This is a genomic window from Actinosynnema pretiosum, from assembly GCF_024171695.1.
Lineage (GTDB): Bacteria > Actinomycetota > Actinomycetes > Mycobacteriales > Pseudonocardiaceae > Actinosynnema > Actinosynnema pretiosum.
In genome coordinates, this window is sequence record NZ_JAMTCF010000035.1 from 1 (window position 1) to 53,492 (window position 53,492).

Below are 53,492 nucleotides of genomic sequence, written 5' to 3' on the forward strand. Positions count from 1 at the left end.
GTCAAACGGCGTCTTGACGCCTGTGCTTGCCTGAAAGGAGGCCATACGGAGACGGTCCCCTCTGACCTGCATCGCTGCTGTTCAGAGCGGTCCAAAGTGGCCAGAGAAGGCCCCTTGCTGACGGAGTCAGCCAGTCGGTGATCCCACGGGGAACACGTTCCTGTCGTTCCTGGCCCCGCTCGGCCGGTGAGGGCTAAGCGGCGAGGTCAAAGTAGCAGCACCAGCAGCCAGCCGGGGCGCGTAGACGTTGAGAGGCCACCCCCGTACTCGAAGGGGGCGGCCTCTCAACGTCTCGACAGAATTCAGTTGCTCGTACACTGGCGAGGTCATCAAACGCGCCTAAGTGCCGAACCAATTTTCAGTCGAGCCATACCAGATGCGTCTTGAGATTTTCGTCAGACACGAATCCGGCATAGAGATTTGCTGCATCTCCCGGCGTCGCGGAACAACTGTGAAAGTTGTCGTTTATACCGATCGTCTCGGATCGGTTGTCGAATGCGAGACCGTAGGCCACCACAGCGAGGTCGTTTCCATCGTCGATCTCGTAAGCGATCGCGTACATTGCCGGAGCATCTTTCAATGCCTTTTTCTTTAAGACTTTCAGGAAATCTTCTGACGTGGACTTCTCCGGAAGGTTGTCATTGATGCTCGTTGCGATAGTTTCCAGACTCTCATTTTTGGCCAAGTTCTCCACGCCTTCCCTGGTTTATCTTAATTCGCAAGGGAGGAAACTGTGAGATCCCTTCCCTGTTCCGCCACTCGGTGTCGCAATCCGTACAGGTTGACCAGCACCGTGCAAGCCCTGGAAGTTTGTCCCGCGACGCCGGAACATCAACCCCGCACAAAGTTTTAGTTTCTTCGGCCTCCCCGCTTTCGACGGGGACTGCATGTCGCTTTCCGGAGTATGGGAACCACTTGAAAAGGCGAGCATTCATGTCAAATCTCACCGATCAACTTTGCCCAAATGTTTAACCGACTGCTTGCCCCGACCCCTCGCGGAGCAATCGGTCAGACATCACCTTTAAGTACTTCAAAAAGATCCTTGAACTCCATGGGAGCTAGCGCAGCCAGAGCTCCGCCTATGAATGCTGGACCGGGTTGCAAAACTCCCGCCAAAGCTCTGGTTATAGTTGACCTGTTCACATCCATGGCTTTCGCCAAAGCGTAGTCGGAATTTAAGCCGGCCAGTCTGGCCGCTTTGGCGAATGCTTCATCCTTTAGCTTGATTGTGTAGGGCATCTTGGGTTTCAGCTTGACCAGCACCGCCTTGCGGCTCGGCCCAGCTGCTTCGGCCCCCTAACTGTGTCGATCACTCTCGCGGGTGAGTGAGGTTGCACACGCAGCCTTCAACTGCTGCGTCCGACCAGGAAGGTAAGCCCAAGCGGTGCGACTGACCCCAACTTTTTGTTTGGGGTCTACTTGCCCAACCGGCATAGCCCCAACGGGTGGTACGGCATGGGACCGTTGGGGGCAGCGGATGCCAGGTATCCTGGACTTATGTGGCTAGACACTGAGGCGACAGTGGGTGAACGCATCCTCCACTACCGCCTGCGGCAAGGGATGACTCAGGAGGTTCTGTGCGGCCTGGCGGGCGGACGCACGACCGAGTGGCTCAGACAGATCGAAAACGGGAAAAGGCAGGTGGATAAGTTATCTACCATTGTCGCTATAGCTGAGGCGCTACGAATCAAGCCAGCCCTCCTTTTGCCTGGGCCGTTTAGGGCTACGACAAACCGTGGCGATACGCTCGGCACGGCACCTAATACTGTTCCTGAAATTGAATCGGCAATGCTGCGATACAACGGAATGTCTAGCCTTTTTAACATTCCAGACCGGGTGACCGTATCTCCGGAGCACTTGAAAATCCGTATCGAAAAAGCTTTTTTCTGTTCCCAGACTGAGCGCTGGTCTGAAATGGCCCCGCTTGTCCCCGACATGATTGCCGACGCCTGGCATTTGATGAACTCGGCTAAAAGTGAAGCCGAAAAGCGGGACGCGGGGAAGCTGCAAGCTTTGGTTTATCGAGTGACTAGCGGAATGCTAGACCGTCTAGGTGAGCAACACCTCCCGTGGATTGCAGCAGAAAGGTCCATTCAGGCCGCCGAGCAAAGTGAAGATCCCTTGTTGATTGCAGGGGGTGCATGGCGGCTTGCGGTTGTCTTGCGTCATGCCGGACGCCTTACGGAATCTGTCGACGCTCCCGTCTTTGCTGCTGATGCACTGCGCCCTCACCTGGATACGCCCGAGGCTTATAGCATGTACGGATCATTGATGCTAAAAGGTGCTGTCGGCGCAGCCACCCTAAACGACCACAGGGCAGCTAGGGATTACTTTAAAGAAGCTTCCCGGGCCGCCGAAAAAGTGGGTGACCGTAATGACTTCTGGCTAGCTTTTGGTCCCACGAACATAGCTATTCATCAGGTCTGGCTTTCTTTGGAATTGGGGGACCCTGGTCGAGCTGTTGCCGAATCCGAAGGCGTTCCACACGAAAACTTGCCCATCGAACTTGCCGAACGCAAGGTCTCACACCTGATCACTGTCGCTTGGGCGAACTTCCTACGTGGAAAAGACCGCGAGTCGGTGGATGCTCTCATTTTGGCGCGGATGGCAGCGCCGGAGCAGTTGCTTTTCACCGGACGCGTCCATTCCATGATTAGGGGAATGCTCAAGCGGGAACGACGTTCGGTCAAATCTGACTTGCGAAAGCTTGCGGCATTTGTAGGTGTAGCGGACTGATGTTTGAGCTTGTTCGCGTGCCACTGCTCCGTCTTCTCGATATGAACAAGTGAGCAAGTGAGCAAGCAGCACTCCGGTAAAAAGTAGGGCTCCGGCCAACGGCGCATACCTGACCGCTGTCGACGTCCTATGATCATCTTGACTCTGGCGCGCTGTTGCCGGTCGGCGCGCCCCACCGCTCACTCCCGGTTCGGAGAGGGCGCTTCTGTCCTGTCTGTATGCGTTCTGACTTCTCGTCATCGCACCGAGTTCCGGCTTTGCCCGGTTTGGCCGTGTGTGGCCGTTGTCGCGGCCATCTTGTGCGGATTCTCTCGGATATCGCCGATCTGTGGCCTACCGTCGCGGGTCGAGTCGGACCGTCACGGGGACAGCGGTCTGACGGGTGTCGCACGCTTGGATTCGGTCCCTCATCACCGGCCAACGATTTCGTGCTGTCGTTGCTCGACTGGCGTACGTCCCTGCCGGTTGACGGCACGGGCCCGGTCTCGATCCCGGCCGTGGTCGTCGGTTGGGCTGGCCAGCTCCGGGCCGAGCTGGGCTTGCCCGGTGCCGGGCCCGCATGGCCGTGGCGTCCGCCGTGGCGTTCCTGAGGGCCCACGTGGACGTCGTGGCCGGGGCCGGGTGGGTCGGTGACGCGGCGGAGGAGCTGACGGCCGTCGCACGGGCCTGTCGGGCCGTGGCGGGGGTCAGGGCCCCGGTGGACGTGCGCGCGTGTCCTGGGGGCGCTGAGGGCCCCTGTACGGGCGTGCTCCGCCTGGACGGCCCGGACACTTTGGCGTGCCCGGTGTGCGCGCGTTCCTGGCCCCGTACGGCGTGGACCGAGCTGGCCGACGACGACGTGTTGCTGTCCACATCGTTTCGCGAAGACCTAAACCCTGGCGTGGAGTCGGGTGCTATGACGATCCGATATGGAAGAACCCTGGGGAGGGGGTACCTCCCCAGGGTGGTGGACTACCTGGTCTTGACGGTGGCAGTCGGCGTGGTGGTGAGCGTGACCAGGCGCATGGACTTCAGGGCGGCCGGGGCGGCGATGGCTGCGCGCATGGTCACGCGAATGCCGATCGCGCCCTGCTCGGCATAGCGTTCACGGAGGAAGCGCATTTCCGATTCCCGCTGGATGTAGTAGACGCGGGTGTGGTCGTAGACCAGAGCCTGTCCGGTGGGTATGGACGGGACCATGACGGGGGTCAGTCCGAACTGTCCGGCCACGCCGTCGGGTCCCCAGATGGGGCGGCCGTCGGGGCTGACGCGGGCGTTCTCGGTGGCATGGTCGGCAGGGTTGAACGCGATCCGCGTAGCCGTGGCTCCCTGTGCGCCGAGCTGGCCCACGGCCGTGCCGATACCCGCGATCCACGACGCGCCGGGGACGGTGGTGGCCGCGCCGAGCACTCCGCGCGGGGTGGTGCCCTGACCATCGCCGTTGAGCAGGTCAGTGTCCAACTTGGACATTGCCGTGTCCTGCAACATGTTCGAAAGCTGTTCCACGATAGGGAAGGCAGTGTCCGAAACGGACTCTTCGCTGAGCAGGACGATGGTCCCGAGCTTGGCGGCGGCCACGGTGTAGGCGTCGTCGTTGAGGGTGGCCATCGGGTAGGGCTGCATCTCGTTGAGCCATTCCGCGCCCGTGGGGGAGGCCAAGGGGAAGACGACCTTGCCGGTGGACGTGGGTACCGGGGTGAGGGACTGCGTGAACGGGGCCCCTGCCAACGCCTGGTTGATGATGCGTTCGACCAGGTAGGGCGGGGCAAGTTCACCGCGGAACGAGTTGGCCGTGATCGGCATTTAGAGTTCTCGCTATTCAGTTGATATTAAGTTGTCAAGTCCGGAACCGGCCAAGTTGCACTAATGAACCCACATTTGGGTAGCCGGGACCCTTCCGATCACTAGGTCCGTGATGGTCGGATAACGGCACCCTAGGCGGGAGTTGGGAATGTGGTCCAGAGACCCGTGAAAAATTGGCCGTTGCTGGCCGTTGAACATGAAGTGCTGAAGTCTGCCAGGTTTACCGGCTTTACCCACATCCAAGGGTGAGCAAGTTGGAAAAGTCGCTGACCTGCAAAACTTCGCGACTTGCTCACTTGCTCACTTGCTCAAGCCCTGTGAGAGGTGGGCAAGTCGGCCGCCAAGGGCTGAGCGGGCCTGAGACGATGAAAGCGGCCGGGGAGGCCACTACCCTCCCCGGCCGCCTGGTGTGGCTGTGCGGGCCGCCTAGGCGGTCCAGATCACCTCATCGGGTAGACCGTCCTCGGCCAGCGTCACCCGGACCGACCAGAGCCGATCGCAACCGGCCGGGTCGTCCACGCCGATGGCCCGGACCCCGTAGGACCGACCGCACCGGAGGTAGAGCGGCCAACCGCTCAGGTACGAGTCCACCAGCGACCAGACCGGCCGGTGGGTCTCCACCGCGCAACACGGGGTCGTGAGCGCGAGGAACCCCACGCCGTCGTGGTCGAGGAACTTGCGGGCACGGGTGGTGACGGTGTCCCCGCTCGTGAATTCGATCATCGGGGCACGTCTCCAATCGCGGGCAAAGCGGAAGGGGGAGCGGGCCCGGCCGGGGAAAGACCCGGCCGGACTCTGGAAAAAGGGGGTCAGGCCGCCTGAGCGGCCTTGCCCCTGCCCTTCGCCTTGCTGCGCTTGGAGGACGTGCCGGTGGCAGCGCCGGTGATCGGGACGACCACGCCCGCCACGCGCTCGGACAGGTTCGCCCGGCGGGTGGCCATCACGGCGCGAATCGCGTCGTCGGCCTCCGGCATCACGTGGCCGTAGGTGTTGGCCGTGATGGTGATCGACTCGTGGCCGAGACGACGCGAGACGACCAGCAGCGGGATTCCGTCCGCGAGAAGCCACGAACCGTGGGTGTGGCGCAGGTCGTGAATGCGCGGGGTGCGCACCATTCCCGCGCTCTTGGCGGCGGCACGGGCCTTGCGGAACGCGTACCCGACCGCCTGGTGGGACCACCACTTCCCGGTGCCGGGGCAGGTGAACAACGGCGCGTTGTGCGGCCGTCCGTGGATCAGCCGGACAAGCAACTCCGCCGTGTCGGGATCGACCGCGATCCGCCGGTGACTCGCCCGAGTCTTGAGCGGGACGCGCGCCCCAATCGCCTGTCCCTTCCGCTGGCGCTCCAACTGCAATTCCACCGCGATCGTGACGCGACCGAGGTCATCCACGTCCACGTCCGCGACCGTCAGCCCCAGAGCCTCCGAAATGCGCAACCCGGTCGCCAACAACACCTCAACCAGGACACCCAACCGCGCCCCCGTACGGGGCAGGGCGTAGCACGCGGCGACCAACAGCGCGGCGTCCTTGGAGGTGAGGAAATTACCGGTGCGCGGACGCTTGTCCGGCCGCTGCACCCCGAGCATCGGATTGGGGTAGTCGTGCCTGGCGGCAGAGTCCTTGAAAAGCCCGCCCAAGAGGTCCGCCAGCAAATGAGCCGATTCACCGGCCCTGGTGAGCCCGTCAAGAACGTTCTGGATGTCCTCGGTCGTGATCGACTCGACCGAGCGGTGGAACAGAGGTGCGGCACGCCGAAGGGTGCGGCGGTACAGATCCCGGCTGGTGGCGCTGGCGCGCCGCCGGCTGGTGATGTACCGCTCCACCTCCTCGTCGAAAGTCGCGCCGGAGTAGTTGTTGGGCCGCTGGCCCGTCACCAGCTCGAACGTGATGACACGGGGGTCGGTGTCGTAGACGCGGTGCCCCAGCGCCTCAACCGCGCCCTTCATGCTCTTGGCGTCGGCGCGGTCGTCGTACGTCCGGCTCTGCGGTGCGCCGTCCCGCCCGCCGCCGAAACGCCACTTCAGGCGGTACGCAACGCTTCCGTCCTTGCGGGCGCGCTGTTCGATCGTGGCCACGTCTGGGCTCCCTGTGAGGTGTGGTGCTCCCCTGGGGAACCCGACGTGTTGACCACCTCACCAAAGTACCTGCTCAGAGCCACTGTCTTCCGTATGGAGGCCAAACGGAGACGAGGGACCCCGCCCACCGCAGTAGTTCGCCGTAAACGCGACCACCAGCCCAAGCCGCAGCCAACCGCAGCCGTGTCCCCCTCGTTTTTGGAGGCCTGCCCCGCCGGCGAGGCGAGCTCTTCAGCTCGTGACCCCACCCCCGAACCCACCCACCCCTACGGATCAACCCGGTCCAACCCGGCCCCATCCCAAGTCGTCTGCGTGCAAGCCACCCCACGCCCGTTCTTCGGCCGCAGCACGTCATAGATATGCATCCGGGGAATCCGATCCGACACCCCCCACCCGGACGGCCAGGTGATCACCCAGTCCATGTCCAGGTCCACCAGCAACCCCAGCATCCGAGCGATCGTCGGATCGTCCAACCGCTCGAACGCCTCGTCCAACAACACCAACCGCAACGGCGAGAACTCCCCGCTCACCGCGTCGTAGAACGCCGCCCCCGCCGCGAACAGCGTCACGTACGAGATCAACCGCGTCTCCCCGGACGACAACTGCCGCAACCGCCGCTCCCGAGGCCCGCCATCCGGCCCGGTGTCCGCCACGGTCACCGTGAACTGGTGCCAGGTCCGGTAGTCCAGCGCCCGCGACAGCACCTCGGCGTAACTACCGCTCTGCGAGTCCCGCTCCTGCTCGATCCGCTCGGTGAACACCCGCCGCAGCGTCGCGTCCTGCTCCGGATCACGCCCCGCGTACGGCAACCGCACCAGCGCCAACGCGTCCCGAGTCCCCTCGTCCAACGCCCCCGAGGGCTTCCACGCCAACTTCACGTGCACCCCCTGGCTGGACCGGGCCTTCCCCAGCACCTCGTTCATCCGCTTGCACAGGTCCTCGGCGACCGCGATCTGCCCCCGCAACCACTCCGCGAGGTCCCGGATCAGATAATCCGCGAAGATCGTCTGGTACCGCTCGTCCAGGAACCCGCGCTGCTCGGCCAGCTTCACCGCGACCTGCCGAGCCGCCAGCGCCACCGGCCGAGCGCCCTCCTCCCCGGTCACCGTCACCGTCAACAACCCGGCGTGCTGCTCGGCGGCGATGTCGTGGCTCCCGGCCAACGACGTCTGCAACGCCTGCAACTTCGTGATCACCGTGGCCTCACCCGCACCCCGCCGGTCGATCCCGGCCAGCGCCTCCCGGATCTCACCGGCCCCCCACTCGGCCGAGGCCTCGGGCAGCGCGGCCACCAGCACACCCGGCGCGCGCACGGCCGCCAGGAACTGCCCCTCGGCCCGCTCCGCGCCTTCCCGCGCCCCCGCCAACTGCTCGCCCGACGCCTCCAGCTGAGCCTCCAGCTTCGCCGCCTTCTCCCGAGCCTCCGCGACCTGCTCCCGCATCTCCCGCAGGTCCTCGCGGGTGGTCCGCCGCCCGGCCTCCAGCGCGGCCAACTGGTCGGCGACCTCCCGCGCCTCACCCCCGACCGCGTCCGCCAGCTCGCTCAACGTCGCAGCCTGCGCCGCGTGGTCCGAGCACCGCTCCTCCGCGTCCTGCTCGGCCGCCACCCGATCCTGCTCGGCCACCCGGTACCGGTGCGCCGCGTCCGCCAGATCGGCCAACGTCCCCCCGCACTGCCGCCGCAGCACGTCCCCCAACCGATCAGCCGTCCGCTGCGCGTCCGACGCCGCCTGCTGCGCCTGCCGCAACGCCTCCGTCTCGGCCACCAGCCCGGCCGTCGCAGCCTCCTGCACCACCTCGGCCCGCGCCGCCGCGTCCCGCGCCCGCGCCCGGCCCAGCTCCTCCTCCAGCTCGCCGACCCGGCGCCCGGCCCGCTCCGCCCCCTCCTGCGCGGCCTGCAACCGCCCGTGCTTGGCCACCAGATCCCGGTCGGCCGGGAACCGCTCCAGGTGCGACTCCCACCGCCGCACCTGCTCGCGCGCCGCCACCGCCTCGACCTCGGCGGCGCCCAGCTCCTCGCGCAGGCCCGCCAGCCGCTCCTCCAACTCCCCGATCCGCCGCCGCCGCGCGCCCTCCCGCGCGCCCGCGCCGATGAACTCGGCAGCGGCCTTGCCCCACCGCCCCACCAGCACCCCGGCGCGCCACCCGCCACCGACGTCCGCCGAGACCGCCGCGCCCGCCCCGGAACCCGGCGAGGCCAACGACACCGAGGCCAACAACGCCCCCACGACCTCCGCCGACACCGGCGACCCCGGCTCGACGGCGGGCTCCAGCACGTCGGCCAGCGACGCCCCGACCACCGCCTCGCCCGGCACCGCGAACACCTCGTCGCGCGCCCCGCCCACCACCGCGAGCGCGGGGTCCCCCGGTACCCAGGCGTCCAACAACCCGGAAGCCTCCAGCGAGGCCTCCAGCCCGGCCCGCTCCGCCTCGCCAACCTCCTCCCGGAAGTCCACCAGCCGGTAGAACGGCGCCCCGGCCGAGGAGTCCCGCTCCCCACCCGTGAACCGACCAGCGTCGGGCGCCCGCTCCGACCCGCCCCGCAACCCGGCCAGCTCCGCGTCCCGCTCGTCGATCGCGACCCGCAACCCGGCCACCCGGTCCGCCGCGCCGCGCTCGGCCTCCCGAGCCGCCGACACCGCAGGCCGCGCCCCCTCACGGGCCTTGCCCGCCAACCCGCGAGCCCGAGCCGGGTCCACCGCCTCCGGCAACCGCAGCGCGATCCCGGCGAACGGCTCCACGTCCCGCCACGCGGCCACCGCCGCCAACCACTCCCGCCCGACCTCGGCCAGCTCCCCGGCCTCCCGGTCCCGCCGCGCCACCGCCTCCGACGCGGCCCGCTCGGCGTCCCCGACCGCCCCCTCCAACGACCCCAGCGCCCGAGCCGCCGAGTCCAGCTCCACCGACCGCTGGTGCAGCGCCAGCACCAGCGCCCCCCGCCGCCCGGCCTCGGCCGCGACTTCGGCCACCCGGTCCGCCACCGCCTCCACCGCCTCCAGCGGCACCACCGGCGCCGCAGGCGGCACCCGCCGCTCGATCACCCGAGGCTCGGCCTCCGGATCGGGCTCGGCCCGCACCGACTCGGCCCGCACCACCACGGCTTCCGCCGACACCACCGAGGGCACGGCGGGCAGCTCCAGCTCCAACCCGGCCGCCAGCAACCGCCCCCGCAACGGCTCCGCCAGCTCCCGAGCCGTCCCCAGGTCCTCGGCGAGCCGCCGCAGCAGCCGCAGCACCCCGTCGACCGCGCCGTCCTCCTGCGCCCGCTGCTTGGCCGCGACCTCCAGCGCGACCCGAGCCGACGACCGCTTCTCCTCCACCAGCCGCTCGCGCGTCCGCAGGTCCTCCAACCCCCGGAACGCGGGCAGCTCCTTGAGCGCCCCGATCTTCTCCTCGGCCCGCAGCTCCCCGGCCTCCAGCGCGGTCTGCGACCGCTCGGCGTCGGCGCGCTCCGCTCGGGTCCGCTCCAGCGCCGCCGTCAGCCGCGCGCCCTCCCGCTCCAGCTTGCGCACCCCGTCCTCGGCCGCGCCGAGCCGCTCGGCCGACGACCGCAGCCCGCCCAGCGCGTAGTCCGAGTACGTCTTGAGGAACGTGCCCAGCGCCGAGTCCGCCGCCGACAGCCGGGTGATGTTCTCCCGGATCGACTCCAGGTCGTCGAACGAGGTCGCCAGCTGCTCCACCATCGCCTGGTCCAGCGGCGGCAGCGCGTCCGACAGGATCTGCTCCAGCTGCCCCTCCAGCACCTTCAACCCCACGTCGGGGTTGCGCAGCGTCCGCTGCAGGTGCAGCAGGTCCCCGTACCGGGCGGCCGGGACGCCGTAGACCTCCTCGGCGACCCGAGCCCGGAACGCGGCCTCCTCCAGCACGCAGTCCGCGCCGATGGCCTCCCGCAGGTGCGCGGGCCCCAGCGGGGTGCGCTCGGCCCCCACCAGCTGGAGCTGCCTGCCCACCCGCAGCGGCGTGATGAACCGCCACGAGTCGGTGATCGCCTGCGAGGTCTTCGAGGCCTTCACGCCCAACCCGCAGGTCAGGTACTCGTCCTCACCGCGCCGCAGCTCGATCCACGCGTACCCGATCCGGTTCGGACCGCCGTCGTAGTCGTCGAGCATGAGCCGCCGCAGGCTGACCGTGTCGAACCCCTTCGACCCGACCTGCCGCAGGTCCCCGTCCAGGCACAGCGGCAGCAGCAGCTCCAGCGTCCGGGACTTGCCCGACCCGTTGGTGCCCTGGAAGATCGCCCGACCGCCGGAGAAGTCGAACACCTGCTCCGCGTACTGCCAGATGTTGACGATCCCGCCGCGGTGCAGCCGCCACCTGTCGCTCACGCGCTCTCCTCATCGAACAACGACCAGCTCTGCGGTTCCGGCGCGACCGCCACGACCTCGACCTCGCGCTCGGGCGCCCCGTCCGGGGCCGGGACCCACCGGTGCGCGACCGGCGCCAGCGACCAGCCGCGCCCCTCCGCGTCCGGCGCGGCCAACCCGGTGCGCCGCAACAGCTCCAACACCTCGGCGGTCAGCCCGCCCAGGTCCTCCACGTACTGCTTCGACCACGCCGCCGGGTAGTCCGCCACCAGCTCCGCGCACACCTCGCGCACCCGCGCCGGGTCGACCGGGTGCCGCCCACCGGCCCCCGGCGGGGCCTCCAGCAGCTCCGGCAGCGCCAGCAGCGCGATCCGCGCCACCGTCGACGTGCCGGGGAAGTAGAGGTCGGTCAGGTACTCCTCGGGGTCGGCCGCGAGCACGCCCTCGGCGCGGCACTCGGTGCGCAGCCCGAACGCGGTCTCCAGCAGCGCCGACTCCTTGCGCTGGTTGCGCCGCAACCAGTCCGCCTGCTCCTGCGGCAGGTCCGCGTACAGCACCACCGGGTTCTCCACCAGCCTGCGCCGCACCGCGTGCTCCACGCCCCTGGGCCCCGGCCGCGCCGCCAGCTCCACCAGCCGCCGCGCGCTGTCCGCCTCGCCGACCGGGCCGGTCAGCAGCTGCCCCAGCAGGTCGGTGTCCACCGTGATCAGCGCCTCGGCCTGCGCGTCCACCGAGCCCTCGGTCTCGTGCAGCACGCCCAGCGCCACCAGGTGCCGCAGCGCCGAGGTCAGCGCCCGCCGGTCCACCACGTCGTCCACCACGGCGATCCCGGCCTCGGCCGCCGCCGCCCGCGCGTCGGCGACCAGCCGCGACAGCAGCACCTGGCGGCCCACGCCGGTCAGCACGGCCAGCACCAGCGCCAGGTACGCGTAGCCGCGCGGCGAGAGCGCCGCGCCCCGGCTGTCGTCGTGGCCGGGGCCGGACTTGTACAGCCGGGCGAACCGGCGTTCCACCACCAGCCGGTAGCCCAGCAGGCCCGCGAACAGGTCCTGCAGCGCGAACCGGTGCCGGTAGACGGCGCCCAGCAGCTCGCCGTCGGGGCCGTCGGCGCGCAGCAGCGGACGGCGCAGCAGGGTGCGCGCGCAGCGCACCACGATCGCGGAGTCGATCTCCGAGAGGTCGTCGAACATCAGTCCAGCACCAGGGTCGAGTCGTGCAGGGTCAGGGTTCCGGCCTTCGAGCGGATCACCGCGGAGCGCCCGGCCACGTGCTCCACGGTCACCCGCAGCCCGCGCACCGGGTCGGCCGCCGAACCGGGGTCGACGGTGCTGTCGCGCTGCGCCATCGCCAGGGTCAGCAGCTCGCACAGCACGCCCAGCGCCTCGCCGGACAGCTCGGCCTCGGCCAGCCGGGGCGCCGCCGCCGCCAGTTCCGCGACGGACGCGGCGCGCCGCTCGTCCGCGCTCCTGGCCTCGGCCAGCAGGGACTGCTCGGTCATCGGGTCGTCCAGGATGCGCGAGGTGCGCCCGCGCGCGCTGCGGTCCGACCGGCTGCGCACGCTCACCGGCACGTCCACCACCGGGCCCCGGTTCCACGGGGTCCGCTCGTTGTCGCTGTCGTGCTCGGGCGCGGGGGACAGGTGCCGCGCCCCGTAGAGGCCGAACGCCGCCGCGTACAGCTCGTGCGCCTGCTCGCGGGTGCCGCCGTCGAACCAGGCGGCCAGCTTCAGCAGCTCCGCCCGGCGGCCCGGCAGCAGCCCGCCGCCCGAGGTGGCCCGCTTCACGCTGGCCAGCAGCGAGCCGATCGCGCGGGCCGTCGCGTCGCGCAGCGCGGTGACCTGGCTCGGGCGGCCCGGCCGGTCGACGAACCAGTCGGTCAGCTCCCGCCAGTCCTCGGCGGACCGGCCGCGCGCCCGCTCCACCCGGTCGCCCAGGCCCGACGCGCCCAGCAGCCGCAGCAGCTCCGGCCGCGCGCCCGCCAGGCTCGCCAGCGCCGCCGCGATCGCCGGGGTGTGCCGCAGCACGTCCTCCACCACCCGCTGGATGTACTCCACGAGCAGGTCCCGGAAGCCGCTGATCTCGTCGGCGGCCAGGTGGTGCCGGGTGACGACCTGGCCGAGGTAGGCGTAGAAGTCGCGGACGGTCGCGGCCAGCTCGGCGTGCTGGAGGAACAGGGTGGTGACCTGCTCGGCGAGCGCCTCGCGCGGGCCGCGCCCGCCGGTGAGCAGCGCCTCGGACAGGGTGCGCCCGAGCTGGCCGAGGCCGCGCTCGACGGCGGGCAGCAGCTCGCGGGAGACCTCGCGGGCGCCCTCCGGCACCCGCAGCAGCTCGTCCACGTCCCGCTGCACGCGCACCGCGAGCTTGCTGACCTGGTAGCGGACGCTGCCGTGCTGGAACTCGGCGATGCTGGACGCCACCACCTCGCGGCGGCCCTGCACCAGGTTGCCCCACTCGACCAGCTGCTTGAGCCGGTTGATCACGTTCTCGATGCGCGACTCGCCGTGGTCCACCCGGCCCTCGCGCTCGGCGCCCGCCAGCGCGCCCGCGACCTCGCCCGCCGACAGGTCGGCGAGCAGCGTCGACGTGAACAGCCGCATGATCGCCAGGTAGGTGCGCTGGTGCTCGCGCGCGTCCAGGTAGGCGTAGAGCTTCAAGCGGGCTGGTTCCACGGGGTGCCACCCTAGGGCGTGGCGGGGGGTGCGCACGCACGGGCGGCGCGAGTCGGCTGCTCCGTTCGGCCCGCACCGGAGGTCTTGCACCGTCCGTGGTGGCTGTCGCCCGGAGGTGGGGCGCTGACCAGCACCGTCCGTGCTGATTCCCGCGTTGCGGGCCGTTTTCGCCCACCGTCCGTGTCGACGGCCTTTCCCCCTTCCGACACGCCCCGCCTGCCGGTGGGCACCGTCCGTGTCGGGGTTACGGTGCCGTGGTGAGCCTGGGACGTGCGGTCGGGTTGGCGCTGGGCGTGGCGGCGGACGCGGTGTTCGGCGACCCGAGGCGGGGGCACCCCGTCGCGGCGTTCGGCCGGGTCGCGGGAGCGCTGGAGCAGCGGCTGCACCGCGACGACAAGGGCGCGGGCGCCGCGCACGTGGCCGTGCTGGTCGGCGGGGTCGTGCTCGCGGGCGCGGCCGTCGAGCGGCTGGCCGGGCGGTCCGAGGCGCTGCGCGCGCTGACCACGGCCGCCGCGACCTGGGCGGTGCTCGGCGGCGCCTCGCTGGCCGACGAGGGCACCTCGATGGGCCGCGAGCTGGACGGCGGCGACCTGGCGGCGGCCCGCGACCGGCTGCCGAACCTGTGCGGGCGCGACCCGGAGCGGCTGGACACGATGGGCCTGGCGAAGGCGACCGTCGAGTCGGTGGCCGAGAACACCTCGGACGCGGTCGTCGCGCCGCTGGTGTGGGGCGCGGTCGCCGGGGTGCCCGGCCTGCTCGGCTACCGGGCGGTGAACACCCTGGACGCGATGATCGGCCACCGGTCGGCCCGCTACCGGAACTTCGGCTGGGCGGCGGCGCGGCTGGACGACGTGGCGAACCTGCTGCCGTCCAGGCTGGCGGCGCTGCTGACCGTCGCGGGCGCGCCCGTGGTGGGCGGCTCGGCGGGGGAGGCGTGGCAGGTGTGGCGGCGGGACGCGGCGGCGCACCCGAGCCCGAACGCCGGGCAGGTGGAGGCGGCGTTCGCCGGGGCGCTGGAGATCCAGCTCGGGGGGCGCACGGTGTACTCGTACGGCCCGGAGGACCGGCCGGTGCTGGGGCACGGGCGCAACCCGGACGCGGGGCACGTGACGCGGGCGGTGGAGCTGTCCAGGGTGGTCGGCGCGGGCGCGGCGGTTGTGTCCGCGCTGGTCGCGGTGCTCGTGCGGCGCAGGCGACGGGGCTGAGCCCTCGCCTCGACCTGCGGGGACCTTCCCGCAGGCCGTCCCCGCCCACCGCTCAGGGCCCACCGCTCAGGCGGGGCTGCTCTCGCGCTCTTCCCTGCTCTGGTTCGCCCGCTCGTCGACGTCGGCGTCCTCGGCCTCGTCCTCGGCCAGCATCTCGGCCACGGACTTGCGGCGCGGCTTCTTCTCGCGCTCCCTGGTCAGCGCGCCACCGGGCTTGGCCTCGCGCCATGTGAAGTACAGCCACCCGCCGATCGCCATGACCCCGAACGCCAGCCACTGCAGCGCGTACGAGTAGAACGGCCCGGCCTCCATGCGGGGCAGCGGCAGCGCCGACTCCAGCCCCGGCTGGTCGACGTCGAGCTGGAAGTAGCCGGGCCGGATGTCCAGCCCGACCATGCGCCCGACGGTCGCGGTGTTGATCGAGTAGACCTGACGCTCGCCGTCCTCCAGGAACCCGTCCCGCAGGTCCGGCTCCTCAGCGCGGGTCCACGCGGTGACGCTGACCTGCTCGGACGGCGGCGTGGTCAGGTCCGGCACGCCCATGCCGTCGGCGGGCCGCACGTACCCCCGGTCGACCAGCACGACGGGCCCGTCGGTGGTCCGGAAGGGCGTGAGCACCTCGTACGCGGCCTCGCCCTGCACGGTCCGCAGCCGGGCGACGGCCTCGGAGTCGGCAAGGAACCGGCCGGTCAGCACGACCCGGCGCCACTCGTGCTCGGCGTTGGGCTCGTCCAGCACCTCGGCGAACGGCACCGGATCGGTGGCCATCGCCTCGGACAGCGCGGTGTTCTGACCCACGCGCTGGTCGTCCCGCCCGAACTGCCAGGGCGCGAGCATCCAGATGCACACGCCGGCGAAAATCCACACGGCAACCGTCAACGCGAGCCAACCGGGCCGCAGCAGAAACCTCAACCGCACGGCACCCACGGTAATCCCTGCCGACGCGGACCTCGTGCCGGGGTGAACCGGACATACCGGACGCCGCGCTGGTGGGAGCGCCGGGGCGGGCCTCGGCGAGGTCCCGGTCACACCGCGAAGCCGCAGGTCACCGCCGTCGCCGAGCGGGGCCCGGCACCCGCCGCCCGCTCACCGGGGCGCAGACCGCGCCGCCGCCACGGTCTGCGCCGCGTACGCCCGCCCGAACAGCACCACGTGCACCAGCAGCGGGAACAGCTGGTGCAGCGGCACCCGCTCCCGCCAGCCGTCCGCCAGCGGCGCGGCCTCGTGGTACGCCGCCAGCACCCGGTCCAGGTGCGGGCAGCCGAACAGGGCCAGCATCGCCAGGTCGCTCTCCCGGTGCCCGCCGTGCGCCGCCGGGTCGATCAGCCACACCCGACCGTCCGCGGCCCAGTGCGCGTTCCCGCTCCACAGGTCCCCGTGCAGCCGCGCGGGCGGTTCCTCCGGCGCCTCCACCCGGACCGACCCGACCACGGCCGCCTCGGCGGCGGTCAGGTGCCCGGCGTCCACGGCCAGCCGCGCGTAGCGCTCGACCCGGTGCTCGGCGAACCACTCCGCCCAAGCCCCGCCCCCCTCCGCGTTCCGCATCGGCGCCAGCCCGATCGTCGCCTCCACCGGCCCGCCCGGCGGCGGCGAGCCGAACGCGGGCGCGCCCGTCGCGTGCAGCGCCGCCAGCCTCGCCCCGAACTCCTCGGCCGCGCCGGGCGACGGCCTGCCCGGCTCCACCTGGTCGATCACCAGCCAGTCGTCCGAGCACCCGCGCACCCCCGGCACCGGCGGCCCCTCCGGCTCGGCCAGCCACTCCAGCCCCGCCGCCTCGGCCCGCGCCACCGGGTTCGCCTTCACCACCACCAGGTCGCCGTCCGCCAGGTCGACCTCGTGCACCGCGTCGCCGATCCGCCGCACCGCGACCGCCTCGAAACCGGTCACCTCGGCCGCGACGGCGGCCGGGTCCACGTCCGGGGTCGCGAACCGCCCCGGCGCCACCAACCGCCCCGTCACCGCTGCTCCCGGACCCACCGCAGCAACCCCGGCACCGCCGCCTCCACCATCCCCAGCACCTCCGCGAACGCCGCCCGCCCCGAGTAGTACGGGTCGGGCACCTCGTCCGACTCCGCCTCCGGGTCGAACGACCGCAGCAACCGCACCCGCTCCCCGTCCCCGACCATCCCGCGCAGCACCCGCGCGTGCCCGGAGTCCAGCGCCACCAGCAGGTCCGCGTCCAGGTCCTCGGCGCTGACCTGCGCGGCCACGTGGTCGGTCGGGTACCCGGCCCGCTCCAGCGTCGCCGCGCTCCGCTCATCGGCGGGCTCGCCCACGTGGAACCCCTGCAGGCCCGCGCTCGACACCGCCACCCCCTCGATCCCGGCCCGGCGCAGGTGCTCCCGGAGCACGATCTCCGCCACGGGGGATCGGCAGATGTTGCCGGTGCACACGAACACCACGGAGAGCATGGGAGTCCTCACTCGACCTCTCGACAGCACGGGAGCCGCGCGGAGCCGGCGGGAAACCGCAGCGGACCGGTCGCAGCCTAGGAGAACCGTTGCGCACTACGGGTGAACCCGCTGGACCCCCGCCCCCGCCCCGCACGACGATCAAGAGCGAGGGGGCCGGATGCCGTCGAACCCGCAAGACCCGCTCGCCGCCGCGCTGGGGTCCCTGATCCTCCTGACCGCGGCGCTCCTGCTGCTCGCCCTGACCTCGCTCGCCCTGCGCCGCCCGCCCCCGACCCCCGCGTTCACCCGCCGCCCGCCGCCTGGTGACGGCGCCCTGCGCCCCGACCCGAACGCGGGCTTCCTCACCGACCGGGGCCTGCTCTTCCTGCCCCGCCGCTTCTTCCTGGCCACCGGCTGCCCGCCGGTCCGCGTCCGGCCCCGCGCCCACGCCGCCCTCGACCGGGCCCGCCGCACCCGCCCGGTGCGGATCGTCCAGCGCGGCCGGACCTGCTGGTGGTGGTTCGAGGACGCCGTCTACGCCGAGTCGCGCGGCTACCGGCCCGCCGACGTGCTGGCCCGCGTGGTCGCCGAGCGGGTCAGGGGCGAGGCGCTGGCCGAGCGCACCCTGCTGCTCACCTCGCTCAACCCCCGCCACCCGCGCATCCCCGCCGAGGTGCGCCGCGCCGTGTTCGAGCGCGACCGGGGCCGCTGCGCGCACTGCGGCGGCACCACGAGCCTCAACTACGACCACGTCGTCCCGCTCGCCGAGGGCGGCCCCTCCACGGTCGGCAACCTGCGCGTCCTGTGCCGCCCGTGCCTGCGCACCGCCCACTGAGCGGCGACAGCCCGAACAGCCCCGGAGCGACACCGCCGAACGGACCAAAAACAATTCCGGAACTCCCCGGAAAACACCACGACAATTCCCGAACGTGATCACCCGACCGCATTCGGTGATTTCTCCCGAGCGACCGGTCGCACACCCCGAAACCGCAGATCAGCGGTAGTATGAACGGCGGTTCGCTGGGGGAGGGGGAGCACGCCGTGGTGGTCGACGAACGGCAGTCGGCGACGCTGCCCAGAGCGGCGAACGCGCCGCAGTGGTGGCATTCCACCGCGTGCCTGGCGCTGATCTGCTGCGCGCTCCTGGTCTCCTTCCTCGGCTGATCGCCGGGGCCCACCCCCGCCGACCGGGGCCGCCGCGCCCCGGCCCGCGCGCGCCCATCGCCTAAACTCCCGCCGATGACCAGCCAGGACCCCGAGCGCGAGCTGCTGCGCCACCACGGGGACGTCGACGCCGCCCCCGGCCTGGTGGACTTCGCGGTCAACGTGCGCGCCCCGTCCCCGCCGGACTGGCTGGTCCACCGCCTCGCCGCCCGCCTCGCCGACCTCGGCGCCTACCCGACCCGCGCCGACGAGCGCACCGCCCGCGAGAGCGCCGCCGCCCGCCACGGCCGCACCCCCGACCAGGTCCTCCCGCTCAACGGGGCCGCCGAGGGCTTCGCCCTGCTCCCCGAGCTGCGCCCGACCCTGGCCGCCGTCGTGCACCCCTCGTTCACCGAGCCCGAGGTCGCCCTGCGCGACGCGGGCGTCCCGGTCCACCGCGTCCAGCTCGCCGAGCGCGACGGCTACCGCCTCGACCCCGCGCTGGTCCCGGACGAGGCCGACCTGGTCGTGGTCGGCAACCCCACCAACCCCACCTCGGTGCTGCACCCGGCGGGCGCCCTCCGCGCGCTGGCCCGCCCCGGCCGCACCCTCGTGGTCGACGAGGCGTTCATGGACGCGGTCCCCGGCGAGCGCGGCTCGCTGGCCGCCGCCACCGACGTGCCCGGCCTGCTCGTCCTGCGCAGCCTCACCAAGACCTGGGCGCTCGCCGGCCTGCGCGCCGGCTACCTGCTCGGCGACCCGGCCGCGCTGGCCCGCCTCGCCGCGCGCCGCCCGCAGTGGCCGGTGGGCACCCTCGTCCTGGAGGCCGTCACCGCCTGCTGCGAGCCCGCCGCGCTGGCCGAGGCCGCCGCGCTCGCCGAGCTGACCGCGTCCCGCGCCGCCCACGCCGCCGACGTCCTCGCCGCGCACCTGGTCACCCCGCCGCAGGCCCCGTTCCTGCTGCTGCGCGTGCCGGACGGCGCCCGCGTGCGGCGGTCGCTGCGCGACAAGGGCATCGCCGTGCGCCGGGGCGACACGTTCCCCGGCCTGACCCCCGACCACGTCCGCGTGGCCGTGCGCTCCCCCGAGGAGACCGCGCTGCTCGCCGACGCGCTCCGAGTCGCACTGGAGGAGACATGACCACCCTCGGCGAGGTGCTCGCCGCGCTGGAGGCGGCCTACCCGCCCGCCACCGCCGAGTCCTGGGACGCGGTCGGCCTGGTGTGCGGCGACCGCTCCGAACCCGTCAGCAGGGTCCTGTTCTGCGTGGACCCGGTCGAGTCCACGGTGGACGAGGCGATCGAGGTCGGCGCGCACCTGCTCGTCTCGCACCACCCGCTGCTGCTGCGCGGCGTCCACGGCGTGCCCGCCGACACCCCCAAGGGCCGCCTCGTGCACCGCCTGATCCGCGCGGGCGCCGCCCTCTACACCGCGCACACCAACGCCGACGCGGCCAACCCCGGCGTGTCCGACGCGCTGGCCCGCGCCATCGGCCTGGAGGTCACCGGCCCGCTCGACCCGGCCCCGGCCCGCGCGCTGGACGTGCTCACCACCTACGTCCCGGTCGCCGACGCCGCGAAGGTCCTGGCCGCGCTGCACGACGCGGGCGCGGGCAGCACCGGCGACTACCGCGAGGTCGCCTGGAGCGTCGACGGCACCGGCCAGTTCCGCCCGGTCGACGGCGCGAACCCGGCGATCGGCGTGGTCGGCGAGCTGGAGCGGCTGCCGGAGACCCGGCTCGAGCTCGTGCTGCCGCGCGGGCGCCGCGCCGACGTCGTGCGGGCGCTGCGCGCCGCGCACCCGTACGAGGAAGTCGCCTTCAACCTCAACGAGATCCCCGAGCTGCCCGCCGACACCGGCACCGGCCGGATCGGCGTGCTCCCGGAGCCCGAGCCGCTCAGCGCGTTCACCCGCCGCGTCGCCGCCGCCCTCCCCGCCACCGCGTGGGGCGTGCGCTCGGCGGGCGACCCGGATCGGGTGATCAGCACCGTCGCGGTGTGCGGCGGCGCGGGCGACAGCCACCTGTCCGCCGCGACGCGCGCGGGCGTGGACGCCTACGTCACCGCCGACCTGCGGCACCACCCCGCCCGCGAGCACCTGGACGCGGGCGGCCCGGCCCTCGTCGACGTCGCCCACTGGGCGAGCGAGTGGCCGTGGTGCGCGCAGGCGGCCGACATCGTGCGCGCCGCCTTCGGCGGTACGGTCGAAGCCCTCGTCTCGACCCGGCGGACCGACCCCTGGACCACCGGCGCGACGAGCCCCGAACAGGAGGACCGCTGAAGTGAAAGCCGATCCCGTTGTGCAGCGCAGGCTGCTCGACCTCGCGCGGGTTGACACCGAGCTGGCGCGGGTCGAGCACCGCCGCCGCACGCTGCCCGAGATCGCGGAGATCGCCGAGGCCGAGAAGCAGGTGCGCGCCAAGCAGGACGCGCTCACCGCGGTCGAGACGACCCTCGGCGACCTGGACCGCGACGTGAAGCGCCAGGAGACCGAGATCGACCAGGTCCGCGCCCGCGAGGAGCGCGACCGCAAGCTCCTGGCCGGTGGCAGCGTCGGGGCCAAGCAGCTCACCGACCTGGAGCACGAGCTGGCCACCCTCGGCCGCCGCCGCGGCGCGCTGGAGGACGACCTGCTGGAGCTGATGGAGCGCCGCGAGGCCGTCGAGGTCGACAGCCAGCACGCCTCCGCGCAGTTCGCGAACGCCCAGGAGACCCTGGCCGACGCCGCCCGCAGGCGCGACTCCGCGCTCGCCGACCTGGAGTCCACCGAGGCCAAGCGCACCGCCGAGCGCAAGACCATCGCGTCGACCTTCGAGGCGCCCCTGCTGGCCGTCTACGACCGGGTCCGGCTGCACAAGGGCACCGGCGCGGCGCTGCTCCAGTCCCGCCGCTGCGGCGCGTGCCGCATCGAGCTGGACCGCAGCGCGATCGCCAAGGTCAAGGAGGCGCTGGCCGACGACGTCGTGCAGTGCGAGGAGTGCGGCGCGATCATGGTGCGCACCGGGGAGTCCGGTCTGTGAAGGTGCTCGTCGAAGCCGACGGCGGCTCGCGCGGCAACCCCGGCCCCGCCGGGTACGGCGCGGTGGTGCTGGCCGAGGACGGCGAGACCGTGCTGGCCGAGCGCTGGGAGGCCATCGGCGTCGCCACCAACAACGTGGCCGAGTACCGGGGTCTGATCGCGGGCCTGCGCGCCGCCGCCGAGCTGGGGGCGACCGAGGTCGACGTGCGGATGGACTCCAAGCTGGTCGTGGAGCAGATGTCCGGGCGCTGGCAGGTCAAGCACCCGGCCATGAAGCCCCTCGCCGCCGAGGCGAAGGACGTGGCGGCCGGGTTCGACCGGGTCGGCTACGGCTGGATCCCGCGCGAGCGCAACAAGCGCGCGGACAAGCTCGCGAACGACGCCATGGACGGCAAGGTCATGCCCGACCCGGCGATCGGGGCCGTCCCGGAGGCCGCCGAGGTTTCCGGTGGGGCTTCCGGTGGGGAGCCCGCCACCGCTCGGGCGGTCGTCACCGAGCGCCCCGCCAAGTCGGCGGCGCACGTGACCGCGCCCCCGGCGTCCTGGTCCGGCGCCGAGGGCAGGCCGACCCGGCTGCACCTGGTGCGGCACGGGCAGACCGAGCTGTCGGTGGCCCGCCGCTACTCGGGTCGCGGCAACCCGCCGCTCACCGAGGTCGGCCTCGGCCAGGCGCGCGCGGCGGCGGCCAGGCTGTCCACCCTGGACGGCGTCGCCGCCGTCGTCGCGTCCCCGCTCCAGCGCACCAGGCAGACGGCGGGGGAGATCGCCTCGGCGCTCGGCCTGGAGGTCGACGTGCGCGAGGACCTGATCGAGGTCGACTTCGGCGAGTGGGAGGCGCTGACCTTCACCGAGGCCGCCGAGCGCGACCCCGAGGCGCACGCCCGCTGGCTCGGCGACACCTCCGCCGCCCCGCCCGGCGGCGAGAGCTTCGACGCCGTGCACCGCAGGGTGGACCGGTTCCGGCGGGAGCTGATCGCCGAGCACGGGGGCCGCGACGTGATCGTGGTCAGCCACGTGACGCCGGTGAAGACCCTGCTGCGCCTGGCGCTGGGCAGCGGCCCGGAGATCCTCTACCGGCTGCACCTCGACCTGGCGTCGCTGTCGATCGCGGAGTTCTATCCGGATGGGCACGCCTCGGTCCGGTTGGTGAACGACACCTCGCACCTGGGCTGACCGCACCCTCGCGCCCGGTCCCGCACGGGGCCGGGCGCGCAAGCCCGCTCCAACCCCGCCCCTGACCGCCGCCGCAACCCCGCCGCCGCTACCCCGCGATCCGCAGCCGCCGGTTCCCGGAGGCGTTGCGCACCACCTCGCCGAACCGCTGCACCGCCAGCCGCAGCCCCACCGCGCGCTCCTCGGCCACCGACCCGCCCCGGATGTGCTGGTCCAGCACGAACTCCCCGGCCAGCACCGAGTCCGCGCCCTTCACCGCGAGCAGCGGCCCCAGCGCGTAGTCCATCGCGACCAGGTGCCCCTGCGCGCCCCCGTTGGCCACCGGCAGCACCGGCCGCCCGCGCAGCGCCTTCTCCGGCAGCAGGTCCACCAGCGCCTTCACCAGCCCGCTGTGCGCGGCCCGGTACACCGGCGAGACGACGACCACCCCGTCCGCGCGCAGCACCGCCCCGACCGCGTCGGAGATCACCGGGTCCCGCAGGTCCTCGGTGATCAGCGACAGCACGGGCAGCCGCCGCACGTGCAGCGCCCGCACCTCGCACCCGCACGACGCGAGCGCCTGCTCGACCAACGACACCACCGCCCCGGTCCGCGAACCGGGCGACGGGCTTCCGGACACCACGAGCACACTGGACACGACGGGACGCACCTCTCCGCAGGAGGGGAAAACCGGGGCTGCCGGGGGTGTGGCGACGGGGGCGAAGCCTCTGACCGCGAGGTGAAATCCTTCAGCGGCAACAGATCGCGGCGCCGGTGCGGCAGAAGTCGACGTGGCGTCGCCGGGTGAGCAGCGTGCTCCCGGTCACGGAACCGAGTAGAGCAGCACCGGGCGGATCGGACAACCGGACACCCCCAGGGGGTTCCACGGGGCGGGACGGCCCACCCTGTACCCTGGTCGGCGCGGACGAGTCGGCAGGGCGGTCGCGTCGGCGGGGTCACCCGCCGCCGAGGAAAGTCCGGACTCCACAGGGCAGGGTGGTTGCTAACGGCAACCAGGGGCGACCTTCGGGACAGTGCCACAGAGAACAGACCGCCACCGGCGCTCGCGCCGGCGGTAAGGGTGAAACGGTGGTGTAAGAGACCACCAGCGCCCCCGGTGACGGGGGCGGCTAGGCAAACCCCACCCGGAGCAAGGCCAAGAGGGCGTCCCCCAGGGGGCGCCTGCGCAGGCGTTCGAGGGCTGCCCGCCCGAGCCTGCGGGTAGGCCGCACGAGCCCGGCGGCGACGTCGGGCCTAGATGGATGACCGCCCAGCGGTGCGCCGAGAGGCGCCCGTGGACAGGATCCGGCTTACAAGCCGGCTCGTCTGCCTTTCCCACTCCTCCGGAGTGGGAAAGGCGTGTCCCCTCAAGGCTTCCGCGAAGGCCGTCCCGGCGGCATCCGGTACACCCGCCGGAACCCGGCGCCCTCGTTGTACCGCCGCTCCAGCTCCGCCACGTACGCAGCCACCGCCGGGTTCACGATGTCCGCCAGGCTCCGCACCCCGGACCCCGGTTCCCGCGCGGCCAGGTACGTCGCCGCCGCGCGCGCCCGCTCCAGCACGTCCCGGTCGAAGTTCACCGTCCGCTGCACCCGCCGCCCCGGCCCGCTCGGCGACACCACGTGCTCGGCCACGTGCTCGACCACGTGATCGACCGCCGACCCGACCGCCGACCCGCCGCTCACCGGCCCGACCGCCGACCCGGCCACCGCTGCGGCGGCCTGCCCGACGACCTGTCCCACGACCTGCTCCGCCGCCCGCTCGACGACCCGCTCCGCCTCGCGTTCGGCCGCGTCCCCGAGGGTCTGTTCGGGCGCGGGCGCGGTCGCCGCGACCGTGATCTCGTTCACGCCGCCCGAGATCCCCCCGGCGCCTCCCCCGGCGCCTCCGCCGGTGATCTCCACGACGCTCGTGGCTGTCTCGGGCACGGCTTCGGGCGGCTTGGCCATCTGCGAGCCTCCTCGGCGAGGTAATCCGGGCCACACGACCGTTCAGGGGGCGCGTGCCCTGCCGAACGGGTCACTCGACGTCAACAGCAGCCCAAAGAGCCCTCGCCGGTGCGCACGTTGCGTCACCTGCGTGCCTGCATCCGGGTGAACTGTCCCGGCAATCGGGAGAATCCGGGCTAGCCGGTTCTCCGCCGCTCGACTCGGACCCATTATGGCTGTGAGTCAGATTAGACGTAATCTACGTCGGAGGGAACGGGCCTTGATCATCGACGGAGCGCCAGCACGCCGGTGCGCCTCGTGACCGAGACGTGTTCTACTCGACAGCGCACGACCCCGGCGCACCCCCCTCGGTCCGCCGGGTGGAGTCCTGCGTACTACAGGAGTACGAGATGACCGCCATGTCCCTGGTAACACTCGCGCAGCAAGCCCCCTCGCTGGGCACAACAGGCGTGCGGCAGTGGATTCTCGACAACCTCGTCCCCCTGCTCCTGCTGACCGTGGCGGTCCTGCTGCTGTGGCTCGGCGGCGGCAAGGGCGACAACGCCGGGGTCATGCGGCGACTCGGCGGAGTGATCATCGCGCTGGCCATAATCGGACTGGCCGTCACGACGAACGCGGGCGCCGACATCGGCTCGTGGATCGCCGGCCTGTTCACCGGCGGGTGACCAGGTGCGGGTGCGCACTGACGACGAGGTCTACCGGGTCGACGCCGTCTGGCTCGGCCCGCCCAAGGCGACCTTCCCGTGGCGCGCGCGCTACGTGGCCTGGGGCGTCGGGATCGCGGTCTTCCTGCTCGTGCTGACGGTCGAGCGGCAGGTCGGCATCGGCTTCGGGTTCTTCAGCACGGCGTGGGCGCTGATCGGCACGGTGCTGATCACGAGGTTCATCACCTCGCGGATCAACCACGAGCGCCCGCTGTCCGCCGCGATGACCATGCTGAGCCGCGAGCTGACCGCGCCCCGCGAGCGGACCTCCGGCGCGGGCGGCGCGGCCAGCGCCGCCCGCCTCAGGGTGTCCCGCGAGCGACCCCGCAAGCGCCCGAAGGGCGTCAAGCGCGCCGAGCGCGAGCAGCGCCGCCGCGCGCAGGACCAGCAGAAGCGCCGCCAGCAGCAGGACCGCCGCCAGCAACGCCGTAAGAAGGAGGTTCGCGGTGTTCGGACGCCGGCGTGACCGGGACCGCCGCAACGCGCCGCACGTCGCCCAGCACGCCGCGCCGGGCGACACCCGCGGCCAGTCGTCCAGCGGCAAGCGCGCGCGCCGCCTGACCGGCGAGCAGGTGATCCCCAGCTACACCCCGTCCATCGCCGCCCGGACGATCGACGGGCACCTGCTGCGCACCGGCCAGGAGGTGTACGCCTGGTACAAGCTCGCGCCGCAGCGCTGGTCGTTCCGCTCCGACTCGCAGCGCCAGGACCTCATCGCCGCGATCGCGGGCCAGTACGCCGAGCTCCAGGGCCGCTGGATGCACCTGCGCGTGACGACCCGCCCCTACCCCATCAGGATGTGGGCCGAGGCGCACGTCCACAACGCCGTTCGGCGGCTTCCGGACACCCCCGGCGCGCTCAGCTTCGACGACTACATGGTCGGCGAGCAGCAGCAGCTGATGGGCCGGTCCATGGCGGAGAAGGAGGTGTACCTCGGCGTCCAGGTCCAGACCCGCAACATGATGGACCGCGCCGTCGAGCGCGCCGCCCCCGTGCTGCGCCGGGTCTTCCCGGACGCGGTGGACGCCGAGCTGGTCGCCATCGAGTCCGAGGTCGACCACCTCGACCAGGTCATCGGCTCCGCCGGGCTCGAAGGCCGCCCGGTCACCGCCGAGGAGATGTCCTGGCTGATGCACCGGTCCTGCTCGCTGGGACTGCCCGCCCCGCGCAACCTGCCCGCCGTGCCGGGCGCGCCGTGGGAGCCGGAGGACCTGGCCAGCTTCACCGACGCCGCCGACTTCCACCAGGAGCCCTACTCGCCCACGGTCACCGTGCGCGGGCGCACCGGCTCCAACGCGGGCATCCGGCGCAACGTCGCCGTGCTCACCGTGGGCCTGATGCACGGCCTGCAGATCCCCGAGATCGACGACCCGTGGGTGCAGCGCGCCGACCGGCTGCCCGCCTCCGTGGAGTGGTCGGCCCGGATCTACGTGCGCCGCCCCGAGGAGGTCGCGGGCGAGCTGCAGCGGCAGATGAACAAGGTCCGCTCGCAGGTGCGGCACTACACCGACGAGCACGAGCTGGAGCCGCCCCAGTCGCTGTCCCGCCAGGCGGGCCGGGTGCTGGAGATCGACGACGAGATGACCTCGGGCTTCACCTCGCTGGGCACCCGCGTGCGCTCGTGGTGGCGCCTCGCGGTGTCCGGGCCGAACGAGCGCGAGGCGCTGCGCCTGGCCCAGGCCCTGCTCGACCTGTACAAGCCGAAGGTCGCCATCGAGCACCCCGAGGCGCAGTACGCGCTGGCCAGGGAGTTCATCCCCGGCGAGGCGCTGTCGTCCTCGGCGTACCTGCGGCGCGGCTCGGTGCTGTGGGCGGCGTCCTCGGTGCCCACGGCCACCGCCGAGGTCGGCGACCGGCGCGGCATCCTGCTGGGCGAGACGGTCACCGCGACCCGCCGCCCGGTGGCGTGGGACCCGTGGATGGCGCAGGAGCTGCGCGACTCGTCCGGCCTGAGCGCGCTGGTCGCGGGCCTGGGCGCGGGCAAGTCGTTCCTCGGCGGCGGCATCGTCTACAAGACGCTGCGCTCCGGCGCGCACTGGACGCTGCTCGACCCGTCCGGCCCGCTGGCCGCGCTGTGCGAGCTGCCCGAGCTGCGCCCCTACGCCCGTCCGATCAACCTCCTCAACGCCCAGCCCGGCATCCTGAACCCCTACCGGGTGGTGGCCGAGCCGCAACTAGAGCACTTCATGGACGAGGACGACCCGGAGCGGGCCTGGCGGCGCGAGCGCGCGCTGGCCGCGGCCACCCGCCGCCGCCTGGTGCTGGACGCGCTGAGCGGCCTGCTGCCCTACGAGGTGGCCCGGCTGCCGCAGACCAGGATCGTGCTGCTGCGCGCGGTCCGCACCGTCGGCGGCCGTCCCGACGCGCACCCCGGCCAGGTGTTCGACGCGCTGCGCCGCGACGCCTCCGAGCACCACGAGCACGCCGTGGTGGTCGCGGACTTCCTGGACGAGCTGCGCGAGCGCATGTCGCTGCTCATCCCCGAGGACGACGACGACCCGTACCGCGACCAGCGCGACGACCGGCTGACCGTGCTCACCATGGCGGGGCTGAACCTGCCGAAGGACGGCGTGGGCCGCGAGCACTGGACCGACGCCGAGGCGCTCGGCGTGGAGATGCTGAACCTGGCCGCCTGGCTCACCCAGCGCTCCATCTACGAGCGGCCCAAGGACCTGCGCAAGGGCGTCTGGATCGACGAGGCGTTCTTCCTGTCCGAGGTGCCGACCGGCCGGGTGCTGATGAACCGGTTCGCCCGCGACTCGCGCAAGTGGAACGTGCGCGTGCTGCTGTCCAGCCAGATCCCGGCCGACTTCCTCAAGATCCAGGGCTTCGTGGCCCTGCTGGACTCGGTGTTCGTCGGACGGCTGGACGACGACCAGGCGCAGGCCGACGCGCTGCGGCTGCTCAAGGTGCCGGTGGGCGTCGGCTACGAGCAGGTCGTGGCGAGCCTGGGCCGCAGGCCCGGCGGCGCGCGCAACGCGACCGAGCGGGACCGGGCGCCGCGCCAGTTCATCTTCGCGGACGGCGCGGGCGGCGTGGAGCGGATCAAGATCGACTTCTCCGGCCCGCACCTGGAGCACCTGCGCCAGTCCCTGGACACCACCCCGGACGCGCTGCGCGAGAGCGCCGCGGCGGCCGAGGCGCAGGCGGTGCTCCCGGCCCAGGACCCGCTCGCGTACGACGACAGCTATCCCGACGAGGACTACGACGACGAGTTGGCGGCCGACCTGGAGGTCGGGCTCGCCGACGACCTGGTCGACTCCGCGCACGGTGAGGGAGGAAACCGCCGAGGCGGTCGGGAAGGTGCGGCATGACGCTGCTCTCGCTCGTGGCCGCGCTGTCCGTCGCGCTGTGGGCCTGGCGGCGGAACGCGCGTGAGGCAGGACCGGCGGGCCGGGGCCGCTGGCGGGCGATGGCGGTGGTCGTCGCGCTGGTGGGCCTCCAGGTCGTCATCGGCGCGCCCGCCGCGACCGCCGCGACCTGCGGCGAGGCGCCCAACCCCGAGCGGCCCGGCTCCGGCATGGTCGGCGCGATCGACCCGCCGCTGGGCAACGGCCTCCCCGACACCCCGTACGACCGCTACAGCTACGCGGGCATGGTCTGGCACACCTACCAGACCACCTGCTCGGTGGTGCCCGACTCCGGTGCGGTGATCGACACCTGGATGGGCAACGAGCTGTTCAACATCGGCAAGAACATCGTGGGCGCCACCAACGCGCTGCACTACACGGTGATGGGCCGGGGCCTGCTGGTGCCGCTGGACGAGGCGGTCGAGTCGGGCGTGCAGCGCGTCTACGACAACGTCTACCTGCGCTGGTTCGGCCTGGTCGCGCTGGTCCTCGCGGTGCTGATGTTCCGGCAGATCTGGCAGGGCGACCTGGCCGCGATCTCCAAGCGCGGGCTGTGGGCGCTGGCCGCCATGTGGCTGGCGACGTCGACGCTCGCGCTGCCGCAGTTCTACACGTTCCTCGACGGCACGCTCGTCACCAAGACCTCGGAGATCCAAGCGGGCTTCCTGGAGTCCCCGGAGAAGGACGACGCGCTGCACGTGCTGCCGTCCCGGCTGCACGACGCGGTGGTCTACCAGACCTGGCTGCGCGGCGAGTTCGGCACGCCCGACGCGCCGCAGGCCACCGAGTTCGGCCCCAGGCTGCTGGCCGCGCAGGCCTGGAACCTGGACGAGATGGCCGAGCAGAAGGACGGCGACCAGACCGCGCTCGACGCCAAGAAGAACGACTTCAAGGCGATCTACACCGAGCTCGGCCCCACCCAGGGCTACTTCTCCGGCGCGGACGGCGGTCGCACCGGGGCGGGCTTCCTGTCGCTGCTCCAGGCGGTCGCGTTCTCGCTGTTCCAGCTGTTCGCGAAGGCCGCGGTGCTGCTGGCCCAGCTGCTGCTGCGCATCCTCACCCTCGCCGGTCCGCTGATCGGCCTGGTCGCGCTGCTGCACCACGAGCTGCTGCGCAAGGTCGCCCGCGCCGCCGCCGTGACCGTGTTCAACGTGCTGATCCTGGCGGTGCTGGCGGGCACCCACGCCCTGCTGCTCCAGGCGATCTTCAACGCGTCCGGGCTGTCGCTGCTGACCCGCACCATGCTCGGCCTGATGCTCACCGTGGTCTGCTTCATGATCGGCAAACCGCTCGGCCGGATGTGGCAGATGGTCGAGATGTCGGTGGGCACGGCGGGCAGCGCGCTGCCGATGAAGGGCGGCGTGTTCTCCCGGCTCGGCAGGCGCAAGGACACCGGCCCGACGCCCCAGGAGGAGTTCTGGGAGACGGTCAGGGACGGCGACGACGACGGTCCCGAGGTGCCGCAGCGCGGCTCCCAGCGGATCCGCCCCGAGGCGGCCAACCCGGCCGTCGTCAGCGCCACCGCCCAGCGGCTCGACCGCGACGGCTCCGGCTCCGGCTACGCCTCCAGCGGTTACGGCTCGTCCGGCTACAGCGGCCAGAACGAGCTGCCCTCCCGCGCGCAGCCCGCGCTGCCCTCGGGCGGCGGCCAGGCCGCGCTGCCCGCCGGGCGCGCCTCGCGGGTCGTGGACACCCCGCCGGTCGCCGACCGGGGCTGGGACCGGGTGGACGACGCGGTGCTCGTGCCGTCCCGGTCCACCACCTACGCCACGCGGGTCGACCCCGGCCCGATCACCAACCCGCGCGCGTCCGAGACCGAGGTCGTCGCGGGCAGGCAGGTGCACGTGATCTACCGGCCGTCGCGCGGCCTGGAAGTCAGGGATGGCTGATGCCGATCAGGACCAACCGCGGGCGCGCCGCGGTCTACCGCAGGCTCTGGGGCTGGCCGCTGCGCTCGCCCAACCACCTGGCCATGACCGTGGTCGGCCTCGCCGCGCTGGTGATCGCCGCCAGCGTGCTCGTGCCCCAGTTCACCGACCGGGGCGCGCAGGCCCGCCAGGGCGGCGAGGCGACGCTGGGCACGTCGTCGGGCCAGCAGCAGCCGGGGCAGGGCACCCAGGTCGGCGTGCTGCCCACCTCCACCACGGCCCCGCCGCAGACCAAGGAGCCCGCGCCGACCCGGCCGTCGCCCGCGACGACGGGCAGCGACGTGGTGGTGCCCGCCGAGGCGCAGCTGGTCGTCGAGTCGTGGCTCGACAAGTGGGCCGACCACCCGGCGGGCACGACGAACGAGAAGTGGCTCAAGGGGTTGGAGCCGTTCACCTCCGAGGAGCTGCTGCCCAACCTGAAGTCGGTCGACCCCGCCCTGGTGCCGGTGGTGATCAAGGGCGAGGTGAAGCGGATCTCCGCAGGCAGCGCGTCCGCGGAGTTCGAGGCGGAGGTGGAAACCGGGAAGATGGTGATCACTGTGGTCAAGTTCCCCGATCCCGCCGGCTGGCGAGTGCACAAGTACGACAAGGTGGGGTGAGATGCTCAAGGTCGCGGTGACGGCCGTTGTCGCGGTCGTCGTGGTCGCCTTCGCGACGTTCAACGGTGTTTCGCAGATCATCAACGACTCATCACCGGCCGTGGACGAGAACGGCCGCATCCTCCGGGTGGCCTCCAGCTGCAACGCCGCGATCGGCCCGTGGAACGCCGCCGACGGCGCGGGCAAGGGCGAGTACGACGCCAGCAGGCTGAACGACGAGCAGCGCGGCACCGTCGCCAAGATCATCTCCATCGGCCAGGAGCGCAAGCTCCCCGCGCTCGCCTGGCAGGTGGCGATCCAGGCGGGCATGACCGAGTCCGGGCTGCGCAGCCTGGACTACGGCGACCGGGACTCGCTGGGCATCTTCCAGATGCGCCCCTCCATGGGCTGGGGCACGCCCGCCCAGGTGACGGACCCGGTCTACGCGATCAACAAGTTCTACGACGTGCTGGCCAACGTGCCGGACTGGGAGGAGCGCCGCCCCGGCGACTCCGCCCAGCGGGTCGAGCGCTCGGCCTACCCGGACCGGTACCACAACTGGGAGGCCATGGCGGCCTTCCTGATCGGCGAGCTGGGCAACGTGCCCGACCCGGCGGGCTGCGGCGAGGGCGAGGGCAAGGCGCTGCTGGCGTCCGGCGCCGCCGGTGGCGCGATCGAGTTCACCAAGCAGCAGCTCGGCGAGCCCTACCTGTGGGGCGGCAACGGCCCGGACGCCTGGGACTGCTCCGGCATCCTGGTCAAGGCGTTCGGCAGCGTGGGCGTCACCATCCCGCGCGTGGCCAACGACCAGTACATGCGCGGCGGCGCGCACCTGCCGATCGCGGACGCCAAGGCCGGTGACCTGATCTTCTGGGCCAGCGACCCGTCCGACCCGGTCTCGGTGCACCACGTCGGCATGTACCTGGGCGACGAGGAGTACATCCACGCGCCGCAGACCGGCGACGTGGTGAAGATCAGCAAGCTGAACCGGGACTACCACGAGCTGATGCCGCTGGCCGTCCGGCCCGGTGTCTGAGCGGGGAGCGCGGGGCGGTCCGACCGTCCCCGCGCCACCCGACCGTCCGCCCCGACCGTCCGCGTCGTGCTGAGGGAGGCACCGTGTTCACCCCCGAACCCGTCCAGCGCCGAGGCGGTCCGCCCGCGTCCAGCAACCCCGTGCGGGACTACCTGAGCTCGCGCCCGCCCGGCACGGTCGACGCGGGGTACGCGGTGCTCCCCAGGTCGCTGATGGAGGCCATGCCGCTGCCGTGGCAGCAGCAGATGACGCACCTGCTGGCCGAGCTGCACCGCACCCACGGGCACCTGCGGTGGCCGGAGTACCGGGTGGTGCCGTCCCGGCGGGAGCGCCTGGTCGACCTGGACGAGGAGCAGCTGACCGAGGTCGGCGCGATCATGGAGATCGACTCGGAGGGCGAGCTGGTCTACCGGGAGCGCGGCGGCAGGCCGATCGAGCACCCGGAGAACCACGTCGTGCTGGTCTCCTGCCTGGACCCGATCGTCCGCGAGGCGGCGGCAGCCGACCAGAGCACCCCGCCACGCGGGTTCCCGCAGCCGCACCAGGACCACGGCGGCCCGCACCCAGGGGCGCTGCCCGCGCAGGACTTCCGCGACCACCAGGACCGCACGGGCCCGCACTCGGACCGGTTCCCGGTGCAGAACCAGGTGGGTCCGCGCTCGGGCGGCTTCCCGGCGCAGGACCAGGCCAGCGGCTACCACCCGGTGCCGCAGCAGGCGTACCCGCAGCACGCGCCGCAGGGGTACCCGCAGCAGGAGGACCAGGGCCGCAAGAAGAAGAAGCGCTTCTGGTGACCCCGCGCCGGTGAGCGCGCGCCGGTGATCTCGTCCCGGCGAGCTGCGCGCCGGTGACCGCCGTGGGATCTTGAAAGCATGGCTGACCCCGATGGCTGGTACTACTGCCTGACCCACCGCACGTCCGAGCAAGGCCTCGGCTGCCGGGGCGCGGACCGCATGGGCCCGTACCCGGACCGGGCGACGGCGGACCGCGCGCTGGAGATCGCCAGGCAGCGCACGGAGAGCGCGGACGCGGCCGACGAGGCCGAGGACGAGTGGAAGAACGGCTAGCGCGGCGCCGGACCCGAGCGGCTCGCGGGGAATACCCCGAAGCTCCGGGCGGACCGGCCGAAGCCGCGCCACGGGCCCACCCCGGCCCTCCGCACGGCGCCGACCCCCGCACCGCTCGGCCCGCACCCGAATCCCCGCGCTGCTCGACTCACGCGCCCGGACCGCTCGGCTCGCGCGCCCGCGCCGCTCACCTGGTCCGCGCGACGGCAGCAGCCCCGACCACGCGGTTGGTCGTCCCGCGCCCCGCGTCCCGGCGGACAACGCGGGCGGCTGTTCCACGCGCCCCCGCGCCGGTCGTCGCCCCCGTGCCGCCGCCCTGATCACGCGGGTGGCTGGTTCGCGCCCGCCTCGCGTCGGTCGTCCGACCGCACCCCGCGCCGTTCCGAGCCCGCCCGCCCCGCGCCACTCACCTGGTCCACCCCCGCGTTCCGCCTGCCAGCGCCCACCTCTCGGTCGTCGGGCCCACCCCCGCCCGGCGTCCTGCGTCCCGCCGCCCACCCGCCCCCGCGAGTGCCCCCGCCCCCGTCTCCCCGCACAGCCGTGGCCGTCCCGCTCAACCACCCCTCCACCCGCACCTGTGATGTGATGATCCGGTGACTGGTGTCGAAGGCCTCACGGTAGGCGTGCTCGGTGGTACCGGCGCCCAGGGCAAGGGCCTCGCCCTGCGCTGGGCCAAGGCGGGTCTCAAGGTCGTGATCGGTTCGCGCTCCGCCGAGCGGGCCGAGGAAGTCGCGGCGGCGATCCGCGCCGAGACCGGCGTCGACGGCGTCAGCGGCGCGGACAACGAGGCGTGCGCGCGGCAGGCGGACGTGGTGCTCGTCGCCGTCCCGTGGGACGGGCACGCCGACCTGCTGACCGGTCTGCGCGAGGCCCTCGCGGGCAAGGTGGTCGTGGACTGCGTGAACCCGCTCGGCTTCGACAAGCAGGGCCCGTTCGCCCTGCCGGTCGCCGAGGGCTCCGCCGCGCAGCAGGCCGAGGCGCTGCTGCCGGACTCGCGGGTCACCGCCGCGTTCCACCACGTGTCCGCCGTGAAGCTGGCCGACCTCTCGCTCGCCGAGGTGGCGTGCGACGTGCTCGTGCTCGGCGACGACCGCGAGGCCACCGACCTGGTGCGCGCGCTCGCCGACGCCGTCCCCGGCTTCCGGGGCGTGTACGGCGGCAGGCTGCGCAACGCCCACCAGGTCGAGGCGCTCACCGCGAACCTGATCGCCGTCAACCGCCGCTACAAGGCCCACGCGGGCCTGCGGATCACCGACGTCTGATGCCCGTCGACGACCTCGGCGAGCCGGTCCCGCTGCCCCGCCCGCCCGAGCGGGTGGTCAGCATGGTGCCGTCGCTCACCGAGGCCGTCGACCCGGCCGCGCTGGTCGGCGCCACCGACTACTGCACCCACCCGCCTGGCCTGGACGTGCCGCGCGTCGGCGGCTCGAAGTACCCCGACGTGGACCGGGTGCTGGCGCTGCGCCCGGACCTGGTGCTGGCCAACAGCGAGGAGAACCGGCCGGGCGACGTGGCCGCGCTGCGCGCCGCAGGGGTGCCGGTGTGGGTGACCGAGGCCCCGGTGACCGTGCCCGCCGCGCTGGCGTCGCTGCGCAGGCTGTTCGAGGTGGTGTGGTCGGCGGAACCGGACTGGCTGGTGCGCGCCGAGGAGCTGTGGTCCCGCGCCGAGCCCACCAGGGTGACGGCGGTGGTCCCGGTGTGGCGCAAGCCGTGGGTGGTGCTGGGCCGGGACACCTTCGCGGGCGACGTCCTGGCGCGCCTCGGCGTGGCCAACGCCTACGCCTCCCACCCCGACCGCTACCCCCGACCGCCGCTGGCGGAGCTGCGGGAGTGCGGCGCGCGGGTGGTGGTGCTGCCCGACGAGCCGTACGAGTTCACCGCCGCCGACGGCCCCGAGGCGTTCCCCGGCCTGGTCCCGGTGCTCGTCTCCGGCCGCCACCTGACCTGGTACGGCCCCGCGCTGGCCGAGGCCAGGGCGCCCCTGGAAGCGGCCCTGGCCCCGGTGCTCGGCTAGCCCGGTGCTCGGCTAGGGCCGGAACCGGTCCGTGGCCGCGATGAGCGCCTTGAGGATGCCGGGCTCGTCGAACGCGTGCCCCGCGTCCCCGATCAGCTCCAGCTCCGAACCGGGCCACGCCTTGTGCAGCTCCCACGCGGTGACCGGCGGGGTGGCCATGTCGTAGCGGCCCTGCACGATCACGCCGGGGATGCCCGCGAGCTTGTGCGCGTCCCGGATCAGCTGCCCCTCCTCCAGCCAGGCGCCGTGCACGAAGTAGTGGTTCTCGATGCGGGCGAACGCGAGCGCGAACTTGGGCTCGGCGAACGAGGCGGTGAGGTCGGCGCGCTCCAGCAGCGTCACCGTGGACCCCTCCCACACGCTCCACGCGATCGCGGGGATCTCGTGCACCTCGGGATCGGGGTCGTTGAGCAGCCGCGAGTAGGCGCCGATGACGTCGCCGTCCGGGGCCCAGTGCGCGACCTGCTCCCACAGCTCGGGGAACAGCATCCCGGCGCCACCGCCGTAGTACCAGTCCAGCTCCTTCTTCCGGACCGTGAAGATCCCGCGCAGCACCAGCTCGGTGACCCGCTCGGCGTGCGTCTGGGCGTACGCGAGGGCGAGCGTGCTCCCCCAGGAGCCCCCGAACACCTGCCACCGGTCGACGCCGAGGTGCTCGCGCAGCTTCTCCATGTCGGCGACCAGGTGCCAGGTCGTGTTGGCGGACAGGTCGGGGTTCTCGCTGGCGTGCGGGGTGGACCGCCCGCACCCGCGCTGGTCGAACAGCACGATCCGGTAGGCGGCGGGGTCGAACAGCCGCCGGTGCGCGGGCGAGCACCCGCCACCGGGCCCGCCGTGCAGGAACACGACGGGCTTGCCGTCCGGGTTGCCGCTCACCTCCCAGTGCACGAGGTTCCCGTCGCCGACGTCCAGCAGGCCCTGCTCGTGGGGCTCGATCTCGGGGTACATGCCTCCACTGTGCCCTGTGTGATTGCGCCGGTCAGCCGTTCATCGGACGTGCGCTGTGGATCTAGCGTCAAAGGTGAGCAAAATTCACAAGGGGGAACGCCCATGCGACCGCGCACCAGCGGCCGGAGCACCACCGCGCCCAGACTCCTGACGGCGCTGATCACGGCGGCGGCACTGGCGGTCGGGGGCGCACCTGCCCACGCCGCCACCACCGCGCCGACCGACCTGGGGATGGGCGTCACGTACACGCACCCGTGCCGGGTGGGGCCCGACCGGATCATCAGCCACACCCAGACGCCGACCCTGAAGTCCAGGGTCCTGGGTGAGAGCGGCACCACCGCCTTCGAGTACGCCCTCCGCGAGGGCACGGTGGACGAGCCCGGCGCGGACCTGCTGGTGCTCACCGACGAGCTCATCCCGGTGGGGTCCCACTCGATGGTCACCGTCCCCGCCGGTGTGCTGTCCCACGGCGGCTTCTACACCTGGCGGGTCCGCACGCCGGGCGGCGAGTGGTCGTCGCCCTGCGAGTTCGAGGTGGACAGCGTCAAGCCGGACGCCCCGCTGGTGTCGTCCACCGACTACCCGGAGACCGGGGACCACGGCGGCCCGGACGTGCCGGGCACGTTCACTTTCCGACCTGGTGGTCCCGAACTGCCGGTGGCGTACGACTGGGGCTTCAGCGCCGACGTGACCAGCGCCGTCCCCGCCTCTCCCGACGGCACGGCCACCGTCACCACCGTCCCGCGGTGGGCGGGGGGCAACACCCTGTTCGTGCGCGCGGTCGACCGCGCGGGCAACCCCTCCCCGTTCACCGGGTACTCGTTCGACGTCACCCCGGCCCAGCCGGTCCCGCCGCAGTTCCCGCTCACCGAGCTGCACCGCTACGGCTTCAACGAGACCGAGGGCGCCACCACCGCCGACTCGATCACCGGGACGACCACCACCCTGCCCGGCGGCGTGACCCGAGTCCCCGGCCGGACCGACACCAAGCGCTTCCTGAACCTCGACGGCACGGCCGCCATCACCGCACCCACGACGGGCCCGCGCGGCGACCAGCCGTTCACGGTCACGGCCTGGGCCCGCCCGACCGACCTGACCGCCGGTGGCGCGGTCGTCGTGCTCGGCGACCCGAGCGCCCCGCTGGCGTCCCTGGGCTACCAGGCGTCCACCGGGAAGTGGTTCGCCACCGGCACGGGCGGCACGGCCACCGCCTTCAACCCGACGCCCGCGAACAGGTGGGCGTTCCTGGTCGCGGTCCACGACCACACGACCGGCACGGTCACGCTCTACGTGAACGGCGTCAAGCAGAACAGCGCCCCGTGGACGCCCACCGCGACGACGGCCACCTCGCTGGTCGCGGGCGAAGGCTGGAAGGGCGACCTGGACGACGTCCGGGTCTTCTCCGGAGCGGCGCGCCTCAACGAGCTGCGCCTGGCCCACAACAACACCTTCCACAACTGAGAACCCCGGTGGCCGCCCACCCGCGTGGGCGGCCACCGGTCGTCAGTCGCCGGGGTCCCCGACCAGGTGCCGCAGGTAGGCGTCGGGGTGTTCGAGGTACCGCCGCCAGCTCGTGACGAGCTCCAGGTCGGCCCACCGGGAGCGCCGCAGCCCGTGCTCCCCGACCTCGATGATGTCCGCGCCCGGCGTCGCGGCCAGGATCGGCGAGTGCGTCGCGCAGACCACCTGAGCCCCGGACTCGCCGAGGTCGTGCATCAGGGCGACCAGTTGCAGGCAGGCGGTGAACGACAGCGCCGACTCCGGCTCGTCCATGACGTAGAAGCCGGGATCGCGGAACATCGACCGGAAGACGGCCAGGAAGCCCTCGCCGTGGCTCAGCTCGGCGGTGTCCTCGTCCCAGTAGCCGGGGACGCCGCCGAGGTTCTCGGTCATGCTGAACGCGGTCTCGGCCCGCAGGAAGAACCCCTTCTTGCGCAGCCTCGGACCGGCCAGCATCCGCGCGCCCCTGGCGGTGGTCTCCAGGCGCAGCACCTGCCCCAGGTCGGTCTTGACCGCGTTGGGGTCGACGAACTTCCTGGCCGCCCGCCCACCGCGCGCGTCCAGCGCGAACCCCTCGGCGATGGCCTCGACCAACGTCGACTTGCCGGACCCGTTGTCCCCGACCAGGAAGGTCACCGGGTGGGTGAACTCCAACCCGCGCTCGACGACCTCCGCGACCGCAGGGATCGTGTAAGGCCACTCCCCGAGGTCGTCGGGACGCAGGGACTCAGGCACGTAGGCCCGGCTGACGAACACTCGCGCTCCTGCCGCTCGTAGTCGGGGGCCCGCACCGCCGCCCTCGTGGCACGCCGGTGGCCGCCCACCCCGAGGGGGAGAGGGCGGCCACCGGTCGTCAGTCGTTCACCTGCTCAAGTCCTCAGTGGAACGAGTGCTCCGGTCCGGGGAACCGGTGGCCGCGCACCTCGGCGGCGTACTCGCGCGCGGCGTCGCCCATGATCCCGGCGAGGTCGGCGTAGCGCTTCACGAACCTGGGTCCCTTGCCGCGGCGCAGGCCCATCATGTCCTGCCACACCAGCACCTGGGCGTCGGTGTCGGGTCCGGCGCCGATGCCCACGGTGGGGATGCGCAGCTCGTGCGTGATCTTCTTGGCGACCTCGGAGGTGACCATCTCCAGCACCACGGAGAACGCCCCGGCCTCCTGGACGGCGTGGGCGTCGGCGACGACGGCGTCGAACGCCTCGTTGCGGCCCTGCACGCGGAACCCGCCGAGCTGGTGCTCGTGCTGGGGGGTGAAGCCGATGTGGGCCATGACGGGGATGCCCGCGTCCACGATGGCCCGGATGTGCGGCGCGAACGCGCGCCCGCCCTCCAGCTTCACCGCGTGCGCGCGGCCCTCCTTCATGAACCTGACCGCCGTCGCCACGGCCTGCTCCACCGACACCTGGTACGAGCCGAACGGCAGGTCGGCCACGACCAGCGAGCGCTTCACTGCCCTGGTGACCCCCCTGACCAGCGGCAGCAGCTCGTCCACGGTCACCGGGATGGAGGACTCGTAGCCGTAGACGTTGTTGGACGCGGAGTCGCCGACCAGCAGGACCGGGATACCGGCCTCGTCGAACAGCTCGGCGGTGTACATGTCGTACGAGGTGAGCATGGGCCACGGCTCGCCGCGGTCCTTCAGCTCCTGCAGGTGGTGGATGCGGACCCGCTTGGCGGGCGGACCGGCGGGCCCACCGGCCCCGGTCCCGTAGGGCGCGGGAACCTCAGCGCTCGAGGTCATCGTCGACCGTCCTTCCCTCGAAGCCCGCTCCAGCGGGTCTCCGGGCCTTGGTGCACGGTTTACCCCTCCAGGGTCGCACCGCCGCCACCCCGGCGACACCCCGTGCGAGTAGCCTCACACGCTTCGCGCAACCCCCGAACGCCGCGCCGCCCCGCACCCGGCGCGCTCACCGCAGCCCCGCCGCCCGCAGCACCGCGAGCGCCACCGCGTCCGGCCGGTCCACGTGCACCATGTGCCTGCTCCCCGGCACCACCACCAGCCGCCCGCGCGCCGACAGCCCCGCGATCGCCGCCAGCTCCGGCCGCGCCGAGGGCGCCAGCACCTCGAACGGCACGTCCGGCAGCCCGGTCCGCTCCCGCAGCTCCTGCACCGCCGCCACCTGCTCGGGGAACGACGCCAGCTCCGCCAGCACCGCCAGACCCACCGGCGCCCGCCCGTACACCCGCCGCACCAGCCCTCCGGGGGCGCGGTCCCGCCGCCCGAACGTGGTCACCGCCATCGCCCCGCGCCGCAGCAGCGGCCCGCCCCACCCGAGCACCGGCCCCCACCGCCGCCCGGACAGCCTGCGCGCCCAGGACCGCAGCGCCCACCCCGCCACCACCGAGGCCGGGTCGAACGGCCGCCCACCGCCGGGAGCCACCGGATCGGGGTCCACCAGCACCAGCCCCGCCACCCGCCCCGGCCGCAGCCGCGCCCACGCCTCCACGTGCAGCGCCGCCATCGAGTGCCCGACCAGCACCACCCGCGACCCCGACCCCGACCCCGACCCCGACCCCGACCCCGAACCCGAACCCGAACCCGCCGAACCGACCGCCCCAGCACCCCCGGCCGTCCCGGTGAACCCCCCGGAACCCCACGAACCCCCCACCGCCGCCCCCACGACCGCGTCCAGCACCGCCACCTCCCGGTCCACCGACGGCGCCAGCAGCGCGGGACCGCTCCCACCCGTCCCCGGCCGGTCGAAGACCACCACCCGGACGCGCGGCTCCAGCAGGGCTACCGTGGCGTCCCAGTCGAACCACGCCCCGCCCAGCCCCGAGCTGAGCACGGCGACCGGGCCCGACCCCCGCGCGCGGAGGTGCAGCCTGCCTGCCGGTGTGGTGATCCTGGTTCGCACGTGGCCGATCTCCGGGGGAGTGGAAGACGTGGCGGTTGTCGCCGAGTGGAAGTGGCGTGCGGCGGGTGTGGTCGCCACGGTCGTGCAGGTCTCCGCGCTCGCCTCCCTGGCGCTGCTGCTCTGGGCCGAGGGAACCGTCCTCGGCGACGTCATCTTCTTCTCCGGCTACGCGCTCGGCCTCCCGGTCGAGGCGAACCTGTTCATCGTCCTGGTCCTGGTGGTCCTCGGCGCGGCGCTGCGCGCCCGCAAGCGCGCCGCCCTGTGGGCGCTGCTGCTCACCGAGGCGCTCGGCCTGCTCTGGAACCTGACCGTGCTGCTCCTGCTCGCCGTCGCCCCCGACGTGCTGTCGGCCGGTGAGCAGGTGGACTGGCGGCGCGCGCTCGGCTTCCTCGGCGGCGGCGCCCTCACCGCCCTGGTCATCATCGCCTTCCTGCTGGCGATCCGGGAGGCGTTCCCCGCCGAGCTGGCCCCCGGTTCCTGGCGCAAGGCGCTGGCCGCGTTCATCTTCGGCCTCGCCGCCGCCGCGACCGCCGGTTTCCTGCTCACCGAGGTCTTCCCCGGCACCCTCCGCGACCAGGGCGAGATGCTCGTCTGGGCGGCCAACCAGGTCTCCGGCGAGGTCGTGCCGCTGCGCCGCGCCCTGTCCGGCGAGGGCCCGGCCTGGCTGAGCGTCCTGCTGGGCGTCACCGGCACGCTCGTCGCGATCTTCGCCCTGTACCTGTTCTTCCGGGGCGAGCGCTCCAGCCGGTGGATCAACGTCGACGAGGAGCTGACCCTGCGCCGCCTGCTGACCGCGCACGGCGAACCGGATTCGCTCGGCTACTTCGCCACCCGCCGCGACAAGAGCGTCGTGCTCTCCCCGGACGGCCGCGCCGCGCTGACCTACCGGGTGCTCGCGGGCACCACCCTGGCCAGCGGCGACCCGGTCGGCGACGAGGACTCCTGGCGGCAGGCGGTGCGGGTCTGGCTGGACGAGGCCCGCCGGTACGGCTGGCGCGCGGGCGTGCTCGGCGCCAGCGAGCGCGGCGCCCGCGCCTACGCCGCCGAGGGCCTGAAGGCGCTGGAGATCGGCGACGAGGCCGTGCTGGACGTGCGCGAGTTCAGCCTCGCCGGACCGGAGCGGCGCGCGGTCAGGCAGGCGGTCAGCCGGGTCGAGCGCGCCGGGTACACCGCGCGGGTGCGCAGGCACGCCGAGATCCCCGCCGACGAGATGGCCGGGCTGCTCGACCTGGCCCAGCGGTGGCGCGGCGCGCAGACCGAGCGCGGGTTCTCCATGGCGCTGGGCAGGCTCGGCGACGAGGCCGACGGCCGGTGCGCGATGGTCGAGGCCTACGACGCGGACGGCGCGCTGCGCGGGCTGCTCTCGTTCGTGCCGTGGGGTCGGCGCGGGCTGTCCCTGGACCTGATGCGCCGCGACCGGACCGCCGAGAACGGGCTCAACGAGTTCATGGTCGCCGAGCTGGTCGCCGCCGCCGGACGGCTGGGCGTGCAGCGGGTGTCGCTGAACTTCGCCATGTTCCGCGCGGTGTTCGAGGAGGGCGAGAAGCTCGGCGCCGGACCGGTGCTGCGGGCCTGGCGCGGCGTCCTCGGCCTGGCCTCCCGGTTCCTCCAGCTGGAGTCGCTGTACCGCTCCAACGCCAAGTACGGCCCCGAGTGGCAGCCCCGGTACCTCTGCTACTCCGGCGTGCGCAGCCTGCCGAGGGTGAGCATCGCGGCGGGCGTCGCCGAGGGCTTCGTGCCGAACCTGCGCTCGCTGCTCAAGCGCGGCTCGCGGCACCGCGGCCTTGACGGCGCCACCACGTCCGGGCGCTGGTTCGCCGACGCCGTCCGCGAGATCGAGGCCGGCCGCCCCGAACCGGCCCGCGCCCGCCGCCCCGAGCAGGTCAGGGTCCGGATGGCCAAGCTCGACCTGCTGCGCGCCGCCGGGCGCGACCCGTACCCCGTCGGCTACGACCGGGACTGCCCGGTCGCCGAGGTCGAGTCCCGGTTCGGGCAGGTCGTCGCGATCACCGGCCGGGTCGTGGCGCTGCGCGAGCTGGGCGGCCTGTGCTTCGCCCGCGTCCGCGACTGGACCGGCGAGGTGCAGCTCATGCTGGACGCCGCCACCACCGAGGACCTGGACCTGTGGAAGTCCGGCGTGGACCTCGGCGACCACGTCGGCGCGCGCGGCGAGGTCGTGCGCTCCCGGCGCGGTGAGCTGTCCGTGCTGGTCGCGAGCTGGGCGGTCACCGCCAAGTGCCTGCACCCGCTGCCCGACCGCCGCGCGGGCCTGGCCGACCCGGAGGCGCGGGTCCGCAAGCGCTACCTGGACCTGGCGGTCAACCCCGGCTCGGCCGCGATGCTGCGCACCCGCAGCGCCGTCGTGCGCGCCGTCCGGGACTTCCTGCACGACCGGGGCTACCTGGAGGTCGAGACCCCGATGCTCCAGACCGTGCACGGCGGGGCCAACGCGCGGCCGTTCATCACCCACATCAACGCCTACGACACCCGCATGTACCTGCGGATCGCGCCCGAGCTGTACCTGAAGCGGCTGTGCGTGGCGGGCGTGGACCGGGTGTTCGAGCTGAACCGGAACTTCCGCAACGAGGGCGCCGACGCCACCCACAACCCCGAGTTCACCATGCTGGAGGCGTACCAGGCGTACGCCGACTACCGGGTGATGCTGGACCTGGTGCGGGAGCTGGTGCAGCACGCCGCGGTGGCCGCGCACGGCAGGCAGGTCGCGGTCCGCGACGGCGTGGAGGTCGACATCTCGGGCCGGTGGCCGGTGGTGCCGGTGCACGCGGCCGTGTCCACCGCGCTGGGCGTGGAGATCGGCCCCGACCTGCCGCTGGACGAGCTGCGCGCCGCGCTGGTCGCGGGCGGCGTCCCGCTGCCGGAGGACCTGGAGGCCGACCACGGGACGCTGGTGCTGCGCGCCTACGACCACCTCGTGGAGCCCGCCACGACCGCCCCGACCTTCTACACCGACTTCCCCACCTCGGTCTCCCCGCTGACCAGGGAGCACCGCGCCGACCCCCGGCTGGCCGAGCGCTGGGACCTGGTCGCGTTCGGCGCCGAGGTCGGCACCGCCTACTCCGAGCTGACCGACCCGGTCGAGCAGCGGCGCAGGCTGGAGTCCCAGTCGCTCAAGGCCGCCAGCGGCGACGTCGAGGCGATGGAGCTGGACGAGGACTTCCTGACCGCGCTGGAGCACGGCATGGCCCCCACCGGCGGGCTCGGCCTCGGCGTCGACCGGCTGCTGATGATGCTCACCGGGACCACCATCCGGCAGACCGTCCTGTTCCCGTTCGTCCGACCCGAGCCCAAGGCGTGAGCCGAGGACCCGAGCCCCTGGAGCGGACCGGCGCGCGCCGCCGCTAGCAGCGCGCGCCCGCCTGCGGCATCGCCAGACCGACCAGGTAGGCGGTGCCGATCGCGTCCACGCACTCCACGCCCTGCAGGTACACGGTGTGCTGCTCGCCCTCGTAGGTCAGCAGCCCGCCGCCCAGCACCCCGGCCAGGCTCACCCCCGCGTCGTACGGGGTCGCCGGGTCGCCGGTCGTGGAGATCACCAGCACCGGGGGCAGCCCGACGGGCCTCTCGGTCAGCGTCGGCACCGCCGTCACCGGCACCGGCCAGAACGCGCACGCGTCCAGCACGCCCACCGGCGGGGCGCCGTCGTCCAGGAACGGCGCGGCCTCGCGGTACCGCCGCGCGACCTCGGAGAGCTCCGCCCGGTCGGTGCCGCGCGGCGAGTCGACGCACTGGATCGCGGTGAACGCGTCCGTGATCGCCGAGTACTTCCCGTCCGCGTCCCGCCCGTAGTAGGTGTCCGCCAGCAGCAGGAGCGTCTGCCCCTGCCCCGCCCGCAGCTCGTTCAGGCCGGTGTTCAGCGGCTCCCACAGCTGCGAGGAGTACAGCGCCTGGATCACGCCGGTGATCGAGTCGTTGTACGACAGCTTCCGCCCCTGCACGGCCACCGGGTTCTCGATCAGCGGCCGGGTCAGGCCCTGGAACGCCTGGGCGGCCTTCGCCGGGTCGGTCCCCAGCGCGCAGTCCGGCCGCTTCGCGCACCACGCCGCGAACTCCTCGAACGCCTGCTGGAACCCGGCGCCCTGCGCCACCAGCGAGTCGCCCTCGTCCTGCGCCGGGTCGACCGCCCCGTCCAGCACCATCGCCCGCACGTTCGCCGGGAACGTCTCGGCGTACACCGCGCCGATGTGCGTGCCGTACGAGTACCCGACGTAGCTCAGCTTCTCGTCGCCCAGCGCGGACCGCAGCACGTCCAGGTCCTTCACCACGTCGCGCGTCCCCAGGTTCGCCAGGAACTCCGCGCTGGTGTTCTCCGCGCACTTGCGGGCGTACTCCTGGTTCTCCCGCTCGGTCTCCGCCACCCCCTCGGGCGAGGCGTCGACGTCCACGTCGAGCCGCTCGACGTCCCGCTCGGCGTCGCTCAGGCAGCGCACCCTCGGCTCGCTCGCCCCCACCCCGCGCGGGTCGAACCCGACCAGGTCGAAGCGCGCGCCGATCTCCGAGGACAGCACCTGCGGCACCAGCGACACCGCCGCCTCCATGCCGGACGCGCCGGGACCGCCGGGGTTGAGCAGCAGCGACCCGATCCGGTCACCGGTGGCGGGCCTGCGCAGCACCCCGATCCGGATCGTCTCCCCCTCGGGGGCCGCGTAGTCCAGCGGCACCTCGATCCGCGCGCACTCCAGGCTCGGCCGGTCCCGGTACAGCGCCCGCGTGCTCGTGCTGTCCGCGTACGCCGAGCAGCCGCCCCAGCCGACCTCCTGGCCGTAGAACCGCTCCAGCCCCTGCGGCACCGCCCCCGCCGGGCCGCGCTTCTCCAGCCGCACCCCCGGACCCGGATCGCCGGGAACCACCGAGGTGCAGGCGGTCAGTGCCAGCAGGACCAGGAGCAGCGGAGAGGAGCGGCGCACACACCGATCGTAGGTGCGCGCGGCGGGTGGTGACGCCTCGGCCACAACGCGCGCCGCCGACCCCCTCCGTGGGAGAGGATGTCCCCATGCCGCAGCTTCGACTCGCACTGGCCCAGGTCAACGCCTGCGTCGGCGACCTGGCGGGCAACTCCGCCCTGGTCGTCGACTGGACCCGCAAGGCCGTCGAGGCCGGCGCTCACCTGGTCGTGTTCCCCGAGATGGTCCTCACCGGCTACCCCGTGGAGGACCTCGCCCTGCGCGAGTCGTTCACCTCGGCCTCCAAGGCCGCGCTGACCGACCTCGCCGCCACCCTCGACCGCGAGGGCCTCGGCGGGATCGCCGTCTTCGCCGGGTACCTGGACGGCGACGAGCGGGGCAAGCGCAACTCCGCCGCCGTGCTGCACGGCGGACAGGTGGTCGCCCGCCAGCACAAGCACCACCTGCCCAACTACGGCGTCTTCGACGAGCGCCGCTACTTCCGGCGCGGCGACGCGCTGGAGGTCGTGCGGCTGCACGGCGTCGAGGTCGGCCTGGTGATCTGCGAGGACCTCTGGCAGGACGGCGGCCCGATCGCGGCCCTCGGCCAGGCCGGGGTCGACCTGGTCGTCTCGCCCAACGCCTCCCCGTACGAGCGCGAGAAGGACGACGCCAGGCTGCCGCTGGTGGCCCGCCGCGCCGCCGAGGCGGGCGCGCCGCTCGCCTACGTCAACCTCGTCGGCGGGCAGGACGAGCTGGTCTTCGACGGCGACACGATGGTGGTCGCCGCCGACGGCTCCCCGCTCACCCGCGCCCCCCGGTTCGTCGAGCACCTCGTGGTGCTCGACCTGGACCTGCCCGGCGGCGCCGCGCGCACCGAGGGTGAGGTCGCAGGCTTCCACGTCACCCGCAAGGTGATCTCGGACGAGGCGCTGCCGCGCTACGAGCCGCTGCCCGTCCCCGCCTCCGCCGAACCGCTGTCCGACGAGGCCGAGGTGTGGCACGCCCTCGTCACCGGCCTGCGCGACTACGTGCACAAGAACGGCTTCCGCTCCGTCGTGCTGGGCCTGTCCGGCGGCATCGACTCCGCCGTCGTCGCCTCGCTCGCCGTCGACGCCCTCGGCGCCGACTCGGTGCACGGCGTCTCCATGCCCTCGGTCTACTCGTCCGACCACTCCCGCTCGGACGCCGAGGACCTGGCCCAGCGCACCGGCCTGCACTACTCGGAGCAGCCGATCCCCACGATGGTGGCGGCCTTCGTCGACCAGCTGGGGCTCACCGGCCTCGCCGAGGAGAACGTCCAGGCCCGCTGCCGGGGCATGACGCTCATGGGCCTGTCCAACCAGCACGGCCACCTGGTCCTGGCCACCGGCAACAAGACCGAGCTGGCCGTGGGCTACTCGACCATCTACGGCGACGCGGTCGGCGGCTTCGCCCCCATCAAGGACGTCCTCAAGACCCTGGTGTGGGACCTCGCCCGCTGGCGCAACGCCGAGGCCGAGAAGCGCGGCGAGCTGCCCCCCATCCCGGAGAACTCGATCAGCAAGCCCCCGTCGGCCGAGCTGCGCCCCGGCCAGGTCGACACCGACTCGCTGCCCGACTACGAGCTGCTCGACTCGGTCCTGGACGACTACGTCGAGGGCGACAAGGGCTACCGCGCCCTGCTCGACTCCGGGTTCGCCCCCGAACTGGTCGACCGGGTGCTGCGCATGGTCGACCGGGCCGAGTACAAGCGCAGGCAGTACCCGCCGGGCACCAAGATCAGCAACAAGGCGTTCGGCCGCGACCGCCGCCTGCCGATCACCAGCGGGTGGCGCGAGGGCTGACCGCCCTCCGACTTTCGGACCAACTTCAGCGCGAGCCGACCGCGACCCCGCAGCCACCCGGCTGCGGGGTCGCGGTGCACCCGGAAGAGTGGATCTCCACCGAACCGACCAGCGCGATCACCCGCGAGGCCCTCCCGGCGTCACCCGCTCGGCCCAGGAACCCCCGCCGCGCGACCCCGCCCCGTCCGCCCAGGGCGAACCGCGTTAGGGCGATCCGGCAACGCGCCGTCAACGAGCTTTACCTAGGCTGCGACCCATGAACCGCCAGCAGGAGTTCGTGCTCCGCACGCTAGAGGAACGCGACATCCGCTTCGTCCGGCTCTGGTTCACCGACGTCCTGGGCTTCCTCAAGTCCGTCGCGGTGGCACCGGCCGAGCTCGAAGGCGCCTTCAGCGAGGGCATCGGCTTCGACGGCTCCGCCATCGAGGGCTTCGCGCGGGTCTACGAGTCCGACATGGTCGCCCGCCCCGACCCGGCCACCTTCCAGGTCCTGCCCTGGAAGACCCCGGACCAGAACCACTACTCGGCGCGGATGTTCTGCGACATCTCCATGCCCGACGGCGCCCCCTCCTGGGCCGACCCCAGGCACGTGCTGCGCCGCACCCTCGCGCGCGCCAGCGAGCAGGGCTTCACCTGCTACGTGCACCCGGAGATGGAGTTCTTCCTGCTGAAGGAGCTCAACGGCGACGGCAAGGAACCCGTCCCGGCCGACAACGGCGGCTTCTTCGACCAGACCAGCCACGAGACCGCCACCCACTTCCGCCGCCACGCCATCGAGGCGCTGGAGGCGATGGGCATCTCCGTGGAGTTCAGCCACCACGAGGGCGCGCCCGGCCAGCAGGAGATCGACCTGCGCTACGCCGACGCCCTCACCATGGCCGACAACATCATGACCTTCCGGTACCTGATCAAGGAGGTCGCGATCACGCAGGGCGTGCGCGCCTCCTTCATGCCCAAGCCGTTCTCCGACCAGCCCGGCTCCGGCATGCACACCCACGTGAGCCTGTTCGAGGGCGACCGCAACGCGTTCTACGACGCCGAGGACCCCTACCAGCTCTCCGACACCGGCAAGGCGTTCGTCGCGGGCCTGCTCAAGCACGCCCGCGAGATCACCGGCGTCACCAACCAGTGGGTCAACTCCTACAAGCGGCTCATCGTCGGCGGCGAGGCCCCGACCGCCGTCTGCTGGGGCCACGCCAACCGCTCCGCCCTGGTCCGCGTGCCCATGTACTCCAAGGGCAAGGCCAGCTCGCGCCGCGTCGAGGTCCGCACCCCGGACTCGGCCACCAACCCGTACCTGGCGTTCGCCGTCATCCTCGCCGCGGGCCTCAAGGGCGTCGAGAAGGGCTACGAGCTGCCGCCACCCGCCGAGGACGACGTGTGGTCGCTGACCGACCGCGAGCGCCGCGCCGCAGGCTACGCCAACCTCCCGCAGAACCTGGGGGAGGCGCTCACCGAGATGGAGAACTCCGAGCTGCTCCCCGAGGTCCTCGGCGAGCACGTGTACGACTTCTTCCTGCGCAACAAGAGGAACGAGTGGGACTCCTACCGCCGCAGCGTGACCCCTTACGAGCTGCGAACCCTGCTGCCGGTCCTGTGAGACAACAACCCGTGCGGGTGGTCCACACCGGGCACTCACCGAAGCTAGGTTCGTACACCGTGACCGAGTTCCCCTCGAACCCGGAGACCCTGCCCGCCCTCATCGGGTGCACGGTGGCGACCGCCGCCGAGCTGCCCGCGGTGAAGGCGCTGTCCAGCTCGTTCCTGGCCCACCACCCGGAGGCCCGGTTCCTGGCGCTGGTGGTCGACGCCGCGCCGGGCACCTCGGGCCCCGGCCTGGTCACCCCGGCCGACCTCGGCGTCACCGCCGAGGAGCTGGCGGTGCTGGCCACCGGCTGCACCGCCGCCGAGCTGTGCGGGGTGCTCCGGCCGCTGCTGCTGGAGCAGCTGCTCAGCCAGCGCGTCCCGGTGCTGTGCCTCGACCCGTGGGTGCGCGTCCTCGCGCCCGTCACCGAGCAGGTGCTCGCCGCCGCCGAGCAGGGCCCGCTGGTCCTGCTGCCCAGGGCGCTGCGCCCGCTGCCCGACGACGGCCTGCGCCCCACCCCGACCGAGCTGCTGCGCACCGGCGTGTTCGACCCCGGCTTCCTGGTCGTCGCGCCCGGCGCCGAGCCGTTCCTGCGCACCCTCGCCGAGCAGCTGCGCCGCACCCCCGACGCGACCAAGGCCGTGCTGGACATGGCCCCCGCGCTGGTCAAGGTGCACGTGCTGCGCGACGCCACCATCGGCCTGTCCGCGTGGAACGCCGCCCAGCGGCCCGTGCACCGGCTCGACGACGGCGCGCTCAGCGTCATGGGCGAACCGCTGCGCACGGTCCACTTCGCGGGCTTCGACCCGAACCGCCCCTGGCTGCTGTCCGCGCGCTTCGCCGACCGCCCCAGGGTCCTGCTGTCCGAGCACCCGCTGCTCGCCGACCTGTGCACCGCCTACCGCGCCGACCTGGTCCGCGCGGGCCACACCGCCCAGCGCGTCCCGTACGGCTTCGGCCAGCTCGCCGACGGCACCCCCATCCCGGACCGCCTGCGCGCCGACTACCGCGCCGCGTCCAGGACCGGCACCCCGCACGGCCCGTTCGGCACGCCGAGGCCGATCCCGGTGCCACCGCAGGAACTGCTGCTCGACGGCGCCCCGGACGCGGTCGACGGGCAGCCGGAAGCCGTTCCGCCGCAGGGCGAGCCGGGGCAGGGCGGACCGGTGGAGTCCGCCGCCGCCTCGGCCGACGCCGTCCCCGCCGCCTCTGCTCCCGCCGCCCCGGACACCGGCGCGCCGACCAGGGCCGTCCTCGCCGTCGTCCCCGACGGCAGCGCGCCCGAAGCCGCCACGTCCGAAAGCAGTGCGTCCGAAAGCGGCGCGTCCCGAGGCAGCGCGCCCGATGGCAGTGCTCCCGAAGGCGGCACGCCCGCCGGGCAGCCCGAGGCCCGCGCCTCGGAGTCCGCCGCCCCGAAGCCCGCCGCGCCCACCGATCCGGCCACCGCCGCCGCCGCCGCCGACGCCGACCGCCCGCACACCCCGCCCCCCGCGTTCGGGGACGACCGGGGCGCCGCGTTCCTGGCCTGGGCCTGCGAACCCGTCCCCGGCAAGCACGGCAGCACCCGCTGGGCCGCCGCCCTCTGGCAGGACGACCTCGCCCTGCGCCACGAGTTCCCCGACCCGTTCGGCGAGGACAGCACCGCCTTCCGCGACTGGTGCGCCACCACCGGCGTCGCCTCCGGCAGGCTCCCCGTCCCCGCCGTGCCAGGCCCCCGCGCCGGGACCCCGGCCCTGATCGACCAGCTCGGCGTCACCGTCCTCGGCGACGACCCCGCCGCCGACCTGCTCCGCGCCGCCGCCAAGGCCTCCGGCCTGCCCACCGGCGACGGCTACCCGGTCGTGCTGCGCGTCGGCGACGAGCCCGTGCCCGCCGACCGATTCCTGGTCGACTACCTCGCGTCCGACCAGCCCCCGCAGGCCCCGGACGCCACCGAGCTGTGGACGCCCTCCGAGGCCACCCGCGCCGCCGTCGAGCGCGCGGGCGGACCGGTCGTGCGCGTCCTCCCGCTGCCCACGGCCGAAGCCGACGAGGGCGTCCCCGAACCGCACGAGGGCCTGCTCCTCGGCGCGCTCGCCGACCACTCGATCGACCGGTCGGGCAACGTCCTCGGCGTCGTCGCCGCGTTCCTCGCCGCCTTCCCCGACCGCGACGACGTGCGCCTGCGCGTCACCGTCACCGGGGCCGCCGAGCACCCGGAGGCCGCCGAGCGGCTGCGCCTGGCCACCGCCACCGACCCGCGAGTCGAGCTGGCCGACGACTTCCGGCCGGTGGACTGCCTCGTCTCGCTGCACCGGGGCGGGGCCGACGACCGCATCGCCGCCGCGCTCGCCGACGTCGCCGCCACCGGAACCCCGGTCATGGCCGCCCGGCACGGGGCAGTCCCCGAGCTGTTCGACAAGGCCACCGCGCTGTTCGTGCCGTGCCGCCAGGGCGTCGAACCGGACGCCGACGCGGCCGTGAAGCTGCTGCGCGCCATCGCCGACGAGCCCGAGGCCGTCGCGGCGATAGGGGTCGCCGGGCGCGAGCACGTCCGCGCCACCCGCTCCACCGCCCAGGTCGCCGAGGTGCTGCGCGAGCGCGTCGAGCACGCCTACCGGGGCTGGCGCGCCCGCCGCGCCGCCGCCAAGCCGGTCCCCGCCGCCGACCCGCTCCAGGTCCTCCAGACCGCCAAGCACGCCCTGCTGCGCGAGCCGGACGTCAGCGTCGCCAGCCGCATCCCGATGGCACCGCAGCTGCGCAAGGTCGTGCTGCGCGTGCTCGACCACCACGACAACCACATGCGCGACGTCCTCGGCGGCATGGTCGAGGGCGTCGAGCGCACCGTGGCCGAGCTGGTCCGCAGGCAGGACGAGGTCACCACCGGCATCGGCCTCGGCGAGCTGGAGGTGCTGCGCTCCGAGGTGGAGCAGCAGGCCGAGCACCAGGGCGAGCACTCCGACCAGCTGATCGCGCTCGACGACTCGGTCGTCCGGGTCCGCGCCGACATGGCCGGGCAGGGCAGGAGGCTGCGCGACATCGAGGACGCCCTGGTCGCCGAGGCGGCCAAGCGCGCCAAGCAGGGCGAGGCCGCCGCGCAGCGCATCGACAAGCTCGCCGTCGCGCTGGAGCGCACCCTCGACCGGATCGACCGCCTGGAGTCCAGGGTGGTCGACGTGCTGCGCGACCGCGACCACCGGCTCGACGCCGGGGTGCGCGCCGCCGCCCAGGCCCAGGCCACCGCCGACGCGCTGCGCCGGGTCGTGGCGCGCGAGCACGAGCGGCACTCCGCCGCGCCCCCGCCGGTGCGCAGCTCGCTGGTGCTGACCGAGGTCGGCCTGCTCAGGCTGCCCTCCGACGACGCGTTCATGCTCCCGTTCCTGTCCAGCAACGGGACGTGGGAGGCGGAGCTGTCCGAGCTGATCGACTCGGTGGTCGAGCCGGACGGGATCTTCCTGGACGTCGGGGCGTACGCGGGCTACCAGACCGTGCGGATGCTCAGCCGGATGGGCACGTCCGGCGCCGTGGTCGCCGTGGAGCCGTGCCCGTCGGCGGTCGAGCTGCTGCGGCACAACGTGCAGGTGAACCTGCCGCAGCGGGTCGCCGAGCGGCTCGTCGTGGTGCCCGCCGCCGCGTGGGAGAGCGCGGGGGAGCTGGCCGCGCAGCCCTCGCTCACCGGCGGGATCTCGGTGTCGCCGCTGCCGCCGGACGCGCCCGAGGACGCGCCGAGGGTGCGCGCGACCCGGCTCGACAAGGAGCTGGAGGCCGTCCCCGGTCTCGCGGGGCTGAAGCTGTCGGTGGTCAGGGTGGACGCGCCGGGTCGTGGGCACCGCGCCCTCGCCGGACTGGTGCGGTTGCTGCGCAGGGACCGGCCGCACGTGTTCCTGGAGTTCTCGGCCACCGCGACCGAGGCGCTGGGCGACGACCCGGTGCGCGTGCTCGCGGAGTTCCGGGTGTGGGGCTACGACCTGGTGCCGCTCGCGACCCGCGAACCGGCGGCGCCCGAGGCCGTGGTCGCCGCTATGGAGGGGCTGCGCTCGGTCCCGCTGTGGCTGCGCCCGCGCCCGGTGTCGGCGAAGAACGTGCCGTCGCAGGCGTCCCCGTCCGCTTCGCAGCGCGCTGACCAGGCGATTTGACTGGCGACGCGGAGATGAGTAACTTTCTCCAAGTCGCCAGCGACAAACACCCCGGAACGAGCGGTTGACACCGCGAAACGGGCCGGGTAGAGTTGCGCGGCGTCAAACCCCCAGAACTTAACTGAATGGCTTCTTGCTGCCCCGGTGCTGGAAACAACGCCGATTTGACAGCCAGAAATCAACTCCGATAAGTTCTGGAACAAGCTAAATTGAATGCGAAGCGAGTTCGCCAAGCCGGTCAGGAAGTCGAAACGGCCGATTTGACAAGGCGAAAACGAACCAGCTAAGCTTCAAACACAACGAACGAACAAGCCCCAGAATGAAACGCGGTAAGACGCGGAGTAAAGACGGTGAGCGCGTGTTCTTTGAGAACTCAACAGCGTGCCGAATAGCCAGTAAATTATGATCCTCGTCAAGAGGATTCCTTTGAGATTGTTACTGGACAACTGACATTTTGTCAGTGTTGTCCGAGCGATCAACTCATTCATTATTGGAGAGTTTGATCCTGGCTCAGGACGAACGCTGGCGGCGTGCTTAACACATGCAAGTCGAGCGGTAAGGCCCTTCGGGGTACACGAGCGGCGAACGGGTGAGTAACACGTGGGTAACCTGCCCTGTACTCTGGGATAAGCCTGGGAAACTAGGTCTAATACCGGAT

General features: G+C 72.8%; 42 protein-coding genes, 1 rRNA gene and 1 other RNA gene. 25 read left to right on the plus strand and 19 right to left on the minus strand.

Annotated features, from left to right (window positions below):
- Window positions 1–358: 358 nt before the first annotated feature.
- The 3 genes from LV78_RS39435 to LV78_RS39445 form a co-directional block, all read right to left on the minus strand.
- A complete protein-coding gene (locus LV78_RS39435) occupies window positions 359–694 on the minus strand; it encodes a hypothetical protein (RefSeq protein ID WP_253851334.1) in 336 nt (111 codons plus the stop codon).
- Window positions 672–935, minus strand: coding sequence for an HC3 family zinc finger protein (locus LV78_RS39440; protein WP_253851368.1), 264 nt, complete (start codon window positions 933–935; stop codon window positions 672–674). Before LV78_RS39440 ends, LV78_RS39435 begins: the two co-directional genes overlap by 23 nt.
- 73 nt (window positions 936–1,008) lie before the next feature.
- The gene (locus tag LV78_RS39445) at window positions 1,009–1,263 is read right to left on the minus strand and encodes a transcriptional regulator (RefSeq protein WP_308208812.1); all 255 of its coding nucleotides are present in this window, start codon (window positions 1,261–1,263) and stop codon (window positions 1,009–1,011) included.
- Window positions 1,264–1,521: 258 nt separating this feature from the next.
- Here LV78_RS39445 and LV78_RS39450 point away from each other — a divergent pair, with 258 nt between their 5' ends.
- A complete protein-coding gene (locus tag LV78_RS39450) occupies window positions 1,522–2,736 on the plus strand; it encodes a helix-turn-helix domain-containing protein (RefSeq protein ID WP_253851335.1) in 1,215 nt (404 codons plus the stop codon).
- A 951-nt stretch (window positions 2,737–3,687) separates the two neighbouring features.
- Here the strand turns inward: LV78_RS39450 and LV78_RS39455 are convergent.
- The 6 genes from LV78_RS39455 to LV78_RS39480 form a co-directional block, all read right to left on the minus strand.
- Window positions 3,688–4,518 carry a phage major capsid protein gene (locus LV78_RS39455; RefSeq protein ID WP_253851336.1) on the minus strand — a complete coding sequence of 277 codons (831 nt, stop codon included), beginning with the start codon at window positions 4,516–4,518 and terminating at the stop codon, window positions 3,688–3,690.
- Between the two features lie 426 nt (window positions 4,519–4,944).
- Window positions 4,945–5,241: a hypothetical protein gene (locus tag LV78_RS39460; protein WP_253851337.1), complete on the minus strand. Its 297-nt coding sequence runs from the start codon at window positions 5,239–5,241 to the stop codon at window positions 4,945–4,947.
- 86 nt (window positions 5,242–5,327) lie between these two features.
- The gene (locus tag LV78_RS41930) at window positions 5,328–6,593 is read right to left on the minus strand and encodes a tyrosine-type recombinase/integrase (RefSeq protein WP_253851338.1); all 1,266 of its coding nucleotides are present in this window, start codon (window positions 6,591–6,593) and stop codon (window positions 5,328–5,330) included.
- A gap of 266 nt (window positions 6,594–6,859) precedes the next feature.
- Window positions 6,860–10,918 (minus strand): TIGR02680 family protein, encoded by a 4,059-nt coding sequence (locus LV78_RS39470; RefSeq protein ID WP_253851339.1) that lies wholly within the window; start codon window positions 10,916–10,918, stop codon window positions 6,860–6,862.
- Window positions 10,915–12,087, minus strand: a complete 1,173-nt coding sequence (locus LV78_RS39475; RefSeq protein WP_253851340.1) for a TIGR02678 family protein — start codon at window positions 12,085–12,087, stop codon at window positions 10,915–10,917. Before LV78_RS39475 ends, LV78_RS39470 begins: the two co-directional genes overlap by 4 nt.
- Entirely contained in the window at window positions 12,087–13,565 is a 1,479-nt protein-coding gene (locus LV78_RS39480) for a DUF2397 domain-containing protein (RefSeq protein ID WP_253851341.1), read from the minus strand. Before LV78_RS39480 ends, LV78_RS39475 begins: the two co-directional genes overlap by 1 nt.
- A 257-nt stretch (window positions 13,566–13,822) precedes the next feature.
- Here LV78_RS39480 and LV78_RS39485 point away from each other — a divergent pair, with 257 nt between their 5' ends.
- On the plus strand, window positions 13,823–14,770 hold the full coding sequence (locus LV78_RS39485; protein WP_253851342.1) for a cobalamin biosynthesis protein: 948 nt from the start codon (window positions 13,823–13,825) through the stop codon (window positions 14,768–14,770).
- Between the two features lie 66 nt (window positions 14,771–14,836).
- On the opposite strand, the gene LV78_RS39490 is transcribed toward LV78_RS39485, so the two are convergent.
- From LV78_RS39490 to LV78_RS39500, 3 genes are all read right to left on the minus strand, one after another.
- Complete coding sequence (locus LV78_RS39490) at window positions 14,837–15,688, minus strand: SURF1 family cytochrome oxidase biogenesis protein (RefSeq protein WP_253851343.1); 852 nt, start codon at window positions 15,686–15,688, stop codon at window positions 14,837–14,839.
- Window positions 15,689–15,856: 168 nt separating this feature from the next.
- Window positions 15,857–16,729, minus strand: coding sequence for a fructosamine kinase family protein (locus LV78_RS39495; RefSeq protein WP_372495055.1), 873 nt, complete (start codon window positions 16,727–16,729; stop codon window positions 15,857–15,859).
- Window positions 16,726–17,181: a low molecular weight protein-tyrosine-phosphatase gene (locus LV78_RS39500; RefSeq protein WP_253851344.1), complete on the minus strand. Its 456-nt coding sequence runs from the start codon at window positions 17,179–17,181 to the stop codon at window positions 16,726–16,728. Before LV78_RS39500 ends, LV78_RS39495 begins: the two co-directional genes overlap by 4 nt.
- 160 nt (window positions 17,182–17,341) lie before the next feature.
- Here LV78_RS39500 and LV78_RS39505 point away from each other — a divergent pair, with 160 nt between their 5' ends.
- From LV78_RS39505 to LV78_RS39525, 6 genes are all read left to right on the plus strand, one after another.
- On the plus strand, window positions 17,342–17,998 hold the full coding sequence (locus LV78_RS39505) for an HNH endonuclease (RefSeq protein ID WP_253851345.1): 657 nt from the start codon (window positions 17,342–17,344) through the stop codon (window positions 17,996–17,998).
- A gap of 206 nt (window positions 17,999–18,204) precedes the next feature.
- Entirely contained in the window at window positions 18,205–18,327 is a 123-nt protein-coding gene (locus tag LV78_RS41395) for a hypothetical protein (RefSeq protein ID WP_301308270.1), read from the plus strand.
- A gap of 75 nt (window positions 18,328–18,402) precedes the next feature.
- Window positions 18,403–19,446, plus strand: a complete 1,044-nt coding sequence (cobC, locus tag LV78_RS39510) for an Rv2231c family histidinol phosphate aminotransferase CobC (RefSeq protein WP_253851346.1) — start codon at window positions 18,403–18,405, stop codon at window positions 19,444–19,446.
- Entirely contained in the window at window positions 19,443–20,585 is a 1,143-nt protein-coding gene (locus LV78_RS39515) for a Nif3-like dinuclear metal center hexameric protein (protein WP_253851347.1), read from the plus strand. Before cobC ends, LV78_RS39515 begins: the two co-directional genes overlap by 4 nt.
- Before the next feature lies 1 nt (window position 20,586).
- The gene (locus LV78_RS39520) at window positions 20,587–21,324 is read left to right on the plus strand and encodes a zinc ribbon domain-containing protein (RefSeq protein WP_253851348.1); all 738 of its coding nucleotides are present in this window, start codon (window positions 20,587–20,589) and stop codon (window positions 21,322–21,324) included.
- 2 nt (window positions 21,325–21,326) lie between these two features.
- A complete protein-coding gene (locus LV78_RS39525; RefSeq protein WP_253851371.1) occupies window positions 21,327–22,496 on the plus strand; it encodes a bifunctional RNase H/acid phosphatase in 1,170 nt (389 codons plus the stop codon).
- Between the two features lie 88 nt (window positions 22,497–22,584).
- Here LV78_RS39525 and LV78_RS39530 read toward each other — a convergent pair whose 3' ends face one another.
- Window positions 22,585–23,133, minus strand: coding sequence for an NAD(P)H-dependent oxidoreductase (locus tag LV78_RS39530; RefSeq protein ID WP_253851349.1), 549 nt, complete (start codon window positions 23,131–23,133; stop codon window positions 22,585–22,587).
- Between the two features lie 268 nt (window positions 23,134–23,401).
- On the opposite strand from LV78_RS39530, the gene rnpB reads away from it, so the two are divergent.
- Window positions 23,402–23,804: RNase P RNA component class A (rnpB, locus tag LV78_RS39535), an RNA gene on the plus strand.
- A gap of 38 nt (window positions 23,805–23,842) precedes the next feature.
- Here the strand turns inward: rnpB and LV78_RS39540 are convergent.
- Entirely contained in the window at window positions 23,843–24,424 is a 582-nt protein-coding gene (locus tag LV78_RS39540; RefSeq protein WP_253851350.1) for a ParB family protein, read from the minus strand.
- A 389-nt stretch (window positions 24,425–24,813) separates the two neighbouring features.
- Here LV78_RS39540 and LV78_RS39545 point away from each other — a divergent pair, with 389 nt between their 5' ends.
- From LV78_RS39545 to LV78_RS39590, 10 genes are all read left to right on the plus strand, one after another.
- On the plus strand, window positions 24,814–25,089 hold the full coding sequence (locus LV78_RS39545; RefSeq protein ID WP_012783507.1) for a hypothetical protein: 276 nt from the start codon (window positions 24,814–24,816) through the stop codon (window positions 25,087–25,089).
- Between the two features lie 4 nt (window positions 25,090–25,093).
- Entirely contained in the window at window positions 25,094–25,594 is a 501-nt protein-coding gene (locus tag LV78_RS39550) for a hypothetical protein (protein ID WP_253851351.1), read from the plus strand.
- A complete protein-coding gene (locus tag LV78_RS39555) occupies window positions 25,575–28,442 on the plus strand; it encodes an ATP-binding protein (RefSeq protein WP_372495057.1) in 2,868 nt (955 codons plus the stop codon). Before LV78_RS39550 ends, LV78_RS39555 begins: the two co-directional genes overlap by 20 nt.
- Window positions 28,439–30,367 carry a hypothetical protein gene (locus LV78_RS39560; protein WP_253851352.1) on the plus strand — a complete coding sequence of 643 codons (1,929 nt, stop codon included), beginning with the start codon at window positions 28,439–28,441 and terminating at the stop codon, window positions 30,365–30,367. The genes LV78_RS39555 and LV78_RS39560 overlap by 4 nt, the downstream gene beginning before the upstream one ends.
- Complete coding sequence (locus tag LV78_RS39565) at window positions 30,367–31,005, plus strand: hypothetical protein (RefSeq protein WP_253851353.1); 639 nt, start codon at window positions 30,367–30,369, stop codon at window positions 31,003–31,005. Before LV78_RS39560 ends, LV78_RS39565 begins: the two co-directional genes overlap by 1 nt.
- A 1-nt stretch (window position 31,006) precedes the next feature.
- Window positions 31,007–32,020, plus strand: coding sequence for a C40 family peptidase (locus tag LV78_RS39570; RefSeq protein WP_253851354.1), 1,014 nt, complete (start codon window positions 31,007–31,009; stop codon window positions 32,018–32,020).
- A gap of 83 nt (window positions 32,021–32,103) precedes the next feature.
- Window positions 32,104–32,814, plus strand: a complete 711-nt coding sequence (locus LV78_RS39575; RefSeq protein WP_253851355.1) for a hypothetical protein — start codon at window positions 32,104–32,106, stop codon at window positions 32,812–32,814.
- A gap of 78 nt (window positions 32,815–32,892) precedes the next feature.
- Window positions 32,893–33,087, plus strand: coding sequence for a hypothetical protein (locus tag LV78_RS39580; RefSeq protein ID WP_253851356.1), 195 nt, complete (start codon window positions 32,893–32,895; stop codon window positions 33,085–33,087).
- Between the two features lie 593 nt (window positions 33,088–33,680).
- Window positions 33,681–34,349, plus strand: a complete 669-nt coding sequence (gene npdG, locus LV78_RS39585) for an NADPH-dependent F420 reductase (RefSeq protein ID WP_253851357.1) — start codon at window positions 33,681–33,683, stop codon at window positions 34,347–34,349.
- The gene (locus LV78_RS39590; protein WP_253851358.1) at window positions 34,349–35,101 is read left to right on the plus strand and encodes a helical backbone metal receptor; all 753 of its coding nucleotides are present in this window, start codon (window positions 34,349–34,351) and stop codon (window positions 35,099–35,101) included. Before npdG ends, LV78_RS39590 begins: the two co-directional genes overlap by 1 nt.
- Before the next feature lie 12 nt (window positions 35,102–35,113).
- Here LV78_RS39590 and pip read toward each other — a convergent pair whose 3' ends face one another.
- A complete protein-coding gene (gene pip, locus LV78_RS39595) occupies window positions 35,114–36,049 on the minus strand; it encodes a prolyl aminopeptidase (RefSeq protein ID WP_253851359.1) in 936 nt (311 codons plus the stop codon).
- Between the two features lie 102 nt (window positions 36,050–36,151).
- Here pip and LV78_RS39600 point away from each other — a divergent pair, with 102 nt between their 5' ends.
- A complete protein-coding gene (locus tag LV78_RS39600; protein WP_253851360.1) occupies window positions 36,152–37,510 on the plus strand; it encodes a LamG domain-containing protein in 1,359 nt (452 codons plus the stop codon).
- Between the two features lie 42 nt (window positions 37,511–37,552).
- Here LV78_RS39600 and LV78_RS39605 read toward each other — a convergent pair whose 3' ends face one another.
- From LV78_RS39605 to LV78_RS39615, 3 genes are all read right to left on the minus strand, one after another.
- A complete protein-coding gene (locus tag LV78_RS39605) occupies window positions 37,553–38,305 on the minus strand; it encodes an AAA family ATPase (RefSeq protein ID WP_253851361.1) in 753 nt (250 codons plus the stop codon).
- A gap of 121 nt (window positions 38,306–38,426) precedes the next feature.
- Window positions 38,427–39,290: a 3-methyl-2-oxobutanoate hydroxymethyltransferase gene (panB, locus tag LV78_RS39610; protein WP_012783526.1), complete on the minus strand. Its 864-nt coding sequence runs from the start codon at window positions 39,288–39,290 to the stop codon at window positions 38,427–38,429.
- Window positions 39,291–39,456: 166 nt separating this feature from the next.
- Window positions 39,457–40,407, minus strand: coding sequence for an alpha/beta hydrolase (locus LV78_RS39615; protein WP_253851362.1), 951 nt, complete (start codon window positions 40,405–40,407; stop codon window positions 39,457–39,459).
- 28 nt (window positions 40,408–40,435) lie between these two features.
- Between LV78_RS39615 and lysX the strand changes: the two genes are divergently transcribed.
- Window positions 40,436–43,723: a bifunctional lysylphosphatidylglycerol synthetase/lysine--tRNA ligase LysX gene (lysX, locus tag LV78_RS39620; protein WP_253851363.1), complete on the plus strand. Its 3,288-nt coding sequence runs from the start codon at window positions 40,436–40,438 to the stop codon at window positions 43,721–43,723.
- Between the two features lie 43 nt (window positions 43,724–43,766).
- On the opposite strand, the gene LV78_RS39625 is transcribed toward lysX, so the two are convergent.
- The gene (locus LV78_RS39625; RefSeq protein WP_253851364.1) at window positions 43,767–45,332 is read right to left on the minus strand and encodes an alpha/beta fold hydrolase; all 1,566 of its coding nucleotides are present in this window, start codon (window positions 45,330–45,332) and stop codon (window positions 43,767–43,769) included.
- Window positions 45,333–45,418: 86 nt separating this feature from the next.
- Here LV78_RS39625 and LV78_RS39630 point away from each other — a divergent pair, with 86 nt between their 5' ends.
- The 4 genes from LV78_RS39630 to LV78_RS39645 all read left to right on the plus strand — a co-directional run.
- Window positions 45,419–47,134: an NAD+ synthase gene (locus LV78_RS39630; protein ID WP_253851365.1), complete on the plus strand. Its 1,716-nt coding sequence runs from the start codon at window positions 45,419–45,421 to the stop codon at window positions 47,132–47,134.
- Window positions 47,135–47,390: 256 nt separating this feature from the next.
- Window positions 47,391–48,734: a type I glutamate--ammonia ligase gene (gene glnA / locus LV78_RS39635; protein WP_253851366.1), complete on the plus strand. Its 1,344-nt coding sequence runs from the start codon at window positions 47,391–47,393 to the stop codon at window positions 48,732–48,734.
- 59 nt (window positions 48,735–48,793) lie between these two features.
- A complete protein-coding gene (locus LV78_RS41935) occupies window positions 48,794–52,834 on the plus strand; it encodes an FkbM family methyltransferase (protein WP_253851367.1) in 4,041 nt (1,346 codons plus the stop codon).
- 487 nt (window positions 52,835–53,321) lie between these two features.
- Window positions 53,322–53,492 (plus strand): 16S ribosomal RNA (locus LV78_RS39645); the annotation flags it as partial.

Coding starts and splice junctions, on each gene's coding strand:
- glnA (WP_253851366.1), top strand. CDS start 47,391: ATGAACCGCCAGCAGGAGTTCGTGCTCCGCACGCTAGAGGAACGCGAC.
- LV78_RS39590 (WP_253851358.1), top strand. CDS start 34,349: ATGCCCGTCGACGACCTCGGCGAGCCGGTCCCGCTGCCCCGCCCGCCC.
- pip (WP_253851359.1), bottom strand. CDS start 36,049: ATGTACCCCGAGATCGAGCCCCACGAGCAGGGCCTGCTGGACGTCGGC.
- LV78_RS39630 (WP_253851365.1), top strand. CDS start 45,419: ATGCCGCAGCTTCGACTCGCACTGGCCCAGGTCAACGCCTGCGTCGGC.
- LV78_RS39570 (WP_253851354.1), top strand. CDS start 31,007: ATGCTCAAGGTCGCGGTGACGGCCGTTGTCGCGGTCGTCGTGGTCGCC.
- LV78_RS39565 (WP_253851353.1), top strand. CDS start 30,367: ATGCCGATCAGGACCAACCGCGGGCGCGCCGCGGTCTACCGCAGGCTC.
- LV78_RS39505 (WP_253851345.1), top strand. CDS start 17,342: ATGCCGTCGAACCCGCAAGACCCGCTCGCCGCCGCGCTGGGGTCCCTG.
- cobC (WP_253851346.1), top strand. CDS start 18,403: ATGACCAGCCAGGACCCCGAGCGCGAGCTGCTGCGCCACCACGGGGAC.
- LV78_RS39440 (WP_253851368.1), bottom strand. CDS start 935: ATGAATGCTCGCCTTTTCAAGTGGTTCCCATACTCCGGAAAGCGACAT.
- panB (WP_012783526.1), bottom strand. CDS start 39,290: ATGACCTCGAGCGCTGAGGTTCCCGCGCCCTACGGGACCGGGGCCGGT.
- LV78_RS39500 (WP_253851344.1), bottom strand. CDS start 17,181: ATGCTCTCCGTGGTGTTCGTGTGCACCGGCAACATCTGCCGATCCCCC.
- LV78_RS39455 (WP_253851336.1), bottom strand. CDS start 4,518: ATGCCGATCACGGCCAACTCGTTCCGCGGTGAACTTGCCCCGCCCTAC.
- LV78_RS39560 (WP_253851352.1), top strand. CDS start 28,439: ATGACGCTGCTCTCGCTCGTGGCCGCGCTGTCCGTCGCGCTGTGGGCC.
- LV78_RS39515 (WP_253851347.1), top strand. CDS start 19,443: ATGACCACCCTCGGCGAGGTGCTCGCCGCGCTGGAGGCGGCCTACCCG.
- LV78_RS39545 (WP_012783507.1), top strand. CDS start 24,814: ATGACCGCCATGTCCCTGGTAACACTCGCGCAGCAAGCCCCCTCGCTG.
- LV78_RS39475 (WP_253851340.1), bottom strand. CDS start 12,087: ATGTTCGACGACCTCTCGGAGATCGACTCCGCGATCGTGGTGCGCTGC.
- LV78_RS39580 (WP_253851356.1), top strand. CDS start 32,893: ATGGCTGACCCCGATGGCTGGTACTACTGCCTGACCCACCGCACGTCC.
- LV78_RS39600 (WP_253851360.1), top strand. CDS start 36,152: ATGCGACCGCGCACCAGCGGCCGGAGCACCACCGCGCCCAGACTCCTG.
- LV78_RS39460 (WP_253851337.1), bottom strand. CDS start 5,241: ATGATCGAATTCACGAGCGGGGACACCGTCACCACCCGTGCCCGCAAG.
- LV78_RS39540 (WP_253851350.1), bottom strand. CDS start 24,424: ATGGCCAAGCCGCCCGAAGCCGTGCCCGAGACAGCCACGAGCGTCGTG.